Here is a 57671-nt window from a genome sequence, read left to right on the forward strand (position 1 = left end):
TTTAAGAATCCGTATCTTCGAGTGCCCACACAGATTGTCTGATAAATTGTTAAAGAGCAGTGCAACGCGGCTTTCGCTCACCGTTGCGAGGTCCCGTATAATACGTTTTCCTCATTCAGAGTCAAGCGTTTATTTTCGCTTTTCTCCGCCAGAATTCCCGGAGGGAACCCTGCTGACCCGGCGGTTTGTAATCCGTTGTTCCGTGTCAGTGGTGGCGCATTATAGGGAGTTCTTCGGCGTTGACAAGCCCTCTTTTAAAAAAACTTTTCAACCGTTTCTTTTTTACTCAAAACGCCGTCAAACTGCCAGTTTTTCGAGCGTTTCGAAGCCATAACGCTGTAGAACGGGCAATAATTGCTCTGTCGCCGGTGTAAGCGCCATACAAAACGCGATACTGGCATCCCGCGATTTCGCATCCGGCGCGTCGTGCTCAAGTAACCAGGCCGCACGACGTGCAATCGCCGCCCCGGAATCAATAAGACGCGTTCCTTCAGGCAGCACTTGCGATAACTCTTCTTGTAATAAAGGGAAATGCGTACAGCCTAATACCACGGTATCCGGCGGCTCAGGCATTCGTAGCCACGGGCGCAGAATTCGTTGCAGCGCTTCTAAAGGTACAGGTTTACCCTGAAGTTTGGCCTCAGCTAACTCCACCAGCTCTGCTGAACCAAGCATTTCGATTTTACATTCGTTAGCGAAGCGGGCGATTAACTCATGCGTATAAGGGCGTTTTACCGTTCCGCGCGTGGCCAGCAGACCCACGATACCATTCGCCGTTAATCGGGCGGCAGGTTTGATCGCCGGAACAACACCGACAACCGGGAAAGTGAACTTTTCACGCAGGGCGGGTAATGAAACGGTGCTGGCCGAGTTACAGGCGATAATCGCCAGCGCCAGCGGATAACGTGCCTGGACCGCCGTGACGATGTCAACCACGCGCTCCACGATAAAGGCTTCACTTTTCTCCCCATAAGGGAATGCAACATTATCGAAAACGTAAATATAGTGAAGGTCCGGCAGAAGATGTCGAACCTCGCGGTAGACCGATAACCCACCGACGCCGGAGTCAAACACCAGCACAGTGGGTCGCAGATCAGAAGGTGTAGCTGCCAGACAAGTTGTATTCTCGCCCTGCAGTTTGGTAGCCATAAACTGTCTCGTAATCTTTATCGAACAGGTTAGCTATTTTACCACGAACTGTGAGATGTGAGGTGACTGGATATGATACTGCCGCATCCCACAAACTTACGCCGCCCATTTTGACTGTTCGGGTCGGATAGGCACTGTAGTCAGCATCATAACGGGTCCCGAGATAATGGTAGGTCAGACTCCAGTCAAAATCATAGACTTGCGTATCGAGCTGATACTTGACCTGCTGTTTTGCCCGACGAGCCAGCGGCCGATCGGTTCTGGCGTTACGGGCATCCACATAGTCATAACCGATGTTATGCGTTAACGGACCGGTATCAAACGTTGCCGTTGCTTCGACACCTTTAATACGTGCTTTGCCGACATTGTAATATTTCATCAGCTGATCGTTATAGTCGATAAGATCATCAACATCATTGCGATACCCCGAGACGCGCCAGTTTACCCCAGCGGTCAGACCTTCAAATGCGCCTTCCCACTGCTTGCTCTCTTCAGGATCAAGATTCTTGCTGCCGTAAAAGCCGTAAAGCTGCCCCAGGTTCGGCGCTTTGAATGCCGTACCATAAGAAGCAATAGCGCGATAACCGTCGATGAACTCCCACGCGACGCTTCCCTGCCAGGTACCGTGCTGACCAAACTGCGAGTTATCGTCACTGCGGGCAGCACCCTCAAAGGTAAAATCGGCAACTTGCTGCAAGCCGGTCAGATAAATCCCGGTGTTACGCAGGTCATAGCCATTGGTCACATAGTTTGTACCCGGCTCCGTGCTTTGCTTCTGCCAGTCAACACCCGCGCCGATGTTACCGCGACCAATATCAACGGTGTTGCTCCACTGGACGTTGTACTGTTTGATTTCGTCCAGCGTTGCGGAGCTGTCGTAGCGTCCTAAATGGGGATCGTAGTTGTAATCCTTACTGTGGCTATAGCCCGAATAAAGCTGTGAATGGAATATATCCTGGTTAAAGCGCAGCCCTGCATTCCACGTCTGGCTATAGAGCTGGCGCGTATCGACCAGCACATCCGGCGAAAATGAACTGTAGTAGCCATCATAGGCCGTACGATTATCGTAACCATAACCCCGAATAAAACCGGTCCACTGGTCAGAGAAATCATGTTCAAGCGCGCCATACAACGTCTTGCTCATAAAGCCGTCGCCGTCAGGCTGGGCCAGTCCACCATTATTGCCGTCGGCGACGACGTCAAAACCTTTGGTATAGGTATAGTCACCGGCCAGGGTCGCACGCGTAGAGTCTGCCAGCGTTTGCTGCATACTGCCGCCGTAATTCTGATAACCGTGCGAACCTACGCCCGCGTTTAATGTGCTGCCGTCTTTTTCGCGCGTGGTAATGATATTGACGACCCCACCAATGGCATCCGAACCATACATGGCCGAACGCGGTCCGCGCACATACTCGATGCGCTGCACCAGCGATATCGGGAACTGGCTCAGATCGGACGAGCCGCTAACGCCCGCCTGATTAAGACGGATGCCGTCAACCAGCACCAGCACATGGCTGGAGTTGGTCCCGCGAATGAAAAGAGAAGAGAGCTGGCCGATACCACCGTTTTGCGCAATATCAACGCCCGGCAAGCGGCGCATAACGTCAGTTACCGACGTGGACTGCCAGCGATCGATATCCTGACGCGTGACGACGCTTACCGGCGCCAGAACGGTATTGACCGGCTGTTCAAATCGGTTTGCTGTGACCACCAGAGTGTCCGGCTTGCTATCCTGCGCCCAGCCAGAAAATGCCGTGACGGAAAATGCCGTCAGCAGCGAAGCTTTTTTAATCATTGTAAAAGCATCCACAATATAAGAAGGATGCCGCAGGCCTCATCTATAGCACGCGATGATGAAACCAAATGCGACGTGATCCCGGCAGGTCTTCGGGCTAGGTGGCGTTAAATGGACGAAGACTTCCCACGTTATTACGCAGTGTCTATAGATTTCATCCCGCCAGTCTTTACCGCTGCGCGTCAGCTCCAGATTTACACTGGATTCCCTATTCACTCATTAGAGACCGGAAACAGAATGCTACAATTAGATACGTATAGATGTCCATACTGCTATGGTTGATAAAGGCTGGACATCCCTGGCACAATCCCTACAATCCCCGCCTAATTCTCTTTCATTCAGGACGCATCATGACCCCCGAACATCTCCCGACAGAACAGTACGACGCGCAACTGGCAGAAAAAGTCGTCCGTTTGCAAAGTATGATGACGCCTTTCGCCGCGCCGGTTCCAGAGGTGTTTCGTTCCCCGGTCAGTCACTATCGTATGCGTGCTGAATTCCGTATCTGGCATGATGGCGACGACCTCTATCACATCATGTTCGACCAGCAGACGAAAAATCGCATTCGCGTCGATCGTTTTCCGGCGGCCAGTGAATTAATTAATCAGCTGATGAGCGCGGTACTTGAAGGCGTACGTAATAACCCGGTATTACGCCATAAGCTCTTTCAGGTTGATTACCTGACAACCCTGAGCAATCAGGCCGTTGTTAGCCTGCTGTACCATAAAAAGCTGGATGACGAGTGGCGTCAGCAGGGCGAAATATTGCGTGATGCGCTGCGCGCACAAAATCTCAATGTGCATTTGATTGGCCGGGCGACGAAAACCAAGATTGCTCTGGACCAGGATTATATTGATGAGCGTCTGCCGGTCGGCGGTCGCGAAATGGTTTATCGCCAGGTTGAAAACAGTTTCACCCAGCCAAACGCCGCTATGAATATTCAGATGCTGGAGTGGGCGCTGGATGCGACGCAAAACGCAACCGGCGACTTGCTGGAGCTGTACTGCGGAAACGGCAACTTTTCGCTGGCGCTGGCGCGTAATTTCGATCGCGTATTAGCCACCGAAATTGCCAAGCCGTCCGTGGCGGCAGCACAATACAACATCAGCGCAAATCATATCGATAATGTGCAGATTATTCGCATGGCGGCAGAAGAGTTCACCCAGGCCATGAACGGCGCGCGGGAGTTTAACCGCCTGCAGGGAATCGATCTGAAAAGTTATCAGTGCGAGACGATTTTTGTTGATCCACCGCGTAGCGGGCTGGACAGTGAAACCGAGAAGATGGTGCAGGCCTATCCGCGTATTTTGTACATTTCCTGTAATCCGGAAACGCTGTGCAAAAATCTGGAGACGCTAGGCCAGACGCACCGTATAGAGCGCCTGGCGCTGTTCGATCAGTTCCCGTATACCCATCATATGGAATGCGGCGTACTGCTGACGCGCAAGTAAGCTTTTAGCGTTAATACAGACTACGACCCCAGACCGGGCACGCCGCCCGGTTACCTTACTCTGACAGCTCGTGCTTACGATTACGCATCCGAAAACCGACCCAGAACACCAGAATCACCGACAGCACCGCAGGCAGGAAGTTGGAGCCTATCGCCGGATATTCTGCGCGCACGACCGTGCTGTAAAGCAAAATCCCCAGGATAAAACAGCCTGCTGCCAGGCCGGGAAGCCCTACGGGCATGGTGCGATTCTGGTAGCGCTGATGTAAACAGTAAATCGTCAGCACCAGCGAAATAATCGGAAACACGGAAAAAGGCACGATGGCGCTGAACAGCGCGGCAAATGTGCCGTTGATAGATAAGCCTGCGATCAGCGCCAGCAGCAACGTACCACGATCCTGAATAGTCTGTTTCATGACCTTTCTTTCTCCTCGACCTGTTTTGTCGGTCTCTCCTGCTCCCGACGATACCAGTAATACGCACCCTTAGAGATCATACGCAGCTGTAATACCAGCCGCTCCTCTAGTTGTCTGCGCTGTTCTGCGGTCACATCCAGCGCCTCTGCACCCGCGCTAAAAACAATCGTGACCATTGCTTCAGCCTGCGCTTCCGTAAACGCCCGTGGCATATGACTTTCCAGTTCCAGATAGTCAGCAAGTTCAGCAATAAAATGCTGGATTTCACGGGCGACGGCGGCGCGAAATGCACTTGATGTTCCAGAGCGTTCGCGCAGCAGCAGACGAAACGCATTCGGATTATTGCCGATGAACTCCATAAATGTTGAGACAGACGTACGGATAACACTCCCGCCTTTGGCAATACGCTGTCGCGCCTGGCGCATAAGCTGACGCAACATTAAACCGCTCTCATCGACCATGGTCAGGCCAAGCTCATCAACATCGCGAAAATGACGATAGAATGATGTGGGGGCAATCCCCGCTTCGCGCGCCACTTCTCGCAGGCTTAAGCTGGCAAAACTGCGCTCTGCGCTTAGTTGGCTAAATGCTGCTTCCACCAGCGAACGGCGGGTTTTTTCTTTTTGTTGTGCTCTAACGCCCATCACGATGTCTGAATCCTTCCAAAGGCCCAGATGGCACTATACCAGAGATTAAAACGGATCGGTTTGCACAGGTTGTGAATGATTGTTTACGAGCTATTTCTGTTTTATTGCCGCAAAAAAGCACAACGATAATTGGGTTAAAGAGCGGCGAATGTTATCATTATGTTTATTTTATGTGTAAAAACAGGTGATTCATACCATGCCACATTCCTGGGATTATGATGTAATTGTCATTGGGTCCGGCCCCGGCGGCGAAGGTGCTGCGATGGGACTGGTTAAGCAAGGAGCGCGCGTCGCCGTCATTGAACGCTATAACAATGTCGGCGGTGGCTGTACCCACTGGGGCACAATTCCTTCAAAAGCCCTTCGCCACGCCGTCAGCCGCATTATCGAATTTAACCAAAACCCTCTTTATAGCGACCATTCCCGCCTTTTACGTTCCTCATTTGCCGATATCCTTAACCATGCCGATAACGTCATTAACCAGCAAACGCGTATGCGTCAGGGATTTTATGAGCGTAATCATTGTGAAATTCTGCAGGGCGATGCCAGCTTTGTTGACGACCACACGCTGGCGCTGGCCTGTCCCGATGGTTCGGTTGAGACCCTGACGGCAGAAAAATTTGTGATTGCCTGCGGTTCGCGGCCTTATCGCCCGGACAACGTCGATTTTTCGCATCCACGCGTTTACGACAGCGACTCTATTCTGAGTCTGCATCATGAGCCACGCCATGTAATTATCTATGGTGCAGGGGTCATTGGCTGTGAATATGCGTCAATTTTCCGGGGAATGAACGTCAAAGTGGATTTGATCAATACCCGCGACCGTCTGCTGGCCTTTCTCGATCAGGAAATGTCGGACTCGCTTTCTTATCACTTCTGGAACAGCGGTGTCGTTATCCGTCATAACGAAGAGTACGAGAAAATCGAAGGTATGGATGACGGCGTCATTATGCACCTTCAGTCCGGCAAAAAGTTGAAGGCAGACTGTCTGCTCTATGCCAATGGACGCACCGGCAATACCGATTCACTGGCGCTGGAGAACATCGGTCTACAGGCCGACGGACGCGGGCTGCTTAAAGTGAACAGTATGTATCAGACCGCGCTGCCTCATATTTATGCCGTTGGCGATGTGATTGGGTATCCGAGTCTGGCCTCTGCGGCTTACGATCAGGGACGCATCGCCGCGCAGGCAATGAGTAAAGGCGAGGCGACTGCGCATCTTATTGAAGATATTCCGACTGGAATCTATACCATCCCGGAAATCAGCTCCGTCGGCAAAACCGAGCAGCAGCTAACGGCAATGAAAGTTCCGTATGAAGTGGGACGGGCGCAGTTTAAGCATCTGGCGCGAGCGCAGATTGTGGGTATGAACGTGGGTACACTGAAGATCCTGTTTCATCGCGAAACCAAAGAGATTCTGGGAATACACTGCTTTGGTGAGCGCGCGGCCGAAATTATTCACATCGGCCAGGCGATTATGGAGCAGAAAGGCGGTGGTAACACGATTGAATACTTTGTTAACACCACCTTCAATTACCCGACGATGGCTGAAGCCTACCGGGTTGCCGCCCTGAACGGCTTAAATCGCCTGTTTTAACGGCTGTTCGAAATGGCCATCCATTTTCTCGCGGATGGCCTCCGCCAGCTGTTCATAGCGCCCACGCAGCGGCGAGCCAGGACGGTAGACCAGTCCGACAGTACGGCGCGGCTCCGGTTTAATACACGGCACATAAATCACACCATCGCGCTTGCGTTCCGGCGGTACCGAGAGCGCAGGTAGCAATGTGATCCCGCTGCCTGCCGCGACCATATTACGCAGGGTCTCAAGACTGGTAGCGCGAAAGTGAGTATCTTCATCAGCACCGGCCTCAAAGCAAAAGCCCATCGCCTGATCGCGCAGACAGTGTCCATCTTCCAGCATCAGCAGTTTTTCGCCCGCCAGATCGCCCATCGGCACGCGATCGCGCCCTGCCCACGGATGATCATCGTAGATCGCCAGCATCATCGGCTCATCAAATAGCGGCACTTCAATAAAAGATTCACTCTCTTTTACCAGCGCCAGAATGGCACAATCAAGCTTGCCGCTGTCCAGCTGTGCCAGCAGTTGATGCGTCTGTGCTTCATGCAGGTACATTTCCAGCTTCGGGAAAGCCTGATGTAGCATCGGAATAATATGCGGCAGCAAATACGGTCCGACTGTTGGGATCAGACCAATATGCAGCGGGCCAGACATGGTTTCGCCCTGCTGACTCGCCATCTCCTTGAGCACTTTGACCTCGCGCAGCACGGTGCGCGCCTGATCCACCAGTAGCAGTCCCGCCTGCGTAAACAGGACTTTACGGCTGGTACGCTCAAGCAGCATTACGCCCAGCTCGTCTTCAAGCTTGCGAATTTGTCCGCTTAACGTGGGCTGGCTCACGTGACAGGAATCGGCAGCACGACGAAAATGGCGGTGCTCGGCCAGTGCGACAAGGTATTCAAGATCGCGAATATTCATTGTAATCCTCCATCACCACGATAGTTCATGGCGATAGATAGAATAGCAATGAACGATTATCCCTATCAAGCTCTCTGTACAATAATTGTCACCAGAAGCGAGACGGTGTCTTTTTTAACCCTCAAGGCTACTGCTCCTTCAGAGAGTTTCTCTCGAACCTAAAGCCAACGTGAATTTTTTGCGGACCGGATGGTCCGCTTTTTTTTTGCGCCGGGCAGTGAGCGCGGGATACGGGTCGTCCTCAGGCTGAGGACAAGGCAATTGTCTGCGGACGGAACCTCAACGTTCTCAGGCCGTTTTGCAAACTTAAATCAGTCGCGCCTGCGCATCCGCAATCGCCTGCGCGACCTGCTGCGGTGATACGCCGCCTTTGGCTGAACGCTTATCCAGACACGATTGCAGCGCGAGGATCGGGTAGACGTCATCGCTAATCACCGGGCTGTATTTTTGCAGATCCGCCAGCGACAGTTCTTCCAGCGGTTTCCCCTGAGCAATCGCCTCCACCACCGCTTCGCCCACAATATGATGTGCTTCACGGAATGGAATGCCTTTAGCCACCAGGTAATCTGCCAGCTCCGTCGCGTTAGCATAACCTTGCTGAGCAGCCTCCTGGCAACGTGGACGTTTAACCTGTATGCCGTCGAGTACCAAAGTAGCCATATGCAAACAGTCGAGCCAGGTGTCGAGCGCGTCGAACAGCCCTTCTTTGTCTTCCTGCATATCTTTGTTATAGGCCAGCGGCAGACCTTTAAGCGTCATCATCATACCGGTCAGCGCACCCTGTACGCGGCCGCATTTACCGCGAATCAGCTCCAGCGCATCAGGATTTTTCTTCTGCGGCATCAGGGACGAGCCGGACGTCACGCGGTCAGACAGCTCAATAAAGCCCGCTTCACCGGTGTTGAAGAAAATCAAATCTTCGGCAAAACGGGAAAGATGCACCATGCCGATGGAGGCGTCAGACAGCAGTTCCAGCACGTGATCGCGGTCAGAAACGCTGTCCAGACTGTTACGGGTGGCAGACGCAAAACCCAGCCAGCCGGCCAGCTGCTCACGGTCAATATTATATGCCGTCCCTGCCAGCGCACCGCAGCCCAGCGGGCTGACGTCCAGACGCTTAAGCGCGTCCTGAAGACGGCTTTCATCGCGGGCCAGCATCTCGACATAGGCCAGACACCAGTGGGCGAAAGTCACCGGCTGCGCGCGCTGAAGATGCGTATAGCCCGGCATTACGGCGTCCTGATTATTCTGTGCAGTGTCGACCAGGGCGCTCTGTAACTGGCGGCTGGCCGTCAGCAGTTCACCCACGGTTTCCTTGCACCATAGTTTCAGATCGGTCGCCACCTGATCGTTACGACTGCGTCCGGTATGGAGTTTTTTACCTAACTGGCCGACTTTATCGATCAACTTGCCTTCGACCCAGCTATGAATATCTTCGGCATCACTGTCGAGGATCTGCGCCGGATTAAGACGAACGTCCTCCAGCAGTACATTCAGGGCCTCTTCCAGCGCTAACTGCTCGTCAGCGGTCAGCACCCCGACGCTTACCAGCGCTTTTGACCAGGCGACTGAGCCAACGATATCCTGCTCGGCCAGACGGTAGTCGAAGCGCAAAGAGTCGTTGAACTGTTTGAACCGTTGATCTGCTGCCTGAGTAAAACGCCCGCCCCAAAGTGCCATAACATTCTTCCTTTATTCGTTAGTGTTGCCCGATAGCGTAAAATGACTATCGGGTCGTCAATCTTATGCCGTAATACGTGTGCCAATCGACGTACCGTTAAACAGCGCCGGAAGCTGCTCGGCGTGCCGCCATGAAGCGATATCAACCGGACGACCCAGCGTGCGGGCCGCATCCAGCGCGGCATTCACTTTCACAATCATGCCATCGGTGATAATACCCTGCGCAATCAGCTGTTCGGCTTTCGCCGCGGTCATTTCGGCGATACGTTGCCCCTTGCCGTCGAGAATGCCGCTGACATCAGAGAGCAGGATCAGATCGGCACCCAGCGTGGCGGCCAGTGCTGTCGCGGCCTGGTCAGCGTTGACATTCATCAGCTGTCCTTCATCAGTCACGCCGATGGAGCTGACAACCGGCAGAAAACCGCCGTCCAGTAAGGTATTAATGAGTTTCGGCGATCCAGGCTGCGCCAGACCGACATGCCCTAACGCTTCATCAAGTTGTGTCACCTTAACGCTGTCACCGTCGCCAAGAAACAGACCGACAGAGGCAATATGATGTTTCTTCGCCCACGCCAGCAGCGTCTTATTTGCCGTACCTGCCAGCGCGCCGGTAATAATATCGATTTGATCGGCAGGCGTTACGCGCAAGCCGTTTTTCTTGGTGACCGGCAGATTAAGCTGCTTCATCAGTTCATCCACCACGCAACCGCCGCCGTGAACGATGATGAGTGGACGCTGATGGACTTCGCGATAATTAACCAGCGCGGTAAACAGACGTTCCAGCGCTTCTTCGCTATCAAGCAGTACGCCACCCAGTTTGATAATTAATGGATTCATGATCACACCCTAAATAAGAGACTGAGTTTCAGCAAAACCGAAACGAATATTGGCACATTGCATGGCCTGCGCCGCTGCGCCTTTTAGCAGGTTGTCTTCTGTAGCAACCACAATCAGATGCTCGCCCTGTACCGCAAAGCCGATATCACAGAATGGCAAACCCACCACGTTTTTCAATGCGGGGACGCCTTTATCATATAAACGTACCAGCGGTTTATCGGCATAGGCTTGCTGGAAAGCGTCGGCCACCTGCTGTTGCGTGACGCCCGGTTTCAGGCGGCAGGTAATGGTTTCCAGAATGCCGCGCGGAAAACTGCCCAGATGCGGCGTAAAAATCACGTCCGTACCGAGATGGGTACTGATTTCCGGATGATGACGATGATTAAAAATACCGTAGGGTTGCAGGCTAACTTCACAAAAGCTATTACCGATGGCCGCTTTACGTCCCGCGCCACTGACGCCGCTGGTGGCGTTAATGACCGGCCACTGATTCAGATCCAACAGGTTATTATCGATTAATGGCTTGAGTGAGAGCTGCGCCGCCGTCGGATAACATCCCGGCACGGCAATCAGCTGTGCCTCTTTAAGACGATCCAAACTCCATTCCGCCAGGCCGTAGACCGCTTGCTCAAGCAGGTCAGGATGCTGATGCGTGAAGCCATAGTATTTCTCATAGAACGCCAGATCGTTAACCCGGAATGCGCCAGAGAGATCAAACACTACGCAGCCTGCCGCCAGAAATTGTGGGGCCAGGTCATGGCTGACCTCATGCGCCGTAGCAAGAAACACCACGTCGATGCCTGCGCTAAATTCGCTGATGTCGGACATCGGCTGTAAAGGCAGATCAACAACGCCTTTCAGCTGCGGATGTAAATCAGAGATTAATTTTCCTGCATCATTGCTTTGCGCTGAGACGGTCAAAGCGGTTATGGTCATATCAGGATGGCGATTTACATAGGTCACGAGCTCTGCGCCAGCATAACCACTGGCACCCACAATCAGCGTATTTAACATTAGGGCGGTTCACCTTCTGCGTCTGTTTGCCAGGGAAGACCGAAATCTCCCTCACTCTGTTAAGCGTATTAACATCACCTTACAGCCGGTGGGTTTTCTTACGCTCAACGATAATGTATTTTTATTCATAAATACTGCATGAATATTGATACTATCATGACCCGAGGCGTGTCAACAATGAAAAAGAAATTACCCCCATTTATCGAGATTTACCGCGCCCTGATCGCCACTCCGTCGATCAGCGCGACGGAAGAAGCGCTGGATCAGAGTAATGCGTCTTTAATCAATCTGCTGGCAGGCTGGTTTGGCGATTTGGGATTCAATGTGGAAGTGCAGCCGGTGCCCGGCACACGTAATAAAGTTAACATGCTGGCCAGTATTGGTCAGGGTGCGGGGGGGCTATTGCTCGCCGGACATACTGATACCGTGCCGTTTGATGACGGCCGCTGGACGCGCGATCCGTTCACTCTGACCGAGCATGAGGGCAAGCTGTACGGTCTTGGCACCGCCGATATGAAAGGCTTTTTTGCTTTTATTCTCGATGCCCTGCGCGACGTTGACGTTACGCAGCTGAAAAAACCACTTTATATTCTGGCTACTGCTGACGAAGAGACCAGCATGGCGGGCGCGCGTTACTTTTCAGAAACCACCGCCCTGCGCCCGGACTGCGCAATTATCGGTGAACCGACGTCGTTACAGCCGGTGCGTGCGCACAAAGGGCATATTTCTAATGCGATCCGCGTGCTCGGGCAATCGGGACACTCCAGCGATCCGGCTCGCGGCGTTAATGCCATTGAATTAATGCATGATGCTATCGGGCGCATCCTGCACCTGCGCGATGAACTAAAAGAGCGCTATCACTATGAGGCGTTTACCGTTCCGTATCCAACGCTGAATCTGGGGCATATCCACGGTGGCGACGCGGCAAACCGTATTTGCGCCTGCTGCGAGTTACATCTGGATATTCGTCCGCTGCCGGGCATGACGCTTGACGATTTGAACGGTTTACTGAACGAGGCCCTGGCACCGGTAAGCGAGCGCTGGCCGGGTCGTCTGAATGTAGCCGAGCTGCATCCGCCGATCCCCGGTTATGAATGTCCGCCGGATCACCAATTAGTCCAGGTAGTTGAGAAGCTGCTCGGCGCGCAAACTGAGGTTGTGAACTATTGCACCGAAGCGCCGTTCATTCAGACGCTGTGCCCGACGCTGGTGCTGGGGCCAGGCTCTATCAATCAGGCGCATCAGCCGGATGAGTATCTTGAGACCCGTTTTATCAAGCCGACACGGGAGCTGATTACGCAAGTCGTACACCACTTTTGCTGGCACTAAACTCAGCCAAAAAGGGTTAACGCGCAGGTAACTCATATAAGCAAAACTTATCTGTTTAACACTGTGTTAACCCGAATAAATCGCGGCGCTTTTTTCGTTTGCTGAAGCGATTTCGCAGCAATTGACGTCAGGGATTTTACGTGGCTTTATAAAAGACGATGTCTATGCCTGAAGCTGAAAGCCCGGGTAAAGACAACGTCGTTCACGTTGCTCCAGGGCGACCTGAAAAGATGACGTGTATAACAAAATAAAATGAATGGGGTGTCTGGGTAACATGAACGAACAATATTCCGCGTTGCGTAGTAATGTCAGTATGCTCGGCAAACTGCTGGGAGAGACCATCAAAGATGCGTTGGGAGAGAATATTCTCGATCGCGTCGAAACCATCCGTAAGCTGTCTAAATCTTCCCGTGCAGGCAATGAAGCTAATCGTCAGGAGTTGCTGACTACGCTGCAAAACTTGTCGAATGACGAACTGCTGCCCGTCGCCCGCGCTTTCAGCCAGTTTTTGAATCTGGCCAATACTGCCGAGCAGTACCATAGCATCTCACCAAAAGGTGAAGGTGCCAGCAATCCGGAAATTATTGCCCGCACCCTGAAAAAACTCAAAAATCAACCTGAGCTTAATGAGGCTGAGATTAAAAAAGCCGTTGAGTCGCTGTCGCTTGAACTGGTGCTGACCGCCCACCCAACAGAAATTACTCGCCGCACGCTGATCCATAAAATGGGCGAGGTTAACGCCTGCCTGAAGCAGCTCGACAATAACGATCTGGTGGATTACGAGCGTAACCAGCTTATGCGCCGTCTGCGCCAGCTGATCGCCCAGTCATGGCATACCGATGAAATTCGTAAATATCGTCCGACGCCGGTCGATGAAGCTAAATGGGGTTTTGCCGTTGTTGAAAATAGCCTGTGGGAAGGCGTGCCGAGCTATCTGCGTGAACTGAACGAGCAGTTGGAAGAGCATCTGGGCTATCGGCTACCGGTCGATTTTGTCCCGGTACGCTTCACCTCATGGATGGGCGGCGACCGCGACGGCAATCCGAATGTAACCGCCGATATTTCTCGTCACGTCTTACTGCTAAGCCGCTGGAAAGCCACTGACCTGTTTCTGAAAGATATTCAGCTACTGATTTCTGAGCTGTCGATGGTGGAATGCAGCGATGCACTGCGCGAGCAGGTTGGCGAAGAGGGCGCACAGGAGCCATACCGCTATCTGCTGAAAAACCTGCGCGGTCAGCTCATGGCTACCCAAAGCTGGCTGGAGGCACGTCTTAAAGGCCAGCGTCTGCCAAAACCGGCAGGGCTGTTAACCCAGAACGAACAGCTGTGGGAACCGCTTTACGCCTGCTATCAATCGCTTCAGGCCTGCGGGCTTGGCATTATTGCCAACGGTGAACTGCTCGACACCCTGCGCCGCGTAAAATGTTTTGGCGTTCCGCTGGTGCGCATTGATATCCGCCAGGAAAGCACGCGTCATACCGAAGCGCTGGGCGAACTGACCCGCTATCTTGGTATTGGCGATTACGAAAGCTGGTCGGAAGCTGACAAACAGGCCTTCCTGATCCGCGAACTGAACTCAAAACGTCCACTGTTACCGCGTCAGTGGGAGCCGAGTGAAGAAACCCGCGAAGTGCTCGACACCTGTAAGGTGATCGCCGAAGCGCCGTATGGCTCGGTGGCTGCCTACGTTATTTCGATGGCCAAAACGCCGTCCGACGTGCTGGCGGTTCATCTGCTGCTGAAAGAGGCAGGTATAGGTTTTGCTCTGCCGGTCGCCCCACTGTTTGAAACCCTGGACGACCTCAACAACGCTAACGATGTTATGAGCCAGCTGCTTAATATCGACTGGTATCGCGGCTTTATTCAGGGCAAACAGATGGTCATGATTGGCTATTCTGACTCGGCAAAAGACGCGGGTGTAATGGCGGCGTCCTGGGCGCAATATCAGGCGCAGGATGCGCTGATTAAGACCTGTGAGAAAGCCGGTATCGAACTGACCCTGTTCCACGGCCGCGGCGGCTCTATTGGTCGCGGCGGTGCGCCTGCACATGCAGCATTGCTTTCACAGCCGCCGGGTAGCCTGAAAGGCGGCCTGCGCGTCACTGAGCAAGGTGAGATGATCCGCTTTAAGTACGGTCTGCCAGAAATCACCATTAGCAGCCTGTCGCTTTACACCGGCGCGATTCTGGAAGCTAACCTGCTGCCGCCGCCGGAGCCGAAAGAAGCCTGGCGTCATATTATGGACGAGCTGTCTGACATCTCCTGCGATATGTATCGCGGCTTTGTGCGCGAAAACGAGGATTTTGTGCCTTACTTCCGTTCCGCAACGCCGGAGCAGGAACTGGGCAAACTGCCGCTGGGTTCGCGCCCGGCAAAACGTCGCCCTACCGGCGGCGTGGAATCACTACGTGCTATTCCGTGGATCTTCGCCTGGACCCAGAACCGTCTGATGCTGCCCGCCTGGTTAGGTGCCGGTGCCGCGCTGCAAAAAGTGGTGGAAGATGGTAAACAGAGCAAACTGGAAGCCATGTGCCGCGACTGGCCATTTTTCTCTACGCGCCTGGGCATGCTGGAGATGGTTTATTCGAAAGCCGATCTGTGGCTGGCGGAATATTACGATCAGCGGCTGGTGAAAAAAGAACTCTGGCCGCTGGGTGCCGAACTGCGCGAACTGCTGGAAGCTGACATTAAGGTGGTGCTGGCGATCGCTAACGACTCACACCTGATGGCCGACCTGCCGTGGATCGCCGAGTCTATTCAGTTGCGTAATGTGTATACCGACCCGCTGAACGTCCTTCAGGCCGAGCTATTGCACCGCTCTCGCTGTACTGAAGAAGAAGGTAACGAGCCGGACGCACGCGTAGAGCAGGCGCTAATGGTCACAATAGCCGGCGTTGCCGCAGGTATGCGCAATACCGGTTGATTATCCTCATACCTCTTACGCCGCCGGGCGTAAGAGGTCTTTCTCATCTGTTCCCCGAATCAGCATTACGCCCTGGAAAAATTAAGGTTGACTTAAGGTTCGGTCATTACGCTTGCCGGTAAATTTTTCTACAGGCCAAACGTATGTCTTCCTCTCCATCCCAACCTGAACCATCGTTCAGCTGGAAAGCCCTCGGCTGGGCATTACTCTACTTTTGCTTTTTCTCTACCGTATTACAGGCCGTCATCACATTTAGCGGTTTTAGCGGCACCAACGGTTTACGTGATTCGCTGCTCTATAGCACGCTCTGGCTACTGCCTGTGTCTCTGTTTCCACACCGTACCCGCCTTATTGCCGCGCTGATCGGCGTGGTGCTATGGGCATCATCGCTGGCGGTACTCAGCTATTATGTGATCTACGGTCAGGAATTCTCGCAAAGCGTCCTGTTTGTGATGTTTGAAACCAATGCCAGCGAAGCCAGTGAATATTTTAGCCAGTATTTTAGCCTGAAGCTGGTTGCGATCGCCGTCATTTATACCGCCGTCACGATCCTGTTGTGGTCACGTTTGCGCCCCATCTTTATTCCCCGCCCCTGGCGCTGGGTGGTGTCATTAGCTCTGTTCTACGCGCTGCTCGTACAACCGGTTGCCAGTAATATGCTGACCCGGGATAAAACGTTTGAACGCGCAGTGGGTTCGCTGTCAACGCGCCTGGAGCCTGCCGCACCTTGGCAGTTTGTTACGGGCTATTATCAGTATCGTCAACAGCTGGACAGTCTGAATAATCTGTTGGATAAAAATAGCGCCCTTGCCCCGCTGAATAATTTCCAGGATACCTCGGGCAATGCCCCGCGCACGCTGGTGCTGGTTATTGGCGAATCGACCCAACGTGGCCGCATGAGTCTGTACGGTTATCCGCGTAAAACCACCCCTGAGCTGGATGCGCTGCATAACACTGATAATCATCTGACGGTCTTTGATAATGTGGTGACTTCGCGCCCTTATACCATTGAGATCCTGCAACAGGCGCTCACCTTTGCAGATGAGCAGCATCCCGATCTGTATCTGACCCGGCCCTCGCTGATGAATATGATGAAACAGGCCGGCTACAAGACATTCTGGATCACTAATCAGCAAACGCTGACTGCACGTAATACCATGCTGACGGTATTTTCCAGGCAAACCGATAAGCAGTTTTATATGAATCAGGAGCGGATGCAGAGCGCGCGTGAGTATGACACGAATGTGCTGGCGCCATTTAAAGCGGTGATGAACGATCCTGCACCGAAGAAATTTATTATCGTTCATTTGCTGGGGACGCACATTAAATACAAATATCGCTATCCGGCGGATGAGGGCACTTTTGACGGTAAAACTGATGATATACCGGCAGGTCTTAGTGCCGTTGAGCGGGAAGCGTATAACGATTATGACAATGCCAACCGCTATAACGATCGCGTTGTCGCCAGCCTGATTAATGATTACAAAGCGACCGATCCTAACGGTTTCCTGCTCTACTTCTCCGATCATGGTGAAGAGGTATACGACACGCCGCCGCATCACACCCAGGGACGCAATGAAGAGAGTCCGACGCGTCATATGTACACTATTCCGTTCCTGCTGTGGACATCTGAGAAATGGCAGAGGGCGCATCCGCGTGATTTTTCTGGCGACACCCACCGTAAATACAGCAGTTCTCAGCTGATCCACACCTGGTCAGATTTGGCCGGCTTGCGCTATAACGGGTACGATCCGACGCGTTCAATAGTCAGTCCGCAATTTGTTGAAGCCACGCGCTGGATTGGCAATCCCTATAAGAAAAAAGCGCTGATTAATTATGATTCACTGCCCTTTGGCGAGCTAACGGGCAATCAGTAGTTATTACCAAGCCATGCTGTAACAGCATGGCCTTTTTATGCTTCCCGGCGAAATAAATTCTTTAGCCATATTCCAGACACATTTACCTGCCTAAAATATTAATGAATCAATTAATACGATAACGTTAAAAATACCTGTAAAATAATATTTTAAACTATCATCCGCATACACGATCGATAGAATATTTTGGTAAAAAAAGGCGTAGCGGGAGATGACTTTTCCTAAAAATAACGTAATTACCCCCTGCGAATAGCGAAACTTTTCTCCTCTCCTGTAGGTATCATCCCCCTATTATTAAAAATCACCTGCTAATACGCTTGCGCGCATCGCTGGTCATTCTCGCGACAAGAAAAATATAAACACCCTACTTTATTTTTGAGCGAATATGTTATGAAAACTCTTAATAAGAACAGCACTATTATAGATACATCTATACCTCGCCGTCGGGCGGAGATGACAAAAGACGAATGGCGTGAAGCGACCAAATTCGACAGTATGGATACCGGCTGGGTGATCATGAGTATTGGCATGGCGATTGGCGCGGGCATTGTCTTCTTGCCCGTCCAGGTCGGCCTGATGGGATTATGGGTATTTCTGCTGTCTTCAGTTATTGGTTACCCGGCGATGTATCTTTTCCAGCGCCTGTTTATTAATACGCTGGCAGAGTCGCCAGAATGCAAAGATTACCCCAGCGTAATCAGCGGCTATCTTGGCAAGAACTGGGGTATCTTATTAGGCGCACTCTATTTTGTGATGCTGGTGATCTGGATGTTTGTTTACTCCACCGCGATCACTAATGACAGCGCATCCTATTTACAAACTTTCGGCGTAACAGAGGATCTGCTGTCCGACAATCCATTTTATGGACTGATACTGATTTGTATTTTAGTGGTGATCTCCTCGCGGGGTGAAAAACTCCTTTTTAAAATTTCAACCGGCATGGTACTCACCAAATTACTGGTGGTTGCAGCTCTCGGTGTTGCGATGGTTGGCATGTGGCATTTATATAATGTTGGCTCGTTACCGCCGCTGGGCTTACTGATCAAAAACGCCATCATCACGTTGCCATTTACCTTAACGTCTATTTTATTTATCCAGACGTTAAGCCCTATGGTGATCTCCTATCGCTCACGGGAAAAATCCATTGAAGTCGCACGGTATAAAGCCCTGCGAGCAATGAATATCGCCTTTGGTATTTTATTCGTCACCGTCTTCTTCTACGCGGTGTCTTTTACCCTCGCAATGGGCCATGAAGAAGCGGTAAAAGCCTATGAGCAAAATATCTCAGCGCTGGCAATCGCGGCAAAATTTATCAGTGGTGCGGGCGCTGGCTGGGTAAAAATCGTCAGCGTGGTCCTCAATATTTTTGCCGTAATGACCGCTTTCTTTGGCGTATATCTGGGCTTTCGCGAAGCGGCGCAGGGCATTGTGATGAATTTGCTGCGGCGTAAATATCCCGCCGAGCGTATTCAGGAAAAATGGGTACAGCGCGGCATTATGCTGTTAGCGATTTTGCTGGCGTGGAGCGCCATCGTACTTAATGCGCCGGTGCTGAGTTTTACCTCTATCTGTAGCCCCATTTTCGGTCTGGTCGGCTGCTTAATTCCGGCATGGCTGGTCTATCAGGTACCGACCCTGCACAAATATAAAGGCACGTCGCTGGTCATAATCATCATTACTGGCCTTCTGCTGTGTGTCTCTCCGTTCCTCGCCTTCTCCTGATATACATGTAAAAGGTCATGATCATGTCTGAATCTGAAATGAGTCCACTGTGGGACTGCTTTATTGATGCTGTGCGTGAAGAGGTTAAACCTGCGCTGGGTTGCACTGAGCCGATTTCGCTGGCGCTGGCCGCCGCGGTTGCAGCGGCAAAGCTGGACGGTGAACCTGAACGCATTGAGGCCTGGGTCTCCCCTAATCTGATGAAAAATGGGATGGGCGTTACCGTACCGGGCACCGGCATGGTCGGCTTACCTGTCGCTGCGGCGCTGGGCGCGCTGGGCGGTAATGCCGCAGCCGGGCTGGAAGTACTGAAAACAGCCACACCCCGATCCATAGCCGGAGCGAAAGCCATGCTAGCGGCGGGAAAGGTACGCGTCATGATCCAGTTCCCCTGTGAAGATATCCTTTACGCTCGCGCTAAAGTCTGGTGCGGCAATGCGTGGGCCAGCGCAACGATTACCGGTGAGCATACCCGCGTTGTAGAAATCGCTAATCAGGATGCCGTGCTGTTCCAGCGGTCGGAGGAGAGGCCGCAAACCGTCGCGGATTCACCGCTGTCCGCCCTTGCTGACGCGTCACTGGCAGACATTTTCCAGTTCATTAGTCGCGTTCCTCTGGAGCGCATTCGCTTTATTCTGGAGGCGGCACGGCTGAACGGCGCACTGTCAGAGGCAGGATTAGCCGGGAAATGGGGACTGCACATCGGTGCCACGCTGAAAAAACAGTGCGCGCGCGGCCTGCTGGCGGACGATCTCTCTACCGCCATAGTGATCCGCACCAGCGCCGCTTCGGATGCGCGAATGGGCGGTGCCACACTCCCCGCCATGAGCAACTCCGGCTCGGGTAACCAGGGGATCGCCGCCACCGTGCCGGTAATGGTCGTCGCTGAGTATTTTAATGCTGACGATGAAAGACTGGCCCGGGCGCTAATGCTTTCGCATTTGAGCGCTATTTATATTCATTATCAACTGCCAAAATTATCCGCGCTGTGTGCGGCCACAACCGCATCAATGGGTGCGGCGGCAGGTATGGCGTGGCTGGTGGATGGACGTTATGACACGATAGCCATCGCCATCGGCAATATGATTGGTGATATCAGCGGCATGATTTGCGATGGCGCATCGAATAGCTGCGCGATGAAAGTGTCGACCAGCGTATCGGCGGCGTGGAAAGCGGTACTTATGGCGCTGGATAACACAGCCGTTTCAGGCAATGACGGCATTGTGGCCCACGATGTTGAGCACTCTATTGCCAATCTGTGCGCGCTCGCCTGCCAGTCGATGCAACAAACCGATCGGCAGATTATTGAGATTATGGCCAATAAAGCTAATTAGACGTAACCGGGCGGAGAAACGCTGCCCGGTGTTTTATTCTGCCGGACGCACACCCAACGTATGGCAGATGGCATAGCTCATCTCTGCCCGGTTCAGGGTATAAAAGTGGAAATCCTTCACCCCTTCACGACTTAAAATCTTCACCATGTCCATGGCGATATTGGCCCCGACCAGCTTGCGGGTTTCAGCATCGTTATCCAGACCATTAAACATTTGCGACATCCATGCAGGAATACGCACGTTGGTCATGTCAGCAAATTTTTTCGCCTGCTTAAAGTTTGATACCGGGAGAATGCCCGGCACAATCTCAACGTCGATACCGGTTGATACGCAGCGATCGCGAAAACGCAGATAGCTTTCAACATCAAAAAAGAACTGAGTAATCGCCCGATTAGCCCCGGCGTCAATTTTGCGCTTCAGATTGAGCAAATCGGCCTGGGCGCTTTTCGCTTCCGGATGAACCTCCGGGTAGGCAGCCACAGAAATATCAAAATCAGCCACGTCTTTTAATAGTCCCACTAAATCAGCGGCGTACATTTCTGGCCTGCCGCCATCGGCGGGTAAATCCCCGCGCAGTGCCACAATCTGTCTGATGCCGTTATTCCAGTAGTCTTGGGCAATCGCGCGCAGCTCGTTACGCGACGCATCAATACAGGTCAGATGCGGTGCGGCAACGAGTCCGGTGCGCTCTTTAATATCTTTAATAATGCTGTGCGTACGGTCGCGCTCGCCGGAGTTTGCTCCATACGTCACGGAAACAAACTTTGGTTTCAGGCTGCTCAGACGATCGATAGAGGCCCACAGTGTTTGTTCCATTTCACTGGTGCGCGGTGGGAAAAATTCAAACGAAACGTTAATCCGACCCTGGACTTCTGCCAGGCTCTGATTCAGGGCTTCCCGCTGGTTGGCGTGAAAAAAGCTCATACCTTACCTCATCAATCGCGTGTCATTATTATGTATGCTATGAACATCTATCCGTTTAGACGTCCAGATGTAAAAATGACGGAAAAGCGGTCGGACGTCAATAGAAAGATCGGGGGAATGCGTGAGGAATGTTCAGGGAAGATGAAAATGATTCACGATGCTGTCGAAGCAATGCGCATTACTGATGTGTTTTTCCTGGTAGCAAAGACGGTGTAAAGCGAAGAGACGTGCACGCTTCCTGTTATGAAGAATGCACGTTAATGGCAGATTTGATAACTCCCCTACAGCAGTTGCGCCAGTCGGTTAATATCTGACTGAATTGCGCCAGCAGTGACATCCCGGCCAGCGCCTGGCCCACGGATCACCAGCGGGTTATCGCGATACCAGCGGCTTTCGATGGCGAAAACATTATCACAGGGCAGCAGGGCCGCCAGCGGATGCTCAGGCCGCACCGCTTCAACCCCAACGCGTGCTTTACCATTGGCGTCGAACCGCGCCACGTAGCGCAGCACCAGGCCCATTTCGTTAGCGGCTTCCAGTCGCTGCACCATCTGCTCATTTAGCTCTTCGCCATTTTCAAAGAAATGATCGACTGAACCGTCTTCACAGTGCGATGGCACCAGCGATTCCACGCGCACCTGGCCTGGCTCAATGTTGTAGCCAGCTTCACGCGCAAGAATAACCAGCTTACGCATAACATCCTTACCAGAGAGATCAACCCGCGGGTCCGGCTCGGTCAAACCCTGCTGCCAGGCCTGATCGACCAGTTCGGTAAAGGGCACAGTGCCGTCGAATTGCAGGAACAGCCACGATAGCGTGCCGGAAAAGATCCCGCTGATCGACAAGATAGTATCGCCACTGTCGATCAGATCGCGTACGGTATAGTTGATCGGCAGACCTGCACCGACGGTGGCGTTATACAACCAGTGGCGTCCGGTTTTCTCAAAGGCATCGCGAATTTGGCGATATTTGTCGCTGCTGCTGGCCCCTGCCAGTTTATTGGCGCTGATGACATGAAAACCGTGGCTGGCAAAATCCAGATATTGATCGGCCAGTTGTTCGCTGGCCGTAACATCCAGCACAATCAGGTCATCATAGGGATGAGCACGCATCCACAGGAATAACGACTCTTCATCCTGTTCGACAGCCTCATCATTGAAAAACGCCAGCGCACGGCTGGCATCCAGGCCGTCATAGCTCAGCAAACTCCGGCGGCTGTCCACCACGCCTGCCAGCACAAATTCAAAACCGGTACGCGCTGAAAGGGTACTTTGTTCGCGGGAAAACAGTTCCAGCCAACGTGAACCGATGTTGCCTTTACCAAACAAAACCAGGCCAATACGTTTCTCTGCACGGAAAATAGACTGATGCAGCCCCTGAATCAGGCTTTCTGTCGGGCCGCTACGCAGAACGGCCACCAGACTAATGCCCTCTTCCGACTGCCAGGTAAACTCGACGGGTTGGCCTTTCAACTGCTGCCAGAAGCGGTGGCAGTGCAGCGGATTACGGCTGACGCCTGCGCCGACCATCGCCACCAGTACCAGTCCCTGCCGCAAACGCAGCTCGCCCGGCAGACCCGCTTCGTCAAGGATTTTTAGTACGCTGTCGGCCACTTCCGAGGTGTAGCAAAACTGCAAAAGATGGCGATCGTTATGTATGCCGGTTGCCAACGGGCGCACCTGAGCGCGCTTCAGCACCTGGTCTATCTCTTTGTGCGCCAGTTTAAAATCCTGACTGGCAGGCACCTGAAACTCAATCAGACAGACATCATCATGGCTGGTGACGATACGTGCGCCGGTACCGGATGCCAGTACACGCTCAATACGCGTTGAACCTTGATCCGGCGTGTAGCTACAGCGCAGTTGCAAATCAATGTCGCTACCGGAAACCGGCTGCAAAGTACGGGTGTGCAGGACCGGTGCCGCCAGACGTGCCAGCTCGCTGGCTTCATCCAGACGCAACAGCGGCAGCAGGCATGCGTCTTTCACTTTACGCGGATCGGCACTGTAGACCCCGGCGACATCGCTCCAGATCGTCACGCGGGAAACGCCTGCCAGCGCACCGATTTGGGTTGCGGAATAGTCGGATCCATTACGTCCCAGCAGCACGGTTTGACCCGCATTATCACGGCTGATAAAGCCGGTGATCACCAGACGTTTATTCGGATGCTGCGCCAGCAGCTGTTGCAGCAGCGGATACGATAAACCTTCGTCGACCTGTGGCTGTGCCGCACGTTCAGCGCGCAGGAAATCGCGTGCGTCCAGCCACGCGGCCTCAAATCCCTGACGGTTAAGGACCGCCGACATCAGACGGGCTGACCAGATTTCACCGTGGCCGACGACTTCTGCATAAACGGCATCGTTAATGCCGCTATCGAGCAATCCTGCCAGACGTTCAAGGTCATGGATAAACGCACTGATTAATTCATCGGCAATATCAGCAGGCAATAAACCGGCGATCAATTCGCTTTGGTAGCGACGCAGCGTCTGTTGAACCTGATGCGCAGAGAGCCGATCGGTTTGGCTGAGCTTCAGCCAGCTAATCAACTGGTTGGTGGTACTGCCTGCCGCAGAGACAACCATCATATCGCCAGGCTGCGAATACTCCGCCATAATGCCCGCAACGCGCAGATAACATTTCGCATCTGCCAGACTGCTGCCACCAAATTTATGCAGCTGACGACCGTTCGTCCCTGCCTGCGCTATCACACTCATGTTTACCCCTTCGATGCGATCCGGAAGCCATTTTCCAGATCGGCAATTAAATCTTCACCATCTTCAATACCGGTTGAGATACGCAGTAGCGTCTCGGAGATCCCGGCGGCGGCACGTGCTTCCGGTGCCATACCCGCGTGCGTCATGGTGGCGGCGTGGGAAATTAAACTTTCAACCCCACCTAAAGATTCCGCCAGCGTAAACAGTGACAGCCCGCTTAAGAAGCGACGCAATGTTTGCTCATCGCCATCCAGTTCAAAACTCAGCATCGCGCCAAATCCTTTTTGCTGACGAGCGGCAATCTCATGCCCCTGATTTTCCGGCAGCGACGGGTGATAAAGTTTTTTCACCAGCGGCTGTGTCTTCAGGTACTCAACAATGCCCTGCGCATTGCGCTGGGCCACTTCCATACGCGGCGACAGCGTACGCAGGCCGCGCAGCAGCAGATAACTGTCAAATGCGCCTCCGGTTACGCCGATATTATTCGCCCACCATGCCAGTTCGGTGACAAGCTCAGGCGCTTTAGCAATAACCACGCCGGCGACCACATCCGAATGGCCGTTCAGATATTTAGTACATGAATGCAACACCATATCGGCCCCCAGCGCCAGCGGATTTTGCAGCGCCGGGCTCAGGAAGGTGTTATCCACCACGGTAAATGCGCCCGCCCGGTTGGCAAGCTGACAGATTTTCGCAATATCCACGACGCGTAACAATGGATTACTTGGACTTTCGATTAATACCAGTTTCGGCTGCTGGGCCAGCGCCGCCTGTAACGCGGCCTCATCGTTCTGATCGACAAACAGAACCCGGTAGCACCCTCGTTTTGCCAGACTGTCGAACAGACGATAGCTGCCGCCATAACAATCGTGCGGTGCGATCAGTAGATCGCCAGGCCGAAGAAATACCGTCGTGACCAGATGAATCGCTGACATGCCGGTATTGGTCAGCACCGCACCCGCGCCCCCTTCCAGCTCCGCCAGCGCGCGCTGTACGACATCACGCGTCGGGTTACCACGGCGAGAGTAGTCATGCTCGCGAGGCTCATTAAAACCGGTAAAGTTATAGGTGCTGGAGAGATGGATCGGGGGAACAACGCAGCCGTACTGTTCGTCATTATTTAACCCGCTACGCACTGCGATGGTGGCCTGTTTACGCGTCATAGTGAATCATCCTGGCAAGATCTATGAAAAGTCAGGTACCAGAGTAAACACAGATACAATAGACGTCAATACATCTGGACATCTAAACTTCTTTGCGTATAGATTGAGCAAATGACAAATAGCCGTTAAAATTATATGCATTAGCGCACATCTGAGAATGCTTACCTCGTGTCACAACGTTCTCACTGAGGTAAACTACGCGCAATTACGGCCTGAACGCGGGTTCGGCCCTTTATTAATAGTGAGAGGATCAAGGTAACTCATGGCTGAATGGAGCGGCGAATATATCAGCCCATACGCTGAGCACGGTAAGAAGAGTGAGCAAGTCAAAAAGATCACGGTTTCCATTCCTCTGAAGGTGTTAAAAATCCTCACCGATGAACGCACGCGTCGTCAGGTGAACAACCTGCGTCATGCCACAAACAGCGAACTGCTTTGCGAAGCATTTCTGCATGCGTTTACCGGCCAACCTTTGCCCAATGATGCCGATCTGCGTAAAGAGCGTAGCGACGAAATCCCGGAAGATGCGAAAGTGATTATGCGCGAACTGGGCATTGACCCGGAGACATGGGAATACTGATGCTTTAACGGTGGTTCTCATCACCACCGCACGTCATACGACCAAAATTCACGCGAGACACGTAAAAGCAGAGGTTAACCTCTGCTTTTTGCCTGGTGCTACAGCGGGGACATGCTCTGACGTTGTAACGCTTTGCGCTGATTAAGGTAGCCGATCGAGTTATTACCCCATAATTTCTCGTAAGGCATACCGGCCAGCATCTCTACCGTCTGACGCGCTTCTGGCGTGATGGCCTCCGGCGTCAGGCGACCCGCCTCGCGCATTTTCAGCGTCTCCTCCTGCAGCACGCTGTGCGTTTTAAGGTTCAGGCGAAATTTAAGAGAAATCAGAAAGCCAATTAGCAATACGCCTACGGTGCCGAGGCTCAGGATCATCAAAATAGTGTGGCTTACGCCAGGCACCTGCGTGGACTGCCCGGACACAAATCCGGAAAGCTGCATGAGTATTCCCACCAGCATCACTGCGCCTGCCTGCGATGCTTTACGCGTCAGGGTCATGATGCCGGCAAAAATCCCTTCGCGGCGCTGACCGGTGATGACTTCATCCACATCGGCGATGTAGGTATAGATATTCCACGGAATATAGTTGATGCCACCGCGGCCCAGACCGGCGATGGCAGAAATAAGCAGCAGCAGAGAATAGTTATTGCTCATCCCGCTGTAATACAGCCCGGCATAAGACAACGAGCTGAATGCGAAGAGCGTAACGACAACCCGGTATGACGGTGCCTGCCCGAAGCGAATGCACAGGGGGATCATTGCCATCACCGCAATAAATTGCAGGATAGCCATTGTCCCCATCAGATCGGATGCGAGGGTCGGGCTTTGCATCAGCACAAACACCACGTAATAAGTAAATACGGCGTTGAAGACGTCCTGGGCGATATATCCGCCAAGGTACATGCCAAGGTGCTGGCGGAAAATACGAATGCGGAACGTAGAACTCAGCTCAATAATCAGACGGTGCAGGCTTTGACCAAGCGTCAGTTTTTGCGCCTGTGCCGCCAGCTCTTCCTCACTCCGTTCACGCTCCCAGGTAAAGCACCACACCAGGGTTAGCACCACGGCACACATAACAGAAAACACCAGGCTGGCATAGAAGAAGGAAACGGCATTGTCTTTACCGAAATGGTTCAACAGGATACCCGGCAGGAATGCGGCGAGGATCGCGGACAGTTGTGCCATGCCAATACGCGCACCGGAGAATTTGGTTTTTTGTCTGAAATCATCGGTCATCTCCGGCACCAGCGTTTCATAAGGCACGAGGATCATGGTGTAGACTACGTCAAACAGCAAATAGGTGACCAGGTAATACCAGTAGCTCATGTTATCCATCCACATGAAGCTATAAGAAAAGACGCAGGGAATTCCCAGTAAAATAAAGAATTTACGACGACCGAAGCGCTTGCCCAACCACGTACCGCCAAAGTTGTCCGTCAGATAACCCATTAACGGACTCACCACCGCATCCAGTATCCTCGCCATAGCAAAAATAAATGTGGCTTCAATCGGCGTTAATCCACAAAACGTCGTATAAAAATAAAGTAACCATGCAGCTGTTAATGCCGTCGTACCTGCGCCAAGGCAATCGCCTGAGCCGTACGCCAGATAATTTATAATACCCACTTTACGCTTATTCATCTGTCTATCCCGAGAGTTAAGCACTGGAATATACACGGCAACGTTATTTTAATTTACCGTATATGGTATCTATCGTGAGTTACATTGCCGTCAGAAATTATATCCAATACCGACACGATAACGGGTCTGGCGGTCGTCTGTGGTGGTGGTGTTATAGCCTGAAGATACGTTACCGATTTCAGTAAAGGGTACCCAGGAGCCAAATTTATACGCGACTCTGACGTTATATTCGTAATCTTCTTTTTTGTTATTATATAAATCTTCGCTATCGGCAATTTTGTAAATGCCGTTTAGTTCAAACATCCAGTTAGCGACATTATAGCCGAGCCACGCTTCCGGCCGATAAACCATACGGTCATCTTTCCCCTCAGTATTTCTTCGGGCGTACTCCTGACGATAGCGGAATGCTGTCCACCAGCGATCGTTAATGTTGTACTGTACGCGGATATACGGCTTATAAATGGCAATGTTATCACCTGTTTCAACAGCAATACCGGGCTGCCAGACCAGGTCCTGCCAGGTAAACTGATAGCTTGCCGTATACTCATTGCCGTTACTTTCCATATTGTTCCAGGCATCATTAGATTGTGCATCATCGGAACGTGAAATAGCTTCAACAGCCACGCCAAAACCTGTCGAAAAACGGTGAGACATATAAACACGATCGTAGTTACGTCCGTCATCATAATATTCATGACGATAATCAACGTAACCAGCATGAGCAGCGCAGGATAATAAAGGAATAAGTAATAAGGCATACGTAGACTTCATGACAAACCCTCTCAAAAATGAGATCCCAGCAATAGAGTAAACCTGTGCGTTTCATCAATATAAAAAAACGTGAAACATAGAGGTCTGATAATTGGTTTATGTAGCGTCAGGAAGTCTAGGGCACAGGACTAACGAAAACCTTTTGGATTTTGCCAGGAAATTAAATTGATGGCAGAAAAATAAAGATCGCGAAGACTCGGATCAATAATAGAAACAATTTATCATTAAATGAAGAACGACGTTTCATTCGAGATTCGGGGGTTTTATATTGCGACCAATACTATCGACAGAGAACGACTAGCGGGAAGGAATTTTAGAGACAAAAAAAGCGCCTTGCGGCGCTCTTTCCTGACAGCAAAACTTACTTGCTGGTCGGCAGGCTGAAACGCTTGTTAAAGCGGTCAACACGGCCACCGGTAGCAACATCACGCTGCTTGCCAGTATAGAACGGGTGGCATTTGCTGCACACGTCCAGGTTCAGGTCGTGACCCACGGTAGAGCGGGTTTTGATCACATTACCGCAAGAGCAGTTTGCAGTAATTTCTACGTAATTCGGGTGAATATCTTTTTTCATCGGGAAAACCTCAGTTTAAGGCCGCGTCGCTCTTCCAGCCCTAACGCCAGACACCACGCGATGTTAATGGTAATTTTTTTGACACGCGATTAGCGCATCAAAGGGGGCGAATCATACAGAATTTAACCAGCGGATGCAAACTGATCCGTTCGTCGTCTTATACAATGTGTATACTATCCCGCCCGTTTTCAAGTCAGGATGATCTCATGCCCGTTGCTCACGTCGCACTGCCGGTTCCGTTGCCCCGCACTTTTGACTATCTGCTACCCGCAGCGATGTCGGTGAAAGCGGGCTGTCGCGTGCGGGTGCCGTTTGGTAAGCAACAGGCGCGCATCGGCATTGTGGTTTCCGTCAGCGACAACAGCGAACTGCCGCTTAACGAATTAAAAGCCGTTGTCGAGGTGCTGGACACGGACCCGGTCTTTTCGCCCTCCGTCTGGCGCTTACTGCTGTGGGCGGTTGATTATTATCATCATCCTGTCGGCGACGTGCTTTTTCACGCGCTGCCCATTCTCCTGCGCCAGGGTAAACCGGCCAGCGCCGCGCCGCTGTGGTACTGGTTTGCGACCGAGCAGGGTCAAGCTATTGATATTAATAGCCTGAAGCGCTCGCCCAAACAGCAGCAGGCACTGTCTGCACTCCGCCAGGGAAAAATCTGGCGGCATCAGGTTAGCGAGCTGGAATTTAGCGACACCATTCTACAGGCGCTGCGGGCAAAAGGACTCAGCGAGCTGGGCAGTGAAGCGCCCTCCCTGAGCGACTGGCGTACCGACTACGCGGTCACGGGCGAGCGTCTGCGGCTGAATACCGAACAGGCCACCGCCGTTGGCGCAATCCATAGTGCCTCAGACAGTTTTTCCGCGTGGCTGTTGGCAGGTGTTACCGGTTCAGGTAAAACCGAAGTCTATCTGAGCGTACTGGAAAATGTGCTGGCCCAGGGGAAGCAGGCGCTGGTTATGGTGCCAGAGATCGGCCTGACGCCGCAGACCATCGCGCGCTTTCGCGAGCGTTTTACTGCCCCGGTTGAGGTACTGCACTCCGCCCTCAATGACAGCGAACGCCTTTCCGTCTGGCTGAAAGCGAAAAACGGCGAGGCCGCTATTGTTATTGGCACCCGCTCGTCATTATTTACGCCGTTTAAAAATCTCGGCGTTATTGTGATTGATGAAGAGCACGACAGTTCCTATAAACAGCAGGAAGGCTGGCGCTATCATGCCCGCGATCTGGCGGTTTATCGGGCGCACAGCGAGCAAATCCCGATAATCCTCGGCTCGGCAACTCCGGCGCTGGAGACGCTGCATAACGTGCGGCAAAAAAAATATCGCCAGCTTCAGCTTACACGCCGCGCCGGTAATGCGCGTCCTGCGACTCAACATGTGCTCGACTTAAAGGGGCAGCAACTTCAGGCCGGGCTTTCTCCGGCGCTCATCGCCCGGATGCGTCAGCATCTTCAGGCCGATAATCAGGTGATCCTGTTTCTTAACCGTCGCGGATTTGCGCCCGCATTGCTGTGCCACGACTGCGGCTGGATTGCCGAGTGCCCGCGTTGCGATCACTATTACACTCTGCATCAGGCGCAGCACCATCTGCGCTGCCACCACTGCGATAGCCAGCGCCCTATTCCGCGCCAGTGCCCTTCCTGCGGCTCCACACATCTCGTGCCAGTCGGAATGGGCACTGAGCAGCTCGAGCAGGCATTAACACCGCTGTTCGCGGGTGTTCCTATCTCACGCATCGATCGCGATACCACCAGCCGTAAAGGCGCGCTGGAGCACTATCTTGCGGAGGTTCATCGCGGCGGTGCCCGGATACTGATTGGTACGCAAATGCTGGCAAAAGGGCACCATTTCCCCGACGTGACGCTGGTTTCGCTGTTGGATGTGGATGGCGCACTTTTCTCGGCGGATTTTCGTTCTGCAGAACGTTTTGCTCAGCTTTATACCCAGGTATCAGGTCGCGCCGGTCGCGCGGGCAAACAGGGAGAAGTTATCCTGCAAACCCATCATCCTGAGCATCCTTTATTACAAACGTTGCTGCACCAGGGCTATGACGCATTTGCGCAGCAGGCGCTGGCGGAGCGTCAGGCGATGCAGCTTCCGCCGTGGACCAGCCACGTGCTGATCCGTGCGGAGGACCACAATAATCAGCAGGCTCCTGTTTTCCTGCAGCAGCTACGTAATTTATTGCAGGCCAGCCCTCTGGCCGACGATAAGCTGTGGATCCTCGGCCCGGTACCGGCACTTGCGCCCAAACGCGGCGGGCGTTATCGCTGGCAAATTTTGCTCCAGCATCCTTCACGCGTTCGCCTGCAACATGTGGTAAGCGGGACGCTGGCGTTAATCAATACGCTGCCCGAATCTCGCCGGGTAAAATGGGTTCTTGATGTTGATCCCATTGAGGGCTAAGCCAAACGATGCGAGGAGGATCGAGAAATTTAATGTTCGTCACACTTTCTATGAAATTTCTGTAACTCTTCAGATAACTATCTGTTAAAAGTGTGGATGATGTCAGAGAAAGAGGATGTCTCTGTGCCTGCGCGGCGTATGCGAGGAGAAAAGAGGTGAAGACCAGTAAAACAGTTGCTTCGGCAACGATGAAGGATGTAGCGCTGAAAGCAAACGTCTCAACGGCAACCGTGTCGCGGGCGTTGATGAACCCGGAGAAAGTATCTCAGTCTACCCGCAATCGGGTTGAGCAAGCCGCGATTGATGTGGGCTATTATCCTCAGGCGCTCGGGCGAAACACCCGCCGTAATGAATCACGTACTCTTTTGGTGATTGTGCCGGATATTTGCGATCCCTTTTTCAGCGAGATTATTCGCGGTATTGAAGTGACGGCTGCCGGAGAGGGTTATCTGGTACTGATTGGCGACTGCGCGCATCAGAATCAGCAGGAAAAAACCTTTATCGATTTAATTATTACCAAGCAGATTGACGGTATGTTACTGCTCGGTTCAAAGCTACCGTTTGATGCCAGTATCGAAGAGCAACGAAATCTGCCGCCAATGGTCATGGCTAACGAATTCGCGCCGGAGCTGGAACTGCCCACGGTGCATATCGACAACCTGACCGCCGCCTTTGACGCCGTAAACTATCTGCATAACCTGGGGCATCAGCGTATCGGGTGTATTGCCGGGCCGGAAGAAATGCCGCTGTGTCATTATCGGTTACAGGGCTACGTTCAGGCCCTGCGCCGTAGCGGCATTACCGTCGATCCGCATTATATTGCGCGAGGTAATTTCACCTATGAAGCGGGTGCTCAGGCGCTGGAGCAACTTTTGGCGCTACCGAAGCCACCGACGGCTGTTTTCTGCCATAGTGATATAATGGCTCTGGGTGCCCTGTCCTGGGCAAAGCGTCAGGGGTTACGTATTCCGCAGGATTTGTCGATCATCGGCTTCGATAACATTTCGCTATCTGAGTTCTGCGATCCTCCGCTGACCACCGTTTCACAACCGCGCTTTGAGATTGGACGGGAAGCAATGCTGTTATTGCTCGATCAATTGCACGGACAAAATGTCAGTAGCGGTTCGCGCTTACTGGATTGTGAACTTATTATACGTGGCAGCACGGGAAATATATTGTCTTAAAGTATACCGGCTTTAAGACTCCCCCGTCTGGTCAAAGGCCCGTCGCTTAAGTAACATGACGGACTAATAACAAATAAATACAGCGAAACGATAGTGGCACAACGAGATTATGTACGCCGCAGCCAACCGGCTTCTTCGCGGCGCAAAAAGAGCACCTCACGTCAAAAACAACGGACTCTGCCTGCTGTTTCGCCAGCCATGGTTGCTATTGCTGCCGCCATACTGGTGGCCTTTATTGGTGGACTGTACTTTATTACCCACCATAAAAAAGAAGAATCTGAAGCACTTCAGGGGCGTCAGGTAACCGGTAACGGCCTGCCACCGAAACCAGAGGAACGCTGGAAATATATTAAAGAGCTGGAGAGCCGTCAGCCCGGCATCCGCACGCCGACTGAACCGTCAGCGGGCGGAGAAGTGAAAAATGCGAATCAGCTGACGAATGAACAGCGTCAGCTGCTGGAGCAAATGCAGGCCGACATGCGCCAGCAGCCGACGCAGCTTAATGAAGTACCGTGGAATGAACAAACCCCGGCGCAACGTCAACAAACGCTCCAGCGCCAGCAGCAGGCTCAGGCTCAACAGCAAAAACAGCAGCAACAGCAGCAACAGCAGTCGAATACGCAGCCCGTTCAGCAACCGCGCACGCAACCGCGAACCGTTGAACAGCCGGTTCAGCAGCCACGCCAAAGTCAGCCGTCGCAGCAGCCGTATCAGGATTTAATCCAGACGCCAGCGCATACTACGTCGACGCAGCCTAAAACACAGGCAGCGGCACCTGCCGCGCGCGAAGCGGAAGCGCCAAAGCAAACCGCGGAGAAAACAGACGATCGCCGCTGGTTAATGCAGTGTGGTGCATTTAAAGGCGCAGAGCAGGCGGAAACCATTCGTGCACAGCTGGCGTTTGAAGGTTTTGACTCCCATATTACCAACAGCAACGGTATTAATCGGGTCGTAATTGGGCCAATTAAAGGTAAAGACAACGCGGACGGTATGCTTAATCGTTTGAAGATGGCCGGTCACGCAAACTGCATTCGCGTTGCCGTCAGGGGTTGAAACCCCCAAAATCTCCCCCATCTATAATTCCATTCAGCCCCGCAAATACTGCGGGGCGCCTATTCCGCTTTTGCACCCAGGGGGGCATCTCGTGACAACAATAGTAAGCGTACGCCGTAACGGCCATGTGGTCATCGCAGGTGATGGTCAGGCCACGCTCGGCAACACCGTAATGAAAGGCAACGTAAAAAAAGTACGTCGTCTTTACAACGATAAAGTCATCGCAGGCTTTGCCGGCGGCACCGCCGATGCTTTCACCCTCTTCGAACTGTTTGAACGCAAGCTGGAAATGCACCAGGGTCACCTGGTTAAAGCCGCCGTTGAACTGGCGAAAGACTGGCGTACCGACCGTATGCTGCGCAAACTTGAAGCGCTGCTGGCCGTCGCCGACGAAAATGCCTCATTGATTATTACCGGTAATGGCGACGTTGTTCAGCCAGAAAATGATTTGATTGCGATTGGCTCTGGTGGGCCTTACGCGCAGGCTGCTGCCCGTGCTCTGCTGGAAAACACCGAGCTTGGCGCACGTGACATTGCGGAGAAAGCGTTGGGGATTGCAGGCGATATCTGCATCTATACCAACCACTTCCACACTATTGAAGAATTGCCGTCTAAGGCGTAAGGATCACCCATGTCTGAAATGACCCCACGCGAAATTGTCAGCGAACTGAACAAACACATTATCGGTCAGGATGCGGCTAAGCGTTCTGTGGCCATTGCATTACGTAACCGCTGGCGTCGTATGCAGCTTGACGAAGAGCTGCGCCATGAAGTTACGCCAAAAAATATTCTGATGATCGGCCCGACCGGCGTAGGTAAAACTGAAATTGCCCGCCGTCTGGCAAAACTGGCTAACGCGCCGTTCATTAAAGTTGAAGCGACTAAATTCACCGAGGTGGGCTATGTCGGTAAAGAAGTGGATTCTATCATTCGCGATCTGACCGACTCTGCGATCAAAATGGTTCGCGTTCAGTCTATTGAGAAATACCGTTACCGCGCGGAAGAAATGGCGGAAGAGCGTATTCTTGATGTGCTGATCCCACCGGCTAAAAACAACTGGGGCCAGGCTGAGCAACAGGCTGAACCGTCCGCAGCGCGTCAGGCATTCCGCAAAAAACTGCGTGAAGGCCAGCTCGATGACAAAGAAATCGAGATTGATCTGGCTGCGGCGCCAATGGGCGTTGAAATCATGGCACCTCCGGGCATGGAAGAGATGACCAGCCAGCTTCAGTCGATGTTCCAGAATCTGGGTGGCCAGAAGCAAAAACCGCGCAAGCTAAAAATCAAGGAAGCGATGAAGCTCCTGATTGAAGAAGAAGCCGCGAAACTGGTTAACCCGGAAGAGTTAAAACAGGACGCGGTCGATGCGGTTGAGCAGCACGGTATCGTGTTTATCGACGAAATCGACAAAATCTGTAAGCGCGGCGAATCTAATGGCCCGGACGTTTCCCGTGAAGGTGTTCAGCGCGACCTGCTGCCGCTGGTGGAAGGCTGTACCGTTTCCACTAAACACGGCATGGTCAAAACGGATCATATTCTGTTTATCGCCTCCGGTGCATTCCAGGTGGCTAAACCGTCCGATCTTATTCCGGAATTGCAGGGTCGTCTGCCTATCCGCGTTGAGCTTCAGGCGCTCACAACCGGTGATTTTGAACGCATTTTGACTGAGCCTAACGCATCTGTAACCGTACAGTACAAAGCGCTGATGGCCACTGAAGGCGTTAATATTGAGTTTACCGAAGACGGTATTAAGCGCATCGCACAGGCCGCCTGGCAGGTCAACGAAACCACAGAAAACATCGGCGCACGCCGTCTGCATACCGTGCTTGAGCGTCTTATGGAAGATATTTCCTACGATGCCAGCGATCTCAACGGTGAAACCATCATCATTGATGCAGACTATGTGAGTAAGCACCTTGATGCTTTAGTAGCAGATGAAGATTTGAGCCGTTTTATCTTATAATCGTGCTCAATACGTTTTCATCACTTCAGATGGGGCTAATAAGCCCCATTTTTTATTGGCCGGAATTATGACTGAACAACCTTTAAGCCCGACTCAGGCATGGCTCGAAAGCCTGCGACCTAAGACGCTCCCGCTGGCCTTTAGCGCCATTGTGGTCGGTACTGCGCTGGCATGGTGGCAGGGACACTTTAATCCGCTGGTCGCCATCCTGGCGCTGGTCACCGCCGGATTGCTGCAAATTCTCTCCAACCTGGCGAATGACTATGGTGATGCGGTCAAAGGAAGCGACAAGCCTGACCGTATTGGCCCGCTACGCGGAATGCAAAAAGGTGCGATTACTCAGCAGCAAATGAAACGCGCGCTGATCGTTACCATTGTTCTTACCTGCGTATCCGGACTGGCGCTGGTCGCGGTGGCCTGTGAGACCATGACCGACTTTATCGGCTTTCTGGTACTTGGCTGTCTTTCTATTGTCGCCGCTATCACCTATACCATGGGTAATCGTCCTTACGGCTATATTGGCCTGGGGGATATTTCGGTACTGGTTTTTTTCGGCTGGCTAAGCGTCATGGGCAGCTGGTATCTTCAGGCACATAGCGTGATCCCGGCAATTATTTTACCTGCCACCGCCTGCGGTCTGCTGGCGACCGCGGTGTTGAATATCAATAATCTGCGCGACATCGATAGCGACCGGCAAAATGGTAAGAACACCCTGGTGGTACGCCTCGGGCCGCTGAATGCCCGACGTTACCACAGCGTTTTGCTGGCTGGCGCGTTGCTATGCCTTGCGCTTTTTAACCTGATTTCACTGCAAAGCCCGTGGGGCTGGCTGTTTATTCTGGCCGCGCCGCTCCTGTTCCGCCAGGCGCGCTATGTGATGCGTGAACGCGATCCGCTTGCAATGCGTCCGATGCTGGAACGCACCGTAAAAGGCGCATTGCTGACTAACCTGCTGTTTGTGGTTGGGATTATCCTCAGTCAGACGCTGAATTAACTGACAAATATCAATTAACAATTGTTGATTTTGCCAACAGTACGCCTGGCGCGATATACTGAAGGTTCTCGCAGCAACGGAACGTTAAGCCTATGAAATACGATACTTCCGAACTTTGCGACATCTACCAGGAAGATGTCAACGTCGTGGAACCGCTGTTCACCAACTTTGGTGGTCGGTCGTCGTTTGGCGGCCAAATTACCACGGTGAAATGTTTCGAGGACAACGGGTTGCTGTACGATCTGCTCGAACAAAATGGTCGTGGCCGCATCCTGTTAGTTGACGGCGGCGGCTCCGTTCGTCGCGCGCTGATTGATGCGGATCTCGCCCGCACCGCGGCGCAAAATGAATGGGAAGGAATTGTGGTGTACGGTTCAGTACGCCAGGTCGACGACCTTGAAGAACTTGATATTGGCATTCAGGCGATTGCCGCCATTCCAGCCGGCGCGGCGGGTGAAGGCATCGGTGAAAGTGACGTACGCGTCAATTTTGGCGGCGTAACGTTCTTCTCCGGCGACCATCTTTACGCTGATAATACCGGTATTATCCTGTCGGAAGACGCGCTGGATATCGAATAGTTCTCCTGCCAAAGAAAAGGGAAGGTTTCCCTTCCCTTCTGACTTCTCTCTGTGTAGCGCGGTGGAACATTTGCCTGGCGGCGCTTTGCTTGCACAGGCCCGCGCAATACATAACCTGCTGATATAGCAGGCGTGGCAGGCCAGGTGTAGCCGCCAGCCCGCATTTAACCCGCTTAGTACAACTTCTTAGCCGTTTCCAGCCAGTCACCTTTGAACGGACGCTTCATATTTTCAATCGCATCAATGATGTCATGGTGAACCAGTTTTTCGTTCTGGATACCCACGCAACGACCACCGTGACCAGCAAGCAGCAGATCGATAGCATACGCGCCCATACGGGATGCCAGAATACGGTCGTAAGGCACCGGAGAGCCGCCACGCTGAATGTGACCTAACACGGTGGCACGCGTTTCACGATGGGTTTCTTTCTCGATGTAATCCGCCAGCTCGTGGATATCACACATATGTTCAGTGATCGCAACGATCGCGTGTTTTTTACCTTTGGCGATGCCCGCTTTGATTTCGGCCACCAGATCGTCACGGCTAAATTCGACTTCCGGCACCATAACAAACTCACAGCCGCCCGCGATAGCTGCCGCCAGGGTCAGATCGCCGCAGTAGCGGCCCATGACTTCAACAATAGAGATACGCTGGTGAGAAGAGGACGTGTCGCGCAGGCGGTCAATCGCCTCGACGACGGTACCCAGCGCGGTGAAATAGCCGATGGTGTAGTCGGTACCTTTGATATCGTTATCAATCGTACCCGGCAGACCGATGCACGGGAAACCCATTTCAGTCAGGCGTTTTGCCCCCATGTAGGAACCGTCACCGCCGATAACTACCAGAGCATCTATACCGCGCTTTTTCATGTTCTCGATAGCCACAGCACGGATATGTTCTTCGCGGAATTCAGGGAAACGTGCGGAGCCGAGGAATGTGCCGCCACGGTTGATCATGTCGGAAACGCTGTAGCGGTCGAGCTGGATCATACGGTCTTCGTACAATCCCAGATAACCGTCATACACGCCCATCACTTCCAGACCTTCCGTTAATGCTGCACGGACAACGCCACGAATCGCAGCGTTCATGCCCGGCGCATCGCCGCCACTTGTCAACACACCGATTTTCTTAATCATGACTACCTCTGAACTTAGAATGCAAAATGAAATCTGATGCCGGAAACGAACTTAGGCTTATCCAAAGTACGTAACGAATACTGCCGATAGTATATCAATCCTCTGTTGCTGAATTGATTCAGGTCAGACCAAACGGCGCTAATTTATACAAAAAATGCCGATCCAACCCGCACTTTTACAAGAAACACAAAAGCTCAAAGCCGTTGTTCCTCCAGCGGTACTACCGAGCAGGGGTCCTGGTGAATGATGATGTCCGATCCCGGAAAACGAAGTAAAAGAGCCTGCTCAATCTGATCGGCCACAAGATGTGCTTCGACCAGTGGCAAATTGTCATCCATTTCTAAATGAATTTGAATAAAGCGGGTCGGCCCTGACTGCCGCGTTCGTAAGTCATGCGCACCACGCACGCCTGGCCAGGCGATGACGGTGTTAATAATTTCCTGCCGCTCTGCATCAGGAAGTGCACGATCCAGCAGAGACTGCACGGCTTCATACCCCATTCGTAACGCGCTATACAGGATATAGACACCAATCCCGAGTGCAAACAACGCGTCTGCCCGGTGCCAGCCATACCATGACAGACCAAGCGCAATAAGAATGGTTCCGTTCATCATAACATCAGACTGATAATGAAGCATATCTGCGCGCACAGCCTGGCTGTGGGTCTTGCGGACAACCCAGCGCTGAAAAGTGACTAAAATTACTGTGCTGATAAGCGCAATAAGGGTGACCACTACACCGATACCGGGTGCTTTCATCTCTACCGGATTAGCCAGATGCTGAACGCCGGTAAGAAAGAGAAACAGGGCTGAGCCGGAGATAAACATACTCTGTGCCAGCGCGGCCAGAGATTCCGCCTTGCCATGGCCAAAGGTATGCTCATCATCAGCGGGTTGCAGCGAGTAGCGCACCACCAGAAGGTTGGTGAGGGAAGCGGCAATATCGACCAGTGAATCGACCAGCGCGGCCAGGATGCTGACTGAACCGGTGTACCACCATGCCACTATTTTAATGATTAACAAACAGGACGCCATTATCGTAGCGGCAATCGCTGCGCGGCTGACCAGTTGGCCATAAGAATGATTCATAGATTCTCCTGCTTTATCCTCGGGTAGTATAACGCACGTCGGGAGCAGGACGAAAAGGCGGTCTGGACCAGAAAATCATCTCGTTTACGCTTGATTAAGAATACTGGCGGGCAAACTCATCATTAGCATAAATATTAATATAATAAATGCTGCAAATTCCGCCATACCTGAAATAAAAACCCAGAAGCAACATCATTATTATCACACCTGACATCACTAAATAATTTTATATTTTTTGATAACTAACATATTGTACGAGTTTTAATAATTATGGCACTTTACCGGCAGTCGTTGGAATACGCATTGTGAAAAGAATAACCACTTCCAATATAAAGGACTAAATAATGAAAACATTGTCAGGCATGGCGCTTTTTCTTGCACTTATCGCAGGCCCGGCCGCAGCGCAGACGCAGATGAGCTGCCCGGTTCCGGAAAGCATTACCTACCAGAATAATATTTACACGGCGCAAGTCACCCAACCCGGCTGGGAAGGAAGCTGGAATTCACAGCGGCATGTAAAACAAAGCGTAAAACGTTTTGTGACTGCGCTGTATTTTGCGAAGAGTGGCGTTAATGAAGGTGCGCTGGTTAATTGTACCTATGAGCTGGCAAACGGCAAAGATATCGATTTAGCCTACAGCCGCCAGGGGGAAGAAGATACTCTCAGCAACCTGATCGTTTCAATTGCCGGGAATACCAGCTGGTATCCAGAATCTGCTGCAAAAACCGAGCGTTTTTATGATTGCGATGATTCAGCAGATGCCTGCAACTTCATGCCAGTCAAAACAGTTAGCCAATGATTGTCTTCAGACAGTGTCTGAAACGGATCGTCTACGCATAAAAAAAAACCCCCACATCATGTGGGGGAAGACAGGGATGGTGTCTATGGCAAGGAAAAACAGGGTGTGTCGCTGGGATACTACTTACTGCTACTAAACTGCTTAAACGGAGAGGTCAATTGCAACTGCGTGATATCCCGCATCTGCGCCATCCGTTTTTGATGCTTCTCATTTAAAACCGCTTGCTGCTCCGGCGTTAACAGGCGGAACATTTGGTTACGCACGCGGGCCATTTCGACCTGTCGCGCTACCTGTTCCTGCGCCATTTTTTCTGCCTGAGCGCGCACAGCGTTTTCGTCAAAATTTTCAGCGGTAATCAGGCGGTGCATTGCCTCAATTTCGCTAACATTAACAGGTGGCTGCTCGTGCCTGGCCTGTTGCATCAGGTCTCGCATTTGTTGGCGCTGATGCTCCGTTAGACTTATGCCGTCAAACATGTGACTCTGCTGATTATTACGCTGCGTAAGTCCTTCGGTCGGGTGCCAGTTATCGCCTGCGATGGCGTCACCTGCCTGGCTAAACGCACTGAATGCCAGCGTAGAGACCATGACGGCAGCGGTAACTTTGCGCATCACTTGCTCCCACAAACTTTGTTGTTTCGCGATTCCACGAAAGACAGTCTACGATTCAGGCTGCAAACTAGCGTCAGGCGGTGTAAAACAACGTAAAGTCATGGATTAGCGCGCTTCGATGACGTAATTTCTGCCTCGGAGGTATTTAAAAAATGAATAAAATCCTGTTAGTTGATGATGATCGGGAGCTCACGTCGTTACTTAAAGAGCTGCTCGACATGGAAGGCTTTAACGTTTTAGTGGCGCATGATGGGGAACAGGCGCTGACATTAATTGATGACAGCATAGATCTGCTTTTACTTGATGTGATGATGCCGAAGAAAAACGGTATCGACACGCTTAAAGAGCTACGGCAGACCCACCAGACGCCGGTAATTATGTTGACCGCCCGCGGCAGCGAGCTGGATCGCGTACTTGGGCTTGAACTGGGTGCGGATGATTATCTGCCGAAACCGTTTAACGATCGCGAACTGGTCGCGCGTATTCGCGCTATTTTGCGCCGATCGCACTGGAGCGAGCAGCAGCAAAATAGTGATAACGGTTCGCCAACGGTCGACGTGGATGGTCTTAGCCTCAACCCTGGCCGTCAGGAAGCCAGTTTCGATGGCGTAACGCTGGAACTGACCGGTACCGAGTTCACGTTATTGTATTTGCTGGCGCAGCATCTGGGACAGGTGGTGTCTCGTGAACACCTGAGTCAGGAAGTTCTGGGGAAACGTTTGACGCCATTCGACCGCGCCATTGATATGCACATTTCTAACCTGCGGCGTAAGCTGCCAGAGCGTAAAGATGGTCATCCGTGGTTTAAAACGCTGCGCGGCCGTGGATATCTGATGGTCTCCGCTTCATGATTGGAAGCCTGACCGCCCGTATCTTTGCTATTTTCTGGCTCACGCTGGCGCTGGTATTGATGCTGGTACTGATGCTACCCAAGCTGGACTCCCGCCAGATGACGGAACTTCTGGAAAGTGAGCAACGTCAGGGTGTCATGATTGAGCAGCATGTCGAAGCCGAACTGGCCAACGATCCACCCAATGATTTGATGTGGTGGCGTCGGCTGTTTCGCGCTATCGATAAGTGGGCACCGCCGGGCCAACGTCTGGTCCTCGTGACCAGCGAAGGTCGCGTTATTGGTGCTGAAAGCAATGAAATGCAGATCATTCGTAACTTTATTGGTCAGTCGGATGACGCCGATCAGCCGCAAAAGAAAAAGTATGGTCGGGTAGAGCTGGTTGGCCCATTTTCGATACATGATGGCGAAGATAACTACCAACTTTATCTCATCCGTCCTGCCAGCAGTTCGCAATCCGACTTTATTAACCTACTGTTTGACCGTCCGCTTCTGCTATTGATTGTCACAATGCTGGTCAGTGCACCGCTACTATTGTGGCTGGCATGGAGCCTTGCCCGACCGGCACGTAAGCTTAAGAATGCAGCAGATGAAGTCGCCCAGGGGAATTTACGTCAGCATCCTGAACTGGAGGCCGGACCGCAGGAGTTTCAGGCGGCAGGTGCCAGTTTTAACCAGATGGTGACCGCGCTTGAGCGAATGATGACCACCCAGCAACGTTTGCTTTCGGACATCTCCCACGAACTGCGCACACCGCTTACGCGTCTTCAGCTTGCCACCGCTTTACTGCGCCGTCGTAGCGGAGAGAGCAAAGAGCTGGAGCGCATCGAAATGGAGGCGCACCGGCTGGATAGCATGATCAACGATTTGCTGGTTATGTCGCGTAATCAGCAGAAAAATGCGCTGGTCAGCCAGACAATGAAAGCTAATCAGCTCTGGAGTGAAGTGCTGGATAACGCCGCATTTGAAGCCGAGCAGATGGGGAAATCGTTTACTATTGAGTACCCGCCGGGGCCGTGGCCGCTGTACGGTAACCCGAGTGCGCTGGAAAGCGCGCTGGAGAATATTGTCCGTAATGCGCTGCGCTACTCGCATACCACAATTTCCGTGGCCTTCGCCGTGGATAAAGAGGGTATTACCATTAGCGTTGATGATGATGGTCCGGGCGTCAGTCAGGAAGACAGAGAGCAGATATTCCGCCCGTTCTATCGTACCGATGAGGCGCGCGATCGGGAGTCAGGCGGAACGGGTCTGGGTCTGGCGATTGTCGAAACGGCCATTCAGCAGCACCGTGGCTGGGTAAAAGCAGAGGACAGCCCGCTGGGCGGTTTACGCCTGGTGATCTGGCTTCCGCTGTATAAGCGGGCATAAGTAACGAAGCCACCCTCTTTCCAACCCTCTCCCTCAGGGAGAAGGTTGGGGATGAGGGAAATCTCTACCGCCCCCACAACCGACGCGAAGAATCTTCAATTTTGCCGCTGGCGCGGCGCTTTTGCATGGTCCGCGTCCAGCTTAATGAAAGCCCGGCAGCCGACAGCAAACGATGATATTGCTCATCATCAAATGGCATTGACCATGCAATAACCCCCGCCTCATGTACTGAAACATCGCTTAAACGTGATGCAAGCACAAGCGGCGTGGCCGCAGACACATTGCCACCTGCGATCACCCTGTAAAGCCAGCCAGTTTTACCACTTGCCTGCATAATTGACGCCATCTCGCTAATATCGAAGTGGAAATTAAGTTTAAAGCACGGAGAGCGAGGCTGGGTGACCTGAATAAATGTTTCACCCCAGCGGAAGATATCGCCGATAAACACGTTCTCTTCGGTAAGCCCTTCGGTTGACAGATTTTCACCAAATGCCGGGGCGACGAACAAATCGGCCTGCTCAGAAAACTCACGCGCCCAGTATCGATAGTGCTCGCGTGGATAGTGGCACAACGCGCGATCCGGGCCGCCGTGTATTTTGGTTTCCGCCTGCTCGTCCCCCAGTAACCCCTGCTCCGTTAACGTGAGCTCGCCGGATACCTGAACCTTAGCAATGGCGCTGGGTCGGCTTCCTTCATATTCCCTGATCTTGCCAGTGAAGACATCAACTGGATATCGCATCTGCTTCTCCCTTTTCGATAAACTTGCCTTATTAAAGCATAAATTTTATCCGGACTGCCGAAAATGCGAGCCGCGTTCATACGATGATCAATCAGACATGTTATCTATTGAAACGCCATTTCAAATTGAGGAGTTGACAACGTGACGAGACAATCGCAGTTTGCCGGCGTCTGGTGCCCTTCCATTACGCCAATGCATGACAATGGAGATATCGATCTTAACGGCCTGAAGCAGCATCTGAAGCGCCTGACCGAAGCAAAAATTGATGTGATCCTGCTGATGGGCAGTATCGGAGAGTTTGCCTCATTGACCCTGGAGGAGAGGCTGATGCTGATCCGCGAAGCCAGGGCAATGAGTAGCAGCCGGATGGTAGCCAACGTCTCATCCACCTGTGTGAAAGACATCCAGGTCATGGCGCAAGAAGCGTATCGCGTCGGCTATGATGCAGTGATGGTGCTGCCACCCTACTATTACGGGCAGTCGCCCAGGCAGCTGCTGAGCTATTTTCGCCAGCTGGGGAATTCACTTAGCGGCCAGTGGTTCGCCTACAACTTTCCGGCACGTACCGGCTGTGATTTAACGCCGGATCTGATCGCAACGCTGGCCGCCGAATTTCCGAATTTTGCCGGGATTAAAGATACCGTCGATTGTCAGTCGCACACGCGCAGTATGATCGACACCACGCGGGCGGTACGGGACGATTTCGCGGTTCTCTCTGGCTATGACGAATATTATATTCCCAATCTGCTGGCCGGTGGCGCAGGCGTGATTTCCGGTTTAAACAACGTTATGCCGGAACTGTTTGTCAGCGCCCGGGAAGCATTCGATCGGGGCGATCTACAGACGCTGTGCACGTTACAGCAGGATATCGGCACCTATATGTCCATATATGCCATTGGTGAGGATTTTGTTTCGACGATCAAAACCGTAGTATCGCGTAAATTCGGCTATTGTACTGGCGTATCGCGTAATGCGGGCGGGGCCTTAGATGAAGGTCAATGCCGCATCATCGATGATGTTTTTGGCGCGAAGTCATAAGCAAAAAAGCCCGGCCGCGCTGACGCTGGCCGGGCTTCTTCAGTGAAATACGTTGTACTATTTTACGGTGCCGAGCACATCGGCTTTGGCTGCTTCGATCCGGGCTGCTCTGGCTTTCACCTTCCGTGACCAGATTGAGGTCAGAATCGGTACCAGGATAGAGGTGACGATGACCGATGTTGCGACCAGCGCCGTTGCTGCAGGTGCCATAGGTCTGAATTCCGGGATCATCTCTGCAATCAGTACCGGTGTTGCGACTGCGGCACCCGCTGAACTGGATGCGGCAACCCCGGCAGTACCATCGCCGCCGCCAATCAGTCTGTCGGCAATAATCAATGGAATACCGGTCACAACAATTACTGACAGGCCCAGCAGAATACCCAGAAGACCGGTTTGTGCAATAACGGTTAAATCAATCGTGTTACCCAGCGCAAAGGCGAAGAATGGGATCAACGTTTGTACGGCTTTGCTGAAGAATTCACGTAATTCCGGATCGAGGTTGCCCAGCGCAAAACCAATCAGGAAGGGTAATACAGCACCGACGAAGACATGCGGTTCAAATGAGGCGATACCCGCCGTACCCAGAATGACCATCGTCATCAGCGGGCCAGATTCCAGCGACATCAGCACAAAAGCACCAGCTTCTTCTTTTGTTCCGTACTGCTGCATGATGGAGGCATACAGACCGCCGTTGGTCATATCCATCGCGGCGACCAGCGCCAGAGTCGAGAGTCCGGCGAAGAACCCTACTTCCACGCCGTGCTCGGGGATGATGCGTGATGCGATTGCCGCGACCAGCCAGGCGACAGCAATTTTAGTGACGACCAGCGTACCGGATTTACGCAGGACCGTGCCCGTTGCACTCAGTTTAATCGAGGCACCCATACAGAAAAACCAGACTGCCAGAATCGGCACCGTACCGGTGATCATACCGTTAGTGAACGATCCAAAATATTTTCCTGCACCCGGCGCAAAGGTATGGCACAGCGCGCCGAGGAACAGCGGGACGAGCATCATGCCGCCCGGAATTTTTTCTATCTTGCGTTTAATCTGCATCTTCTTCACCTGTAAGCATAAAAATAGGGCAATTTTTATGGGTGGATGCATCCCGTATTGAAGATGCCTCCGCGTCGATGAACGCAAGATAATCATTCAGCGAAACTATAAAAGTGATCGTAGCCACACAAATTGAAACGCAGTTTCTATTTTAATGGATCATTGTTTTTTATTTGATGCAGATCACCATAGCACCCTGAAACGCAGCGCAAAAAAAAGCCTCCGCGGCATTACCAGCGGAGGCTTCTACCCTGCACAAGCGTGCAGGGTAATCATCTTTAAAACTTATTTTTTAGCCGCGAAACGCGCCGCAGCTTCGTCCCAGTTCACTACGTCCCAGAATGCTTTGGTGTAGTCCGGGCGACGGTTCTGGTATTTCAGGTAGTAAGCGTGTTCCCACACATCCAGACCAATGATCGGGAAGCCAGAAACGCCGGCAACCGCTTCACCCATCAGCGGGGAATCCTGGTTGGCAGTAGAAACCACGGCCAGTTTGTCGTCTTTCAGTACCAGCCATGCCCAGCCGGAACCAAAGCGCGTCGCCGCCGCTTTCTCAAATTCTTCTTTGAATTTTTCTACCGAACCAAAATCACGCTCAATGGCGGCTTTCAGATCGCCCTGCAGGGTCGTGTCTTTTTTCAGACCTTTCCAGAACAGGCTGTGGTTCGCGTGACCGCCCGCGTTGTTACGCAGTACGGTTTTCTTGTCCGCCGGAACTTGATCCAGTTTGGTAATCAGTTCTTCAACCGGCAGGTTAGCCAGTTCAGGCAGGCTTTCCAGCGCGGCGTTGGCGTTATTGACATAGGTCTGGTGATGTTTGGTGTGATGGATCTCCATCGTCTGCTTATCGAAATGCGGTTCAAGGGCATCGTAGGCATACGGCAGGGATGGCAGTGTATAGCTCATAATCATCTCCATTATTGTCTGGCGGCAGAAGTGTTAACGCCGCGTAAGCAGTTGGTTCATTATAGTTAATTAAATGATATTGAAAATGTTTATCAATGCCGTAGTTTTTATAAGGATATAACTTTCTGTTCTGAAGCCAAATTTGTGAGCTTGCTCATTGCATTAACCGGTTCATTGCCAGCCCGACACGTAAGGCGGCAGTCCGCTGAAGGTTAATCTATTGCACAATTTTTACACTCATCAGGTCGGGGAGGGTTTACCGACCATAAAAAGATGAGGATAAAGACATGAGCAACATGATTACGATGGGTATTCTTTGGCATCTGATCGGCGCAGCCAGTGCAGCCTGTTTCTATGCCCCGTTTAAAAAGGTAAAAGGCTGGTCGTGGGAAACCATGTGGTCCGTCGGCGGAACGGTCTCATGGTTGATTTTACCCTGGACCATCAGCGCGCTGCTGCTACCTGACTTCTGGGCCTATTACCGTTCCTTCAGTGCTTCTACGCTGCTACCGGTTTTTCTGTTCGGCGCAATGTGGGGCATTGGTAATATCAATTATGGTCTGACCATGCGCTATCTTGGCATGTCGATGGGGATTGGGATCGCGATTGGCATTACGCTTATCGTCGGTACCCTGATGACGCCCATTCTTAACGGCAATTTTGACGTATTGATCACCACACACGGCGGTCGTATGACGCTGACTGGCGTGCTGGTCGCACTTATTGGGGTCGGGATTGTCACCCACGCGGGTCAGCTGAAAGAACGTAAAATGGGGATTAAAGCTGAAGACTTTAACCTGAAGAAAGGGCTGCTGCTGGCGGTAATGTGTGGCATCTTTTCTGCGGGTATGTCGTTTGCGATGAATGCGGCAAAACCGATGCATGAGGCCGCCGCCGCGCTGGGGGTCGATCCGCTGTACGTTGCGCTACCCAGTTACGTGGTGATTATGGGCGGCGGAGCGCTGATTAATCTGGGCTTCTGTTTTATTCGCCTGGCAAAATTAAAGAATCTGTCGGTAAAAGCAGACTTCTCGCTGCCAAAGCCGCTGATCGTCAGCAATATTCTGCTCTCCGCGCTGGGCGGACTAATGTGGTATTTGCAATTCTTCTTTTACGCCTGGGGGCATGCACGTATTCCGCCGCAGTATGACTATATCAGCTGGATGCTGCATATGAGTTTCTATGTCTTGTGCGGCGGGATTGTAGGCCTGGTATTAAGAGAGTGGAATAATGCCGGGCGTCGTCCGGTCAGTGTACTTAGCCTTGGCTGCGTGGTGATTATCGTCGCCGCCAATATTGTCGGGCTGGGTATGGCAGGTTAACCAGGCCGCATCCCGACTACGATGACGCCATTGTCCCGGCGTCATCCCTATTTCACGATTAAACACCACGGAAAAATAGTTACTGTCTTCAAACCCGCACTGCATGGCGATGTCGACGATCAGCATTTCTGTGTGCTGCAACAAATATTGCGCATGGCAAATACGCAGCTGGCGCAGATACTGACTAATGGTCATGCCCGTCTGACGACGAAACTGCTGGCGGAGCGCACGCGCGCTGCCGTGCTCCTGTACGCAAAAATCGTCAAGGATAAAAGGACGATCCAGGCTGCCCGCCAGCGCAGTAATCAGCTTATCAAGCAGCGGCTCCCGCGACATTGCCAAAAGGTTATCCACCGTGTATCGATGCCTTTTCAGCGTGACCACCAGTTGCGCCAGCAGAAGTTCAGCCATGTCATTAGTCTGGTCATCATGGTGAGCGCTTTCATGCTCCAGTTGAGAAATCACCTGCCGCGCCTGGTTCATGCCGCTGCTGCTTAAGCGCCAGTGCGCACGCGGATCGTGGCATCCAAAGCCGGGAATATAGGCAGCCCAGTCAAGATCGAGAGTTAACCGGTCAGGGCAGTAGATAATATTTTGCAGAACCAAATCATTGACTGACGCGTACGAATGTTTGTCTTCGGCACGAATATAAAACAGATCGCCCCGCGTAATGCGATACGGACGGTCGTTAAGAACGTGCAGACCATTCCCGCGCCAGACCAGCACCAGTTCGCAGAACTCGTGAGTATGTTCAGCAAACACATTTTGCGGATAGCGATCTGCCACCGCCACCGCCTGCCCGACGCTGGTGAAGAAGTCGGCTTTACGAAGAATTAACTGGCCCACAGCACGATCACCTCAACGACGAATGGCCAATGATTATCGACCTTCTGTCGGTCAAAAACGTTGACTATCTTCGCGTTACTGAAGAATACCGTCACGTCCCTGGCGAATATCACGCGGTGACCAGGAGAATTCCCGGCGAAAAAGCGTCGAAAAGTGGTTACTGTCGCCAAAACCACAGCGATAAGCGATATCTGTGACGCTTTCGTCACTGTGACGGAGCAAATGCCGCGCCTTAATCAGGCGCAGTCGGTTGAGATAGCGCTGCGGGGTTAAACCCGTATATTGCTTAAGCTGGCGATGCAACGTGCGCAGCGAGAGTGAAAAATGTCCGGCCAGGCTTTCCCAGCACACATCGTCAGAGAAATGGTCGTCAAGCCAGGCAATAAGCTGATTGAGCCGGGCATCGTTATCTTCCGCCCCCTCTGCCAGGCTGCCCTTACGCAGCAGCACCAGAAGTTGCATAAACAGTAACTCACGGTTCGCCCGCGCCGGCGCGTCCGGCTGCTCACCTTCCTGATCAAGCTGGCTAACAAGCTGCCGCACCTGCGTCAGGATGGCCTGATTAACCCGCCAGTGCGACGGATAATGCCCGTCATGCTCCTGAGGCAGCAGTAAATTCAGGCCGCTCAAAAACTGAAAGGCTTCCGGCGATCGATAAAGCACATTAGTCAGACACAAATTATCGGTGTGCTCATACAGATGGCGGTCGTGATCGCGAACAAAACAAATTGTCCCGCCGCTGATGGTGTAGGGCTGGCCATTAAAAACGTGAACCCCGGTACCGTGCTCAACAATAACGATTTCATGAAAATCATGATGATGTTCCGGGAATGCCGATTGCGGAAGACGTTGTTCGATGGCCACTGGCGAACTACCTGACGGAAAAAAATCCACGCTGTGAAGTACGGTCATAAGAGTCGCTACCAGTGAGAAGAATTCTCATCATAGTAATTAAGGCATATCTTTCTGACCTTGAAATTTTGACAACAAAGCGCGCAAAGCGTGCCGATTTTTCAAGAAACGCGAGGAAAGCGTCGGAAATGCGGCAGCTATCACAGATCCACTTTCACAGAAAAACGTGAGCTTCCTCACGTTCACCTTTGCTTTCTTGCCAGCGCTCTACACCCTCTGTCAGTAGCGAGAAGGTACCAACAGAACGTCTTTTTTAGACTGTCATCAATGACTCTACGAAGGACCACATCATGACTTTTCGCCATTGCGTCGCTATTGATTTAGGCGCATCCAGCGGGCGTGTAATGCTTGCACGTTACGATCGCGAACAGCGCCTTCTCACGCTGCGTGAAATGCATCGTTTCACTAACTGCCTGCAAAAAGTAGCCGGTTTTGATTGCTGGGATGTTGATAGCCTTGAAGCAGAGATTCGCCACGGTCTCAAGAAGATCTGCGCAGCAGGCGTGCTGATCGACAGTATCGGTGTGGATACCTGGGGCGTGGATTATGTGCTGCTCAACAGCAAAGGTGAACGCGTCGGCCTTCCCATTGCCTATCGCGATAATCGCACTGACGGGGTAATGGCGCAGGCCGCTCGTCAACTGGGTAAAGCAGAAATTTATCGCCGCAGCGGTATTCAATTTCTGCCGTTTAATACGATTTATCAGCTTCGCGCGCTGGTCCACCAGCAGCCTGATGTTACTCATGATGTCGCTCATGCGCTGCTCATTCCCGATTACTTCAGTTATCGCCTGACCGGTGAGATGAACTGGGAATATACCAACGCCACCACCACTCAACTGGTCAATATCAATACCGACAATTGGGATGAAATGTTGCTGAACTGGACGGGGGCTGACGCCGCATGGTTCGGTAAGCCCACGCATCCTGGCAATGTAATTGGTCACTGGATCTGTCCGCAGGGTAATGCCATTCCGGTCGTCGCAGTCGCCAGCCATGATACGGCCAGCGCGGTTATTGCCGTGCCGCTGGAAGTAAAAGATGCAGCGTGGATCTCCTCCGGCACCTGGTCACTGATGGGGTTTGAAAGTAAAACACCGTATACCAGCGACAGCGCGCTGGCCGCCAATATCACCAACGAGGGCGGCGCAGAAGGTCGTTATCGGGTGCTAAAAAATATTATGGGCCTGTGGCTACTTCAGCGCGTCATCGCTGAGCAGAACATCACTGATTTGCCGGACCTCATCTCCCGCACATCTGCGCTGCCCGCCTGCCGCTTTGTGATTAATCCCAATGACGATCGCTTTATCAATCCAGCCAATATGAGCGCAGAAATTCAGGCCGCCTGCCGTGAAACCGAGCAACTCGTCCCGGCCAGCGATGCGGAGCTGGCACGCTGCATTTTCGACAGCCTCGCCATTCTGTATGCCAACGTTCTGGACGAACTGGCGCACCTGCGCGGTAAACCGTTCAGCCAGTTGCATATTGTCGGCGGCGGCTGCCAGAACCAGTTACTCAATCAACTGTGCGCTGACGCCTGCGGCATTACGGTGATTGCCGGGCCTGTTGAAGCTTCAACGCTTGGCAATATCGGCGTGCAGTTAATGACGCTGGATGAACTGAGCAATGTTAGCGATTTTCGCAAGGTGGTGGTTTCTAACCACCACCTGATCACCTTTACCCCTCATCCTGATAATGAGATCGCGCGTTACATCGCGCAATCACAGACCCCACGACAGACAAAGGAGCTTTGCGCATGACGACCTCACTTGAACACGCCTGGGAACTCGCGAAACAGCGTTTTGCCGCTACAGGGATTAATGTCGAGGAGGCGCTGCGCCAGCTCGATCGCCTGCCGGTATCTATGCACTGCTGGCAGGGCGATGATGTTGCCGGTTTCGAAAATCCGGAGGGTAACCTGACCGGTGGCATTCAGGCGACCGGGAATTACCCAGGCAAAGCGCGTAATGCGGCCGAGCTTCGTGCGGATCTGGAGTTAGCATTCAGCCTTATTCCGGGTCCGAAACGGCTTAACTTACATGCGATTTATCATGAAGCGGAAACGCCGGTGTCCCGCGACCAAATCAAACCAGAACATTTCAAAAACTGGGTAGCGTGGGCCAAAGTTAATAAGCTGGGACTGGATTTTAACCCCTCCTGCTTCTCTCATCCGCTGAGTGCCGATGGCTTTACGCTCTCACATGCCGACCCTGAAATTCGCCGGTTCTGGATCGACCACTGCAAAGCAAGCCGTCGCGTATCTGCCTATTTTGGCGAACAGTTGGGCACGCCGTCAGTGATGAATATCTGGGTTCCGGACGGCATGAAAGATGTCACCGTAGATCGCCTTGCGCCACGTCAGCGCCTGCTGGAAGCGCTGGATGAAGTGATCGGCGAAAAGCTGGACCCGGCGCATCACATTGATGCTGTTGAAAGCAAGCTGTTTGGGATCGGCGCAGAAAGCTACACCGTTGGCTCTAACGAGTTTTATATGGGATATGCCACCAGCCGTCAGACCGCACTGTGCCTTGATGCAGGCCACTTTCATCCGACGGAAGTTATCTCCGACAAAATCTCCGCCGCCATGCTCTACGTGCCGCGCCTGCTGCTGCACGTCAGCCGTCCGGTCCGCTGGGACAGCGATCACGTGGTCCTGCTGGATGATGAAACCCAGGCCATTGCCAGTGAAATTATCCGTCACGATTTGTTCGACCGCGTACACATTGGCCTCGATTTCTTCGATGCGTCTATTAACCGTATTGCGGCATGGGTGATCGGCACCCGCAACATGAAAAAAGCCCTGCTGCGCGCCCTGCTGGAACCCACTGACATGCTGCGCCAGCTGGAAGATGCTGGCGATTACACCGCGCGTCTGGCCCTGCTGGAAGAACAAAAATCGCTGCCGTGGCAGGCAGTATGGGAGATGTATTGCCAGCGTCACGATACGCCAGCCGGCAGTCAGTGGCTGGAGAATGTGCGCGGCTATGAAAAAGATATTTTGAGTCAGCGCGGCTGATATCCCCTCATCCCTGCCCTCTCCCTGAGGGTGAGGAGCAGCACGCTATCTGGCCTTTTTAAGGAACGTAAAACAATGCAGACTATTATCCATTCCTGGTTTGTCCAGGGCATGATCAAAGCCACTTCCGATGCATGGCTGAAAGGCTGGGATGAGCGCAACGGCGGCAATCTGACGCTACGCCTGGATGCTGCTGACGTGGCGCCCTACGAATCTGATTTCCATGCTCAGCCGCGCTATATCGCGCTCAGTCAACCCATGCCGTTACTGGCCAATACCGCCTTCATCGTCACCGGCTCCGGCAAATTCTTTCGCAATGTACAACTCGATCCGGCAGCCAATCTCGGCGTGGTAAAAGTCGATAGCGACGGTGCGGGCTATCACATTCTGTGGGGATTAACCCACGAGGCGGTGCCGACGTCCGAGTTACCCGCGCACTTTCTGTCACACTGCGAACGCATCAAAGCCACCGGCGGTAAAGATCGGGTGATCATGCACTGCCATGCGACCAACCTGATCGCGCTGACCTATGTACTGGACAACGACAGCGCGTTGATCACCCGCAAACTGTGGGAAGGCAGCACTGAATGCCTGGTCGTTTTCCCCGATGGCGTCGGGATACTGCCGTGGATGGTGCCGGGCACCGACGAAATCGGTCAGGCCACCGCACGCAATATGCAGCAACACTCACTGGTCCTGTGGCCGTTCCACGGCGTGTTTGGCAGCGGTCCGACGCTCGATGAAACCTTTGGCCTTATCGACACAGCGGAAAAATCGGCAGACGTATTAGTGAAAGTGCTCTCAATGGGCGGCATGAAACAGACTATCACTCGCGACCAGCTGATTGCCCTCGGCAAACGTTTTGGCGTGACGCCGATGGCAAGCGCACTCGAACTGTACGCCTGAGATCATCACGCCCCGCGCATTCAGTCGGGGCGTAATTTTATGGAGAACTATCATGAGTTTTATGTTGGCGCTGCCGAAAATCAGCCTGCACGGCGCAGGTGCAATCGGCGATATGGTCAAACTGGTGGCGGAGAAACAGTGGGGTAAGGCACTTATTGTTACCGACGGCCAACTGATCAAACTGGGTCTGCTCGATAGCCTGTTTACCGCACTGGACGCGCATGAAATGTCGTATCATCTGTTTGATGATGTCTTCCCTAATCCAACTGAAGCTCTGGTTCAGGAAGGTTATGCCGCATATCAGGATGCAAAATGTGATTACCTGATTGCCTTCGGTGGCGGTAGCCCGATTGATACGGCGAAAGCGATAAAAATTCTGACGGCGAACCCTGCGCCGTCGACGGCTTATTCTGGCGTGGGCAAGGTGAAAAATGCCGGTGTGCCGCTGGTCGCCATTAATACCACGGCCGGAACGGCTGCCGAGATGACCAGCAACGCCGTGATTATTAATAGCGAACGTCAGGTTAAAGAAGTTATTATCGATCCGAATATTATTCCGGATATCGCAGTTGATGATGCCAGCGTCATGCTGGAAATCCCCGCATCCGTAACGGCTGCGACCGGAATGGATGCGCTGACACATGCGATAGAAGCCTATGTCTCCGTAGGTGCTCATCCGCTGACTGACGCCAATGCGCTGGAGTCTGTCCGCCTGATCGCGCAGTGGCTGCCAAAAGCGGTCGATAATGGTCACGATCTGGCTGCCCGGGAGCAAATGGCGTTTGGCCAGTATCTGGCCGGAATGGCATTTAACAGCGCCGGTCTTGGCCTGGTCCATGCTCTGGCGCATCAGCCTGGCGCGACGCATAACCTGCCGCACGGCGTCTGTAACGCCATTTTGTTACCTGTCATCGAAAATTTTAATCGTCCACATGCCGTGGCCCGCTTTGCCCGCATCGCACAGGCCATGGGCGTAGAGACGCGCGGTATGAGTGATGATGCTGCCAGCCAGGAAGCCATTAAGGCGATTCGTGCCTTGAGTCACCGGGTCGGTATCCCGTCAGGCTTCAGCAAGCTTGGCATCACCAAAGATGATATTGAAGGCTGGCTGGATAAGGCACTTGCCGATCCCTGCGCGCCCTGTAATCCGCGCCCTGCAACGCGCAATGACGTCCGCGAGCTGTATCTGGAGGCATTATGATCCGCAAAGCCTTTGTCATGCAGGTAAATGCTAATGCCCATGAGGAGTATCAGCGTCGTCATAATCCGATCTGGCCCGAACTGGAAGAGACGCTAAAAGCACATGGCGCACATCATTACGCTATCTGGCTCGATAAAGAACGTAATCTGCTGTTTGCTACCGTAGATATTGAGTCGGAAGAGCGCTGGAACGCGGTTGCGGGTACGGAGGTCTGCCAGCGCTGGTGGCAATATATGCGCGACGTGATGCCCGCCAACCCGGACAACAGCCCGATTAGCAGCGAACTGACCAGTGTGTTTTACCTGGTGTAACTCTCGCGAGTTGCTGCTGTAGGCCCGGTAAATACAGCGCCGCCGGGCACATCCCTCTAACAGCCATTAAAAAACGCCTGGTATCAGGCGTTTTTTGCATCACAGACTTTAGAAATAATATTTGAAACGCAGACGTGCACCATAGCGGTCGTCGTCACTGGAAATGTCTTCGTCGCTCTGGATCTGAGACCAGTAAGCACCGAGATAGATATTGAAATTCTGCATATCCATTACGTTCGGGATCAGATATGACGCATGAACGGTATGAATATCGTAAGTGCCTTCATCGCTGATCCAGCAGTCATTATCGCATACTACGCCATTAAAATCGTCGATCTTATTATGCGCATAAATGTAGCCCAGCTCAAAATTTCTCCACAGCGCGTTGGTTGCTGCAGTGAAGTCTTGCTCACTGTCTGCGTCCATGTAAGCGGTATTCACGTTCAGGACAACACCGTCAACCGGATCGTTTTTTAACCCGTTCCAGGTCATGGTTAAACCATAACCGGTACGATCGGATTGGTCCACCAGGTCGCCTTTGCTGTTGTAATAGCCATAGGCATTGTTAACGACGTTAGATTCCATTGCCGCAGAGAAAGATAATGCGCTAGTGGCTGACCACGACACCACCGGGCGCAAATAAACGACATTTTTCTCTTTTGTCATTTCGCGACCATGATAAGTCCGCCCGTCGGCCTGAACATTATCACTGTCGGCATAAAGTGATGCGCCATCTTCAATCAGGGAGTTCAGCTCAAAATACCAGTTCTCAAGCTGTTTACTCAGCAGAAAATTACCCCCCGCATCAGAACGACCGCGCCCTTCTTTCATCATATAGATATAGCCCTGGCCATCGCTATACAGGTCATTCGCGGTATTGCCAGAATGCTCAACAAACGTATCCTGATTAAGCGGGAACATGTCGAACGCTTCGAAGCGCCCTACTTTCACTTTCCAGTCATTTTCCTGACCAAAATGGAAATAGGCATCATCAAGATTCATTGAGCCATACATATCGGCCAACGGCTGGATAGAGAATCCGGCGTAGCGGCCGTCGTCCAGTTTACGCATCCCATCGAAACCAATCAGAATACGACCATCCATATCCCATTGTTCAGTTGTGTGATCCTCATTAAGTTTGGTCAACGTCCCCCGGCGGCTCTCTGCGTCCATATTATATTCGACGTCGCCATAAATTTTTAAATCACCGTAGCCGCTCAGCAACAGATTAGGTGTGGAGGCATTTTTTTTAGTTTCTATCTCAGGCGTTTGGCCATTAACCGGCGTATTACCCTGAGCATCTTTAATTTTTTTAATTTCAGCTACTTGTTGGATTTGCAGCTGCTGAACTTCATTCTCGGCCTGTGCTGCCCGGTTTTCAGCCGCCTCCAGACGTGCCTCCATCTGTTCCAGACGTTGTTCCAGGGTCATGCTTTGGGTTTTCGCAAACCCGGAGTTAGCAACCGTCAATAATCCTATTGCGACTGCAAGCGCTGTTTTCTTCATTATTACCATTCCTTTTCAATGATCCATTAACTACTAAAATCTATGCTTATGCACACAAATATATCTCTGGTGAATGTCATTTTAATAATTAGCGCATTTGTCCTGCGTGGCTATTACGACAACCACCAGGTAAAAGAACCTGGGGAAATAAAATGAAAACGCAACAAATTACGCGGCAGAATATTATCAAGACCTGCGTGTGTAAATGTCATTAAATACAATAACGTGAGCAAGATAACACTATTCCGCTGAAATAAATTGAACTATAAATGCAGAGTATATAAACAGATAAAGCAGTTACCCCATCAATGTAATAATAACTAAATGACGGTATTACCTGTAATTTACCTGCACTAAGAATTTGTGAGCCATCTCGCTATTTCACCGGGAGGGGATTGATATATTTCTCTTCAATCTGGCATATGCCAGTTATAATTAGTACGAGGCTATATGAAAAAGCTGAAAGTGGTCACTATCGGTGGAGGCTCAGGCTATACCCCGGAACTCATTGATGGTTTCATCCGCCGTTATTCTGAACTTCCCGTCACCGAATACTGGCTGGTGGATATTGAAGCAGGGCGAGAAAAGCTCGCTATTGTGGGGCAGCTGGCGCAAAGGATGGTGAAAAAAGCAGGGCTTCCGATGACGGTTCACCTGACGACCAACCGGCGAGAAGCGCTAAAAGATGCCGATTTTGTCACCACCCAGATTCGCGTGGGTCAGTTGGCGGCCCGTATTCAGGATGAAAAAATTCCCCTGCGCTACGGCGTACTGGGCCAGGAGACCACCGGGCCAGGCGGTTTTATGAAAGCGCAACGTACGATCCCGGTATTGCTGGAT

The 57671-nt window shown here is 52.4% G+C and carries 49 protein-coding genes and 1 riboswitch (1 of these 50 running past the window's edge); of the genes, 26 read left to right on the forward strand and 23 right to left on the reverse strand.

Annotated features, from left to right (window positions below; translation table 11 throughout):
- Positions 1-297: 297 nt before the first annotated feature.
- Positions 298-1149 carry a glutamate racemase gene (gene murI / locus AC791_RS05870; RefSeq protein ID WP_072094296.1) on the reverse strand — a complete coding sequence of 284 codons (852 nt, stop codon included), beginning with the start codon at positions 1147-1149 and terminating at the stop codon, positions 298-300.
- Entirely contained in the window at positions 1094-2944 is a 1851-nt protein-coding gene (btuB, locus tag AC791_RS05875) for a TonB-dependent vitamin B12 receptor BtuB (RefSeq protein ID WP_049839567.1), read from the reverse strand. The genes murI and btuB overlap by 56 nt, the downstream gene beginning before the upstream one ends.
- Before the next feature lie 65 nt (positions 2945-3009).
- Positions 3010-3190: riboswitch (cobalamin riboswitch) on the reverse strand.
- Positions 3191-3294: 104 nt separating this feature from the next.
- On the opposite strand from btuB, the gene trmA reads away from it, so the two are divergent.
- The gene (gene trmA / locus AC791_RS05880) at positions 3295-4395 is read left to right on the forward strand and encodes a tRNA (uridine(54)-C5)-methyltransferase TrmA (RefSeq protein WP_049839568.1); all 1101 of its coding nucleotides are present in this window, start codon (positions 3295-3297) and stop codon (positions 4393-4395) included.
- Between the two features lie 55 nt (positions 4396-4450).
- Here trmA and AC791_RS05885 read toward each other — a convergent pair whose 3' ends face one another.
- Together AC791_RS05885 and fabR are read right to left on the reverse strand one after the other, a co-directional pair.
- Positions 4451-4810: a YijD family membrane protein gene (locus tag AC791_RS05885; protein ID WP_049839569.1), complete on the reverse strand. Its 360-nt coding sequence runs from the start codon at positions 4808-4810 to the stop codon at positions 4451-4453.
- A complete protein-coding gene (gene fabR / locus AC791_RS05890; RefSeq protein ID WP_049839570.1) occupies positions 4807-5457 on the reverse strand; it encodes an HTH-type transcriptional repressor FabR in 651 nt (216 codons plus the stop codon). Before fabR ends, AC791_RS05885 begins: the two co-directional genes overlap by 4 nt.
- A gap of 196 nt (positions 5458-5653) precedes the next feature.
- Here fabR and sthA point away from each other — a divergent pair, with 196 nt between their 5' ends.
- Positions 5654-7054 carry a Si-specific NAD(P)(+) transhydrogenase gene (sthA, locus tag AC791_RS05895; protein WP_049839571.1) on the forward strand — a complete coding sequence of 467 codons (1401 nt, stop codon included), beginning with the start codon at positions 5654-5656 and terminating at the stop codon, positions 7052-7054.
- Here the strand turns inward: sthA and oxyR are convergent.
- From oxyR to argC, 4 genes are all read right to left on the reverse strand, one after another.
- On the reverse strand, positions 7037-7954 hold the full coding sequence (gene oxyR / locus AC791_RS05900; RefSeq protein ID WP_049839572.1) for a DNA-binding transcriptional regulator OxyR: 918 nt from the start codon (positions 7952-7954) through the stop codon (positions 7037-7039). The two genes, sthA and oxyR, sit on opposite strands and share 18 nt — an antisense overlap.
- A 306-nt stretch (positions 7955-8260) precedes the next feature.
- Positions 8261-9634: an argininosuccinate lyase gene (argH, locus tag AC791_RS05905; protein WP_049839573.1), complete on the reverse strand. Its 1374-nt coding sequence runs from the start codon at positions 9632-9634 to the stop codon at positions 8261-8263.
- 63 nt (positions 9635-9697) lie between these two features.
- Positions 9698-10474 carry an acetylglutamate kinase gene (gene argB, locus AC791_RS05910; protein WP_148677773.1) on the reverse strand — a complete coding sequence of 259 codons (777 nt, stop codon included), beginning with the start codon at positions 10472-10474 and terminating at the stop codon, positions 9698-9700.
- A 6-nt stretch (positions 10475-10480) separates the two neighbouring features.
- Positions 10481-11485: an N-acetyl-gamma-glutamyl-phosphate reductase gene (gene argC / locus AC791_RS05915; RefSeq protein ID WP_049839575.1), complete on the reverse strand. Its 1005-nt coding sequence runs from the start codon at positions 11483-11485 to the stop codon at positions 10481-10483.
- Positions 11486-11662: 177 nt separating this feature from the next.
- Here argC and argE point away from each other — a divergent pair, with 177 nt between their 5' ends.
- The 5 genes from argE (at position 11663) to AC791_RS05940 (ending at position 20673) form a co-directional block, all read left to right on the forward strand.
- Positions 11663-12814 (forward strand): acetylornithine deacetylase, encoded by a 1152-nt coding sequence (gene argE, locus AC791_RS05920; RefSeq protein WP_049839576.1) that lies wholly within the window; start codon positions 11663-11665, stop codon positions 12812-12814.
- 274 nt (positions 12815-13088) lie between these two features.
- Positions 13089-15740 (forward strand): phosphoenolpyruvate carboxylase, encoded by a 2652-nt coding sequence (gene ppc, locus AC791_RS05925; RefSeq protein WP_049839577.1) that lies wholly within the window; start codon positions 13089-13091, stop codon positions 15738-15740.
- 143 nt (positions 15741-15883) lie between these two features.
- The gene (locus tag AC791_RS05930) at positions 15884-17617 is read left to right on the forward strand and encodes a phosphoethanolamine transferase CptA (protein ID WP_049839578.1); all 1734 of its coding nucleotides are present in this window, start codon (positions 15884-15886) and stop codon (positions 17615-17617) included.
- Between the two features lie 390 nt (positions 17618-18007).
- Positions 18008-19339: an amino acid permease gene (locus tag AC791_RS05935; protein ID WP_049839579.1), complete on the forward strand. Its 1332-nt coding sequence runs from the start codon at positions 18008-18010 to the stop codon at positions 19337-19339.
- A 23-nt stretch (positions 19340-19362) separates the two neighbouring features.
- Complete coding sequence (locus tag AC791_RS05940) at positions 19363-20673, forward strand: serine dehydratase subunit alpha family protein (RefSeq protein ID WP_049839580.1); 1311 nt, start codon at positions 19363-19365, stop codon at positions 20671-20673.
- Between the two features lie 33 nt (positions 20674-20706).
- Here AC791_RS05940 and metF read toward each other — a convergent pair whose 3' ends face one another.
- The 3 genes from metF to metB form a co-directional block, all read right to left on the reverse strand.
- Positions 20707-21597 (reverse strand): methylenetetrahydrofolate reductase, encoded by an 891-nt coding sequence (gene metF / locus AC791_RS05945; RefSeq protein WP_049839581.1) that lies wholly within the window; start codon positions 21595-21597, stop codon positions 20707-20709.
- Between the two features lie 281 nt (positions 21598-21878).
- Positions 21879-24311: a bifunctional aspartate kinase/homoserine dehydrogenase II gene (locus AC791_RS05950; protein WP_049839582.1), complete on the reverse strand. Its 2433-nt coding sequence runs from the start codon at positions 24309-24311 to the stop codon at positions 21879-21881.
- A gap of 2 nt (positions 24312-24313) precedes the next feature.
- The gene (metB, locus tag AC791_RS05955) at positions 24314-25474 is read right to left on the reverse strand and encodes a cystathionine gamma-synthase (protein ID WP_049839583.1); all 1161 of its coding nucleotides are present in this window, start codon (positions 25472-25474) and stop codon (positions 24314-24316) included.
- 262 nt (positions 25475-25736) lie between these two features.
- Between metB and metJ the strand changes: the two genes are divergently transcribed.
- A complete protein-coding gene (gene metJ / locus AC791_RS05960) occupies positions 25737-26054 on the forward strand; it encodes a met regulon transcriptional regulator MetJ (RefSeq protein ID WP_049839584.1) in 318 nt (105 codons plus the stop codon).
- 98 nt (positions 26055-26152) lie between these two features.
- Here metJ and AC791_RS05965 read toward each other — a convergent pair whose 3' ends face one another.
- The 3 genes from AC791_RS05965 to rpmE form a co-directional block, all read right to left on the reverse strand.
- A complete protein-coding gene (locus tag AC791_RS05965) occupies positions 26153-27694 on the reverse strand; it encodes an MFS transporter (RefSeq protein WP_049839585.1) in 1542 nt (513 codons plus the stop codon).
- A 90-nt stretch (positions 27695-27784) separates the two neighbouring features.
- Positions 27785-28465: an oligogalacturonate-specific porin KdgM family protein gene (locus AC791_RS05970; RefSeq protein WP_049839586.1), complete on the reverse strand. Its 681-nt coding sequence runs from the start codon at positions 28463-28465 to the stop codon at positions 27785-27787.
- Between the two features lie 361 nt (positions 28466-28826).
- Positions 28827-29039 (reverse strand): 50S ribosomal protein L31, encoded by a 213-nt coding sequence (rpmE, locus tag AC791_RS05975; RefSeq protein WP_049839587.1) that lies wholly within the window; start codon positions 29037-29039, stop codon positions 28827-28829.
- A gap of 206 nt (positions 29040-29245) precedes the next feature.
- Between rpmE and priA the strand changes: the two genes are divergently transcribed.
- The 7 genes from priA to rraA all read left to right on the forward strand — a co-directional run bounded on the left by priA (position 29246) and on the right by rraA (position 37216).
- A complete protein-coding gene (priA, locus tag AC791_RS05980) occupies positions 29246-31444 on the forward strand; it encodes a primosomal protein N' (RefSeq protein WP_049839588.1) in 2199 nt (732 codons plus the stop codon).
- Between the two features lie 155 nt (positions 31445-31599).
- Entirely contained in the window at positions 31600-32628 is a 1029-nt protein-coding gene (cytR, locus tag AC791_RS05985; protein ID WP_049839589.1) for a DNA-binding transcriptional regulator CytR, read from the forward strand.
- 93 nt (positions 32629-32721) lie between these two features.
- The gene (gene ftsN / locus AC791_RS05990) at positions 32722-33681 is read left to right on the forward strand and encodes a cell division protein FtsN (protein WP_049839590.1); all 960 of its coding nucleotides are present in this window, start codon (positions 32722-32724) and stop codon (positions 33679-33681) included.
- 91 nt (positions 33682-33772) lie between these two features.
- On the forward strand, positions 33773-34303 hold the full coding sequence (hslV, locus tag AC791_RS05995) for an ATP-dependent protease subunit HslV (RefSeq protein ID WP_049839591.1): 531 nt from the start codon (positions 33773-33775) through the stop codon (positions 34301-34303).
- A gap of 9 nt (positions 34304-34312) precedes the next feature.
- A complete protein-coding gene (gene hslU / locus AC791_RS06000) occupies positions 34313-35644 on the forward strand; it encodes an HslU--HslV peptidase ATPase subunit (protein WP_049839592.1) in 1332 nt (443 codons plus the stop codon).
- A gap of 67 nt (positions 35645-35711) precedes the next feature.
- Complete coding sequence (gene menA, locus AC791_RS06005) at positions 35712-36638, forward strand: 1,4-dihydroxy-2-naphthoate polyprenyltransferase (RefSeq protein ID WP_049839593.1); 927 nt, start codon at positions 35712-35714, stop codon at positions 36636-36638.
- A 92-nt stretch (positions 36639-36730) separates the two neighbouring features.
- Complete coding sequence (gene rraA / locus AC791_RS06010) at positions 36731-37216, forward strand: ribonuclease E activity regulator RraA (protein ID WP_049839594.1); 486 nt, start codon at positions 36731-36733, stop codon at positions 37214-37216.
- A gap of 173 nt (positions 37217-37389) precedes the next feature.
- Here the strand turns inward: rraA and pfkA are convergent, their stop codons facing one another.
- Positions 37390-38352: a 6-phosphofructokinase gene (gene pfkA, locus AC791_RS06015; RefSeq protein WP_049839595.1), complete on the reverse strand. Its 963-nt coding sequence runs from the start codon at positions 38350-38352 to the stop codon at positions 37390-37392.
- Between the two features lie 194 nt (positions 38353-38546).
- On the reverse strand, positions 38547-39440 hold the full coding sequence (gene fieF / locus AC791_RS06020) for a CDF family cation-efflux transporter FieF (RefSeq protein WP_049839596.1): 894 nt from the start codon (positions 39438-39440) through the stop codon (positions 38547-38549).
- Between the two features lie 344 nt (positions 39441-39784).
- Here fieF and AC791_RS06025 point away from each other — a divergent pair, with 344 nt between their 5' ends.
- Positions 39785-40240, forward strand: a complete 456-nt coding sequence (locus AC791_RS06025; protein WP_049839597.1) for a DUF3757 domain-containing protein — start codon at positions 39785-39787, stop codon at positions 40238-40240.
- A gap of 119 nt (positions 40241-40359) precedes the next feature.
- Here AC791_RS06025 and cpxP read toward each other — a convergent pair whose 3' ends face one another.
- Entirely contained in the window at positions 40360-40851 is a 492-nt protein-coding gene (cpxP, locus tag AC791_RS06030) for a cell-envelope stress modulator CpxP (protein ID WP_049839598.1), read from the reverse strand.
- Between the two features lie 152 nt (positions 40852-41003).
- Here cpxP and cpxR point away from each other — a divergent pair, with 152 nt between their 5' ends.
- Positions 41004-41702, forward strand: a complete 699-nt coding sequence (gene cpxR / locus AC791_RS06035) for an envelope stress response regulator transcription factor CpxR (RefSeq protein ID WP_049839599.1) — start codon at positions 41004-41006, stop codon at positions 41700-41702.
- Complete coding sequence (gene cpxA / locus AC791_RS06040) at positions 41699-43072, forward strand: envelope stress sensor histidine kinase CpxA (protein WP_049839600.1); 1374 nt, start codon at positions 41699-41701, stop codon at positions 43070-43072. The genes cpxR and cpxA overlap by 4 nt, the downstream gene beginning before the upstream one ends.
- 64 nt (positions 43073-43136) lie before the next feature.
- Here the strand turns inward: cpxA and yiiM are convergent, their stop codons facing one another.
- Positions 43137-43811 carry a 6-hydroxyaminopurine reductase gene (gene yiiM / locus AC791_RS06045; RefSeq protein WP_049839601.1) on the reverse strand — a complete coding sequence of 225 codons (675 nt, stop codon included), beginning with the start codon at positions 43809-43811 and terminating at the stop codon, positions 43137-43139.
- A gap of 141 nt (positions 43812-43952) precedes the next feature.
- Here yiiM and AC791_RS06050 point away from each other — a divergent pair, with 141 nt between their 5' ends.
- The gene (locus AC791_RS06050; RefSeq protein ID WP_049839602.1) at positions 43953-44849 is read left to right on the forward strand and encodes a dihydrodipicolinate synthase family protein; all 897 of its coding nucleotides are present in this window, start codon (positions 43953-43955) and stop codon (positions 44847-44849) included.
- A 57-nt stretch (positions 44850-44906) separates the two neighbouring features.
- Here AC791_RS06050 and kdgT read toward each other — a convergent pair whose 3' ends face one another.
- Positions 44907-45905 carry a 2-keto-3-deoxygluconate transporter gene (gene kdgT / locus AC791_RS06055; protein WP_049839603.1) on the reverse strand — a complete coding sequence of 333 codons (999 nt, stop codon included), beginning with the start codon at positions 45903-45905 and terminating at the stop codon, positions 44907-44909.
- A 285-nt stretch (positions 45906-46190) separates the two neighbouring features.
- Entirely contained in the window at positions 46191-46811 is a 621-nt protein-coding gene (sodA, locus tag AC791_RS06060) for a superoxide dismutase [Mn] (RefSeq protein WP_049839604.1), read from the reverse strand.
- Positions 46812-47098: 287 nt separating this feature from the next.
- Here sodA and rhaT point away from each other — a divergent pair, with 287 nt between their 5' ends.
- A complete protein-coding gene (gene rhaT / locus AC791_RS06065; protein WP_049839605.1) occupies positions 47099-48133 on the forward strand; it encodes an L-rhamnose/proton symporter RhaT in 1035 nt (344 codons plus the stop codon).
- Here rhaT and rhaR read toward each other — a convergent pair.
- Both rhaR and rhaS read right to left on the reverse strand, forming a co-directional pair.
- Positions 48026-48979, reverse strand: coding sequence for an HTH-type transcriptional activator RhaR (gene rhaR, locus AC791_RS06070; protein WP_049839606.1), 954 nt, complete (start codon positions 48977-48979; stop codon positions 48026-48028). The two genes, rhaT and rhaR, sit on opposite strands and share 108 nt — an antisense overlap.
- A 75-nt stretch (positions 48980-49054) precedes the next feature.
- Complete coding sequence (gene rhaS / locus AC791_RS06075; protein ID WP_049839607.1) at positions 49055-49891, reverse strand: HTH-type transcriptional activator RhaS; 837 nt, start codon at positions 49889-49891, stop codon at positions 49055-49057.
- Positions 49892-50181: 290 nt separating this feature from the next.
- Between rhaS and rhaB the strand changes: the two genes are divergently transcribed.
- The 5 genes from rhaB (at position 50182) to rhaM (ending at position 55325) form a co-directional block, all read left to right on the forward strand.
- Positions 50182-51651, forward strand: a complete 1470-nt coding sequence (gene rhaB / locus AC791_RS06080) for a rhamnulokinase (protein ID WP_049839608.1) — start codon at positions 50182-50184, stop codon at positions 51649-51651.
- Entirely contained in the window at positions 51648-52907 is a 1260-nt protein-coding gene (rhaA, locus tag AC791_RS06085) for an L-rhamnose isomerase (protein WP_049839609.1), read from the forward strand. Before rhaB ends, rhaA begins: the two co-directional genes overlap by 4 nt.
- Before the next feature lie 75 nt (positions 52908-52982).
- Positions 52983-53813 (forward strand): rhamnulose-1-phosphate aldolase, encoded by an 831-nt coding sequence (rhaD, locus tag AC791_RS06090; RefSeq protein WP_049839610.1) that lies wholly within the window; start codon positions 52983-52985, stop codon positions 53811-53813.
- Positions 53814-53865: 52 nt separating this feature from the next.
- Positions 53866-55014 carry a lactaldehyde reductase gene (gene fucO, locus AC791_RS06095; RefSeq protein WP_049839611.1) on the forward strand — a complete coding sequence of 383 codons (1149 nt, stop codon included), beginning with the start codon at positions 53866-53868 and terminating at the stop codon, positions 55012-55014.
- Entirely contained in the window at positions 55011-55325 is a 315-nt protein-coding gene (rhaM, locus tag AC791_RS06100; protein ID WP_049839612.1) for an L-rhamnose mutarotase, read from the forward strand. Before fucO ends, rhaM begins: the two co-directional genes overlap by 4 nt.
- Positions 55326-55433: 108 nt before the next feature.
- Here rhaM and AC791_RS06105 read toward each other — a convergent pair whose 3' ends face one another.
- Entirely contained in the window at positions 55434-56831 is a 1398-nt protein-coding gene (locus tag AC791_RS06105) for a carbohydrate porin (protein ID WP_049839613.1), read from the reverse strand.
- Between the two features lie 450 nt (positions 56832-57281).
- Between AC791_RS06105 and AC791_RS06110 the strand changes: the two genes are divergently transcribed.
- Positions 57282-57671, forward strand: partial view of a 6-phospho-beta-glucosidase gene (locus AC791_RS06110; protein ID WP_049839614.1) — the 5' portion only. The gene runs 921 nt beyond the window's last position; the window shows 390 of its 1311 coding nt (coding positions 1-390); its start codon is at positions 57282-57284; its stop codon lies beyond the right edge, outside the window.

This window comes from Klebsiella sp. RIT-PI-d (assembly GCF_001187865.1).
Classification (GTDB): Bacteria; Pseudomonadota; Gammaproteobacteria; order Enterobacterales; family Enterobacteriaceae; genus Superficieibacter.

What these genes read in the sequence shown, in the direction of transcription:
- murI (WP_072094296.1), bottom strand. Translation starts at nt 1,149, where the DNA reads ATGGCTACCAAACTGCAGGGCGAGAATACAACTTGTCTGGCAGCTACA.
- btuB (WP_049839567.1), bottom strand. Translation starts at nt 2,944, where the DNA reads ATGATTAAAAAAGCTTCGCTGCTGACGGCATTTTCCGTCACGGCATTT.
- trmA (WP_049839568.1), top strand. Translation starts at nt 3,295, where the DNA reads ATGACCCCCGAACATCTCCCGACAGAACAGTACGACGCGCAACTGGCA.
- AC791_RS05885 (WP_049839569.1), bottom strand. Translation starts at nt 4,810, where the DNA reads ATGAAACAGACTATTCAGGATCGTGGTACGTTGCTGCTGGCGCTGATC.
- sthA (WP_049839571.1), top strand. Translation starts at nt 5,654, where the DNA reads ATGCCACATTCCTGGGATTATGATGTAATTGTCATTGGGTCCGGCCCC.
- oxyR (WP_049839572.1), bottom strand. Translation starts at nt 7,954, where the DNA reads ATGAATATTCGCGATCTTGAATACCTTGTCGCACTGGCCGAGCACCGC.
- argH (WP_049839573.1), bottom strand. Translation starts at nt 9,634, where the DNA reads ATGGCACTTTGGGGCGGGCGTTTTACTCAGGCAGCAGATCAACGGTTC.
- argC (WP_049839575.1), bottom strand. Translation starts at nt 11,485, where the DNA reads ATGTTAAATACGCTGATTGTGGGTGCCAGTGGTTATGCTGGCGCAGAG.
- argE (WP_049839576.1), top strand. Translation starts at nt 11,663, where the DNA reads ATGAAAAAGAAATTACCCCCATTTATCGAGATTTACCGCGCCCTGATC.
- ppc (WP_049839577.1), top strand. Translation starts at nt 13,089, where the DNA reads ATGAACGAACAATATTCCGCGTTGCGTAGTAATGTCAGTATGCTCGGC.
- AC791_RS05930 (WP_049839578.1), top strand. Translation starts at nt 15,884, where the DNA reads ATGTCTTCCTCTCCATCCCAACCTGAACCATCGTTCAGCTGGAAAGCC.
- AC791_RS05935 (WP_049839579.1), top strand. Translation starts at nt 18,008, where the DNA reads ATGAAAACTCTTAATAAGAACAGCACTATTATAGATACATCTATACCT.
- AC791_RS05940 (WP_049839580.1), top strand. Translation starts at nt 19,363, where the DNA reads ATGTCTGAATCTGAAATGAGTCCACTGTGGGACTGCTTTATTGATGCT.
- metF (WP_049839581.1), bottom strand. Translation starts at nt 21,597, where the DNA reads ATGAGCTTTTTTCACGCCAACCAGCGGGAAGCCCTGAATCAGAGCCTG.
- AC791_RS05950 (WP_049839582.1), bottom strand. Translation starts at nt 24,311, where the DNA reads ATGAGTGTGATAGCGCAGGCAGGGACGAACGGTCGTCAGCTGCATAAA.
- metB (WP_049839583.1), bottom strand. Translation starts at nt 25,474, where the DNA reads ATGACGCGTAAACAGGCCACCATCGCAGTGCGTAGCGGGTTAAATAAT.
- metJ (WP_049839584.1), top strand. Translation starts at nt 25,737, where the DNA reads ATGGCTGAATGGAGCGGCGAATATATCAGCCCATACGCTGAGCACGGT.
- AC791_RS05965 (WP_049839585.1), bottom strand. Translation starts at nt 27,694, where the DNA reads ATGAATAAGCGTAAAGTGGGTATTATAAATTATCTGGCGTACGGCTCA.
- AC791_RS05970 (WP_049839586.1), bottom strand. Translation starts at nt 28,465, where the DNA reads ATGAAGTCTACGTATGCCTTATTACTTATTCCTTTATTATCCTGCGCT.
- rpmE (WP_049839587.1), bottom strand. Translation starts at nt 29,039, where the DNA reads ATGAAAAAAGATATTCACCCGAATTACGTAGAAATTACTGCAAACTGC.
- priA (WP_049839588.1), top strand. Translation starts at nt 29,246, where the DNA reads ATGCCCGTTGCTCACGTCGCACTGCCGGTTCCGTTGCCCCGCACTTTT.
- hslU (WP_049839592.1), top strand. Translation starts at nt 34,313, where the DNA reads ATGTCTGAAATGACCCCACGCGAAATTGTCAGCGAACTGAACAAACAC.
- menA (WP_049839593.1), top strand. Translation starts at nt 35,712, where the DNA reads ATGACTGAACAACCTTTAAGCCCGACTCAGGCATGGCTCGAAAGCCTG.
- rraA (WP_049839594.1), top strand. Translation starts at nt 36,731, where the DNA reads ATGAAATACGATACTTCCGAACTTTGCGACATCTACCAGGAAGATGTC.
- pfkA (WP_049839595.1), bottom strand. Translation starts at nt 38,352, where the DNA reads ATGATTAAGAAAATCGGTGTGTTGACAAGTGGCGGCGATGCGCCGGGC.
- fieF (WP_049839596.1), bottom strand. Translation starts at nt 39,440, where the DNA reads ATGAATCATTCTTATGGCCAACTGGTCAGCCGCGCAGCGATTGCCGCT.
- AC791_RS06025 (WP_049839597.1), top strand. Translation starts at nt 39,785, where the DNA reads ATGAAAACATTGTCAGGCATGGCGCTTTTTCTTGCACTTATCGCAGGC.
- cpxP (WP_049839598.1), bottom strand. Translation starts at nt 40,851, where the DNA reads ATGCGCAAAGTTACCGCTGCCGTCATGGTCTCTACGCTGGCATTCAGT.
- cpxR (WP_049839599.1), top strand. Translation starts at nt 41,004, where the DNA reads ATGAATAAAATCCTGTTAGTTGATGATGATCGGGAGCTCACGTCGTTA.
- cpxA (WP_049839600.1), top strand. Translation starts at nt 41,699, where the DNA reads ATGATTGGAAGCCTGACCGCCCGTATCTTTGCTATTTTCTGGCTCACG.
- yiiM (WP_049839601.1), bottom strand. Translation starts at nt 43,811, where the DNA reads ATGCGATATCCAGTTGATGTCTTCACTGGCAAGATCAGGGAATATGAA.
- kdgT (WP_049839603.1), bottom strand. Translation starts at nt 45,905, where the DNA reads ATGCAGATTAAACGCAAGATAGAAAAAATTCCGGGCGGCATGATGCTC.
- sodA (WP_049839604.1), bottom strand. Translation starts at nt 46,811, where the DNA reads ATGAGCTATACACTGCCATCCCTGCCGTATGCCTACGATGCCCTTGAA.
- rhaT (WP_049839605.1), top strand. Translation starts at nt 47,099, where the DNA reads ATGAGCAACATGATTACGATGGGTATTCTTTGGCATCTGATCGGCGCA.
- rhaS (WP_049839607.1), bottom strand. Translation starts at nt 49,891, where the DNA reads ATGACCGTACTTCACAGCGTGGATTTTTTTCCGTCAGGTAGTTCGCCA.
- rhaB (WP_049839608.1), top strand. Translation starts at nt 50,182, where the DNA reads ATGACTTTTCGCCATTGCGTCGCTATTGATTTAGGCGCATCCAGCGGG.
- rhaA (WP_049839609.1), top strand. Translation starts at nt 51,648, where the DNA reads ATGACGACCTCACTTGAACACGCCTGGGAACTCGCGAAACAGCGTTTT.
- rhaD (WP_049839610.1), top strand. Translation starts at nt 52,983, where the DNA reads ATGCAGACTATTATCCATTCCTGGTTTGTCCAGGGCATGATCAAAGCC.
- fucO (WP_049839611.1), top strand. Translation starts at nt 53,866, where the DNA reads ATGAGTTTTATGTTGGCGCTGCCGAAAATCAGCCTGCACGGCGCAGGT.
- rhaM (WP_049839612.1), top strand. Translation starts at nt 55,011, where the DNA reads ATGATCCGCAAAGCCTTTGTCATGCAGGTAAATGCTAATGCCCATGAG.
- AC791_RS06105 (WP_049839613.1), bottom strand. Translation starts at nt 56,831, where the DNA reads ATGAAGAAAACAGCGCTTGCAGTCGCAATAGGATTATTGACGGTTGCT.